The sequence below is a fragment of the Bacillus sp. L_1B0_5 genome (genome assembly GCF_000836715.1).
Lineage (GTDB): Bacteria > Bacillota > Bacilli > Bacillales > Bacillaceae_G > Bacillus_A > Bacillus_A thuringiensis_S.
The window spans coordinates 1-56,312 of the sequence record NZ_JXIS01000063.1 but is presented as its reverse complement, the minus strand read 5'-3'; the positions used below and the strand labels follow the sequence as shown (position 1 = coordinate 56,312).

Sequence of the window (56,312 nt, the reverse complement as noted above, 5' to 3'; positions counted from 1 at the left end):
ATTCTCCACTTTATATGTAATCTCAACATAACGAATTGTATTACTAATCTCTGTTCCACTTAGCGATGCATATAATTCTGCATCTTCTTGGCTTACTTTATCCCCTAATCTACGTTTTACTTCTTCAGGAGTTAGTGCCGTGTATACTTTCAATGTATTTTTTGCTTTTTCACTCATCTGTGATAAAGAGATTACTTTCACATCTTGTACGTGAATTTTCATTGGCGCTACTTCAAATGTTTGATTCACAGAGTGCATCTGCTCTAACTTGAAAGTACCCCATCCTGTTTCTTTCACTTTTTGTCCTACTTTTTTCAGCTCACGCCCACCATATTCTTTCGTTTCAGGAATTGATTCTTTCTTCTTCGGTTCAGCTTTCTTTTCTTCTTGATGGAAGCAACCACTTAACACAAGAAGAAAACTACATAAAACAAAAATACTTTTCCATGCTTTCATCATTTCATTTCTCCTAACGCTATCATTCATGAATATAATATTAGTCCCTTGCTTTGTAAACTATAGAAACAATGAAAAGTCCACAAAATGAACTTGTCAGTCCAGATACTATTATACCTCCAATTTGGAAAATATGAAAATAGGGATCTAGGAACGCATGCACGATAAATATAATAGTTGCCACAACAATTACTGAAATCCAATACTTTCTTTTTTCCGAAGCTAAAATAAGGTCTTTACCCATTTCATTTCTATATTTCCATAAAACGTATACTAATAATAGAAAACCAATACATGTACTTCCATGTTGCATATATTTATAAACAGGGATACCGTACCATTCCCTTTGCAATAATGGTATTTTCATAACAAAATAGCCTGTCTTATGAGTGAATGCATCCCAAACAACATGCGTTAACATACCGAATAATGCTGAATAACAAAATATAAAAAGATCCTTCCATGTATGAATCCTCCACCCCTTATCTACTACATATGTATAATACCCAGCAAATGGTTTAGGTAAATGTGTTATAAAAGGCTTTTTTAAAATGTAATGATATATACATGCTAATAAGAAGACAAGTGGTAAATTTAAATATAAGAACCCAAGCCACGTATGCCCAATAACACCATACGGTCTAAAGTGTAAAAAATATTCAAAGTCAGGCGCCATACTACCTAATATAAGAGCCGTTACTGACATATATTTAGAATGCTTTTTCGCAAAAGGAAGAACTGCTGCTGGATGTGCAAATGTAAACGGCATACTTTAACTCCTTCTCACATTTTCAATAGAATACCATCTATCATAACGAGAGAATAGATCTTCATGCAATATTTATTTTCACATTGGAATATGATAGTTTAAATGATATAATCCACATAAAATATTCAGAAAATAAGGAAGGGATTCAGGTGTCATTAACACTTGTATTTGCTGCCTTTTTAGATTCAAAATCCGTTATGAATTGAGGTTTATATATTGATTGACGTACCCTTTTTACAAAATGTCACATTAAAAAAAGAAAATATCCCTAGTTTTTCCGCATATCCTTACTGCTTACCCGCTATTCGAACATTACAATCACTAGCTTTCCATCCAAATGTAACATTCATTATTGGAGAAAACGGAACAGGTAAATCAACATTACTTGAAGGAATTGCAATTGCGTTAGGTTTTAATGCAGAAGGTGGAACGAAAAATTTCCGCTTTAGCACAAACGATTCACATTCATCTTTACATGAATACCTTCGAATTTCAAAAAGTTTCAATACACCAAACGACGGTTTCTTTCTTCGCGCTGAATCATTTTATAACGTTGCTTCTTATATTGATGAAATAGATGCTGATAGAGAAGCACGTGGGAATCCAGTTATCAACTCCTATGGTGGTATCTCACTACACAAACAATCACACGGTGAATCGTTCTTCTCATTATTTATGAATCGTTTTTCAGGACAAGGTTTATACATTTTAGATGAGCCTGAAGCCGCTCTATCACCAATGAGACAACTTTCCATGCTCATTCGAATGCACGAGCTAGCGGAACAAGGTTCACAATTTGTTATTGCGACGCATTCTCCTATTTTAATGGCTTACCCTGAATCTACTATATACTCTTTAACACAAGAAGGGATTCACGAATCCTCATTAGAAGAAACCGAGCATTATCAAACGACGAAACTTTTCTTTGAAAATCGCGATCGATTATTCCATCATCTATTTGAGTCATAAAAAAAGAAGCAGCAATAGCTGCTTCTTTTTTATAGTGCTTCTATAAATAAGGCAACCCCGATACCGCCACCGACGCATAAAGAGGCAATTCCTTTTTCTAACCCACGTCTTTTTAATTCGTGAATTAAACTTACCGTAATACGAGCCCCTGTACAACCAATTGGATGCCCAAGTCCTACGCCACTACCGTTTACGTTCACTTTTTCACGGTCTAAACCTAACTCTTTCTCTACAGCTAAATATTGGGCCGCGAAAGCTTCATTAATTTCAAGTAAATCTGCATCTTCTAATGACCAATCCACTTTTTCTAAACCTTTACGAATTGCTGGTGCTGGTCCAATACCCATAATTTTCGGGTCTACTCCAGCTACTGAATATCCAACAATTCTAGCTAACGGTTGTAAGCCTTTTTCTTTCGCTTTTTCTTCGCTCATTAATACTAGAACTGCACTTCCATCATTCAGGCCAGATGCATTACCTGCAGTTACAGACCCATCTTTACGGAATGCTGGTTTTAACCCTGCTAATTTTTCCGCTGTAATATCTGCACGTGGATGCTCATCCTTCGAAAATACTACTTCTTTTCTACGTTCTTTTATTGTAATAGGAACAATTTGATTGTCAAAGTGTCCAGACTCGATTGCCTTCAGTGCCAATGTATGACTGCGAAGAGCAACTTCATCTTGTTCCTCTCTTGTAATTTCATATTGTTCAACTAAATTTTCCGCTGTTTCACCCATCATAATATGGTGAATCGGATCTTCTAACACTTCCCACACCGTATCACGAATTTCTCCGTGCTGTAGACGTTGTCCCCAGCGGTGCTGTTTCAATGCATAAGGGCTCGAACTCATCGCTTCTACTCCACCTGCAACAACAACATCACTTACACCTAATTGGATTTGCATTGCAGCTGACATAATTGCTTGCATACCTGAAGAACATTGGCGTTGGATTGTATATCCCGTAACTGTGTCAGGAAATCCTGCCGCTAATGCAGCTGTTCTCGCCGTATTTGCTTCATCAGTTCTTTGAATACAATGACCTAAAATTACTTCATCAACTTCATGTGGTTCTACCCCGCCTCGTTTTACAGCTTCCTGAAGTACAGGAACAGCTAATTCTACTGGCGTTACATTTTTTAGCGCTCCTCCAAAAGTTCCAATTGGCGAACGAACTGCAGCTGTAATAACAACATTATGCATTTTGTACTTGCCCCTCTCTTATGTACCCTAGTAAGTTTTTAGGTGAAATTCCATAAGATGTATATCTACAACTATCATACTATAAACATACTAAAAAATCAAAATATTTCATATAATAAAAATAGAAGGAATTAACCTTCTATTCTGTCAGCGCATATAAAAACTTTTGCAAAATTTTCTCTGTCGTTTCATTCAATTTTGGCAACTTATCTACTGGAAAATATTGAAGTTTCAACCCTTCATGATCGATCTTTAATTCCCCGCTCACATGATGTGCCTGATACAGATGAATGACATTGAAAATTTCATCGCCATTCGGATAACGGAAATATACTTCTTTTCCTGATAGAACACCAAGAAATTGCATTATTTTTGCAGTTAACCCCGTTTCCTCAAATAACTCTCTACGTGCTGTTTCTTCTGTCGTTTCACCCAGTTCCATCGCCCCGCCAGGTACACCCCAATCATATGTATCTGAACGATATTGAAGCAATACTTCTTGTTTATCATTTAATATAATGATTGCTGATCCTACGAGAATAAGTGGCCTTGTACCAACGACTTTGCGTAACTCTTCAATATACCCCATATGTAAATTCCCCTTTCCCTAACCTCCCTTATCATAACAAAATTTCTCTCTTTTTGTTCATGTAATTTTAAAGAAAAAAAGGAAGCTTTCGCCTCCGTTTTTTCATCTTTATTTCTTAAAACTTTCATATTTTACAGCTTCAAAAGCTTCCTCAATTTCATCATTACGATAATGGACATATGTAAAACGACCCAATTCTACTAATCTTGCTATTTCCTGTAACGCTTTATGCTGCTCATATGTTTCTTTCAGCTTAATATGTACATAAAACTTCATTAAAGGATGTTCATATAAAGGTTCTCCCACCTCTACATATACATCTTCAACCCCTTGTACAACTCTTACATAACTCGCAAATTGATAAAGTGCTTCTCTGTCTGAAACGATTTTTAATGTATACATATATTCTCCCCCTTTCCTTTACTATATCAAAAAGACGACCATATCATGTTATAGAACTATGAAATTTTTTTGACTTGTCATCTATATATTCATGTAACAAAAAAGGCGTTTATCCATACATAGCACCTTTTCCCCACATATATTATAGGAAGAACTTTTTTCATTTGAGGTGTTCCTTATGGATCCATACGTCAATATATGTATTTGTATTACTCCCGGCGCCGATATTTCTGATGACCGCATCGCAAAAGATTTAGCTGTTGCAGAATCAATTTGGCACCCCATTACATTTCAAATTCAAGAAGTAATTGTATTAAATGAACTTTTCCGTTTTTTTGACCGTGAAATCAGTTATAAAAATTCCATTCAAAGTCAAGAAAAGTTGGCATCCTTTTTCCAAACATGTGTAAATGAAGCTCCTGAATGCGACCTTTATATTTGTTATATTGGCAGTGATTATTTCAAAGAAACAGCAGTAATTGCCTGCGCTTATTCTTTAGCAAAACAACAGCAACTTACTGGCTATATCGTTTTAACAAATTCGGCTGCCCCTATGAAAAATATATATACGCTCGCTCACGAAATCGGTCATATTTTATTTACAAGACGTATTCATGGAAAACTTACTCATGCAGATCCTCATTCTCCAACCAGCTCGGAGCACCACCCTTCTCCAACAAATCTTATGTATCCGATAGTCCCTCGTCCAGAAAACGTTCATATTCATTCCTTATTAACAACAGAACAAAAAGCGCTCTCTTTACAAAGCTCTTTACTACAAAGAAAAAAACAGTAACCTTCATGTTACTGTTTAAAACAACTTGTTCCAATCAACAAACCAAATCCCGGCTGCTAGAAATAAAAATAGACAACTAAATGTAAATGTAATCCCTCTAAAAATCCCTATATAATATTTCTTTGGAAATAATTTTTTGTATATCCAGAGCAGCCGCTTTTTATTGAATTTCTAGTTCACACTTTTTCTTTCTTCAATTTTTAAAGACCATCTCATTAATCCATATATACTTCCATACATAAGTAAGACCTTTGCAATTCCCCAAAATACATTTCTTTCTTCTAAGTCTTTAAATAAAAACATAATCGAAAGAGGAACAATTAATACAAAAACACCCATCCAACCAAGAACATATACTTCACCAATAAGAAGTAATAAAAAGATAGTTGCTGCTAATATATATGTTTGCATTGTTGACAATTGTAAAATAGGCGTCCCATACCATTTATTCATAAACATCAATAACACCAATAATAAAATAGGAACCATTACTATCACATAAATTATTCCAAATTCCGTCAATTTACTTTTAAAAGAAGACATTCTAAATGCAACAATCGTTCCGATAATCGTAATGATTAAAACGATAGGATAACCGATTAACTGTACATTCGTTAACGTAAATTGTTGATCCGGACTTCCAAATAAAATATTTGTAAGTAACCAATATCCGCCTATCCCAATTATCATTCCTAAGATACTTTTTATACTCCCACCTTTATCCTTCTCCATCTCTTTAGCTAACTCTTCCGCATACTCTTTTGGTGAGTCACCAAATATGTCCCTTACCGTCTTCCCCTTTTTTTCACCTTCTATTAAATGAAGCTCTGCATCTTCTAGAAAAGCATCCACATCTTCTTCTTTAATTCCCTTAGTTATTAAATATACTTTCGTATCAATTAAAAACTTTTCTCCTTCTTTAGAAATCTTCATGATAATCCCCTTTATTTAACCATTTCTCTTCTATTCGTCTTCATCATAATTTCAAGGAAAATCAAAATAAACAAACTTCCGTATAAACATATAATTTGAAATAGCATTGGCATAAGATCTTCCGATGTAAATGTTTTAAACAGTAACATAATAGAAAGTGGAATGATTAAATATAAGTTTTTAAACCATCCTTCAAAATATATATTTATAGCTACTGTGATGATAAAAATCCCACCAGCTAATATATAACTTTGGACTTCGGTGAATGTGAGCATTTTTGTAGGATATATCACATCTAATATCGTAACAGCTCCTAATAAAAACAATGGAGCAATCATAACTAAAGACCACATGGAAAACCATGTTTTTGTAAAGCTTGTGACGAAGGCCATTTTGCGAAGTAGAAAATTAGGACCCATAACAACTAAAATCAATGAAAAACTGTAACCGATACACTGCATAAGTGAAATCTGTAACATTCCATTATTCACTATTAAGATAGAAGCAATAATCCAAAACGATACGATATTCATTACTGTAAAACCAATTTGCTTCCACGTTTCCTGTCTATCTCTTTCCATCACTTTTACAAGTTCATTTGCATATTCTTTCGGTGAGCTTCCGAAAATATCTTCTACACGCTTCCCCTCACTCTCACCTTCTATTAAATGCAATTCTGCATCTTCTAAAAAGTTTTCAATATCACTTTCTTTCACACTCTTTGCCGTCAAAAATAATCTCATATCTAACAAAAACTTTCGAGCTTCACTTGATAACATTATTTTCTCCTTCCCTTCCCTTCAAGTAGACGTTCTACACTACTTTGCATCGCTTCCCAGCGATCCATAAATTCATCAAGTGCTTCCTCGCCTTTTTCTGTTAATGTATAATATTTTCTCTTTGGACCAGATGGCGATTCCTTCATTACGCTTGTTATTAGTCCTTCTTTTTGCATTCGTATTAATAACGGATAAATACTTCCCTCACTCGCCATTGTAAAACCATACTTTGCTAGCTTTTCACTCATTTCATAACCGTATATTTCGCCTTCAGAAATAATAGCAAGTAAGCATCCTTCTAAAATCCCTTTCAACATTTGACTTGTCGACATAATTCAAATCCTCCTACTATCTTGTTTTACAAGATAGATAAGCGTAAGTATCTTGCTTTACAAAATAGTATAGCAAAGACTATTTTGCAAAACAAGATAGCTAACGATATTTTTTCCAAATGTTTGCAGGAATTTCATTATAACCTCTCTAAATAGAGCACTATGAAAACTTTATTATGAAGGGATGTTTTTCATCATGGTTACAAATCGAGTTGTCTTTTTAACAGGTGCTGCGAGTGGTATTGGATATGAAATGGGAAGTGCTTTTGCAAAAGAAGGTGCAAAAGTTGTGATTACTGATCGTCTTGAAGAACGTGCGAAAGAAGCTGCTGAACAATTACAAAATGAAGGTTTTCAAGCTATCGGTTTAAAATGTGACGTTACATCTGAAGAGGAAATTACAGCATCAATTTCTCAAACAGTTAGTCATTTCGGTTCATTAGATATATTAATTAACAACGCAGGAATGCAACACGTTTCACCCATTGAAGACTTTCCAACTGAAAAGTTTGAGCTACTAATTCAAATTATGCAAATTGCTCCGTTTATCGCAATTAAGCATGCCTTTCCGATTATGAAACAACAAAAATATGGTCGTATTATTAATGTCGCTTCTATTAACGGCCTTGTCGGGTTTGCTGGAAAAGCTGCCTACAATAGTGCAAAACATGGCGTAATTGGATTAACAAAAGTTGCCGCTTTAGAAGGTGCTACGCATGGTATTACTGTTAATGCCCTTTGCCCTGGTTATGTCGATACCCCTCTTGTACGTAATCAACTACAAGACTTAGCTACTACACGAAATGTACCACTTGAAAATGTTTTAGAAGATGTTATTTATCCACTCGTCCCACAAAAGCGCTTATTACAAGTACAAGAAATCGCTGATTATGCTATGTTTTTAGCGAGTGAAAAAGCTAAAGGTATAACTGGTCAAGCTGTCGTTATCGATGGTGGCTATACTGCTCAATAAAAAATAAAGTTTGCTCAAGAAGAGCAAACTTTATTTTTTATCGCGAGGATCTTCGTACTTTAGTAATTGCCGCGGGAGCTTCTCAATTGCAACAATTACCCCCTCTAATTTACTTTCAATACGGTGGAGTAAATATAATGTTACAACAATTGGAAACCCTACATTACCTATCATCTTAATCCACTCTTCCATCCTCTTCTCCTCCTTTCATTATATAAGTAAGAGAAAACAATGCATTTAGGCATAAAAAAACAAGCTATTATGTATTAGCCTGTTTTTCAAATAATGATGCAATTTCTCGTTTATAATCCCCGCTTATAATACCTTTCTCAGTAATAATTCCTGTAATTAATTCGTTCGGTGTTACGTCAAATGCAGGGTTATAAACATTCGTTCCGATTGGTGCTACTTGTTTTCCAAAGATTTTCGTAACTTCTGTTTCATCTCTTTCTTCAATAATTATTTCGGCTCCAGTTTCTTTCCTAACATCAAATGTTGACAGTGGCGCAGCAACATAAAATGGGATATCAAAGTGCTTTGCTAAAATAGCTAAATTCATTGTCCCTATTTTATTTGCCGTATCTCCATTTGCGACAATTCGATCCGCCCCTACAATAATTGCATTTATTTCTTTCGTTTGAATAGCATGAGCTGCAGTATTATCTGTAATAAGGGTCACATCAATATTTGCTTGCTTCAATTCCCAGGTCGTTAAGCGACCACCTTGTAAAACTGGTCTCGTTTCACACGCATATGCATGTAAACGCACACCTTTCTCTTTTCCAATATAAAAGGGAGCTAATGCAGTTCCATATCTGGCAGTTGCGATACTTCCAGCGTTACAGATTGTTAAAATATTATCGCCATCTTTAAAACATGTTAACGCATATTCCCCAATATTTCGGCACACCTCTTCATCTTCCTGCTGAATGCGAAGCGCTTCTTCTTCTAATGTTTTTTGTGCTTCTTTTATTGTAGTAATCTCTCGAATAGATTCTCTCATACGATCAATTGCCCAAAATAAATTTACTGCTGTCGGGCGTGACGTTCCTAAATAATTACAATCTCTATTAAACTTCTTTTGAAATTCTTCAATATGTACAGTGTTATATTTTTTTGATGCAAGCGCCAAACCAAATGCAGCTACAATTCCAATTGCAGGCGCTCCTCGTACTTCTAACATTACGATGCTTTTCCAAACCTCTTCAATAGTCGTCAATGTTTTGTATTCTGTGCTATGCGGCAATTTTGTTTGATTTAATACCGCAATTGCATCACCTTTCCAGCTTACAGATCTCGGAACAGTAACCATTGTACTCACGCTTTTACGCCCCCTGAAACTGTCTGTTGAAATAATGTTCGAAACAGTTGAATATCTGCACTTTTAGATTCATATTTTATTAGTTCTTTACCTAAGGATAGCGCTTGCTTCTTAGCTTGAATTCTTGTTTCTTTATTTTCTATTTCATCTAAATCTGCTACATGAGCTAAACCAATTGTTCTACGAATCAGTTCACATCCGGCAAATCCAACTGCATCAGTAAAGATATTTTGCAAAATAATTGGTAACCATTGTTTTTCTTTCGTATATGCTTCTACACCTTCTCCAATCCATAACTTTGTAAAAGTCTCTACAAAATAACTCCACGTCTTTTCTATATGGAAAAATAGTACACTTCTTTTTTCTTCTTCTCTAGATAAAGCATTTAATAATAGATTTGCAATAAATTGACCTATGTCAAATCCAAATGGGCCATATGTCGCAAATTCTGGATCAATCACTTTCGTTTCAGAAGGTGACGAAAAAATACTACCAGTATGTAAATCACCATGAATAAGAGTTTCTTTTCTTGTTAAGAACTTATATTTATATTGTGCTACTTTTAGTTTTAAAGTTTTATCACTCCAAAGTTCATCAACCACGAGCTGTAAATCTGGCTCATAATCATTTGTATCATAATGTCCAAACGGATCTGTAAACACTAAATCCTCTGTAATTTTACAAAGGTCCGGATTTATAAAGGTACCTTCTAGTACCCTCTTCTCTTCTGACTGTAAACCAAAATCTGAAGTATAAAATAAAAAATGTGCTAGAAAACGGCCGATATGCTGGGATAAAAGCGGATATTCTTCTCCGTCTATTAATCCTTTTCTTGTAATTGTTAGTCTTGATAAGTCTTCTATTACCGTTATCGCTAACTCTTCATCATGACTGTACACTACTGGAACATAATCCGGTACATACTGCGCAAAAATTTGCAGTGCCTTGCTTTCAATCGTTGCTCTTTTTATAGACAATGGCCAGCTTTCACCAACTACTTTCGCATAAGGCAGTGCTTGTTTTATTATAATTGATTTCTCTCCATCATCTAATTTGAACACGTAATTTAAGTTTCCGTCTCCAATTTCATGACAAACGACATTTGCCTTCGCTTCAAAATAGCCATGATCTTTCGCATATTGTACAGCTGTTATTTCTGTTAATGAATAATATCCCATCGTCTTCTCCCCCTTTTTAAATTCAGAGGTTTTTCTAACATAGAAAAACCTCTTTCCACTAAGAAAGAGGTTTGAAGTTTATCTTCTCCCCTCTTATCTGCCAGAAAGTTTTACTTTCTGCTGGAATTAGCACCGTGCCTTTTGGCGTAATAAACGCCCCATTTCACAATGGTATTACGGTCGGTTGCTGGGCTTCATCGGGCCAAATCCCTCCACCTGCTCTTGATAAGAGTTGTATAATTTTTTGAATTTTTAACTTTATGTTGAAGACTATACCAAGAATAAAAATCACTTGTCAACATTTTATTTGTATAATTCTGGACGGCGATCCGCAAAAACTGGAATTCCTTTACGTACTTCTTTAATTTTCTCGAATTCAAGCTCTCCAAATAAAATTGATTCCTCTTCATTCGCCTCTACTACAACTTCACCCCAAGGGTCCACAATTAAAGAATGACCCGCAAATACATTATTTGGATCCTTTCCTGCTCTATTACACGCAACAACATAACACTGATTTTCAACCGCTCTTGCTTGCAATAGCAAACGCCAATGTGCTAAACGAACTAATGGCCATTCTGCTACAACAAATAATACTTTTGCCCCTTTAGCAGTATGGACACGCATCCACTCTGGAAAACGAATATCATAACAAATTGTTCCAGCACATTCAACATCATCTAGCTTAAATTCGCCCGTACTATTACCAGCTATTAAATATTTATGTTCATCCATAAGCTGAAATAAATGTACTTTACTATATTCGTTGACTAGCTGTCCTTCATTATTTACAACATACATCGTATTTGTAACGCCTTGCTCCGTTTGCTTTGCTATGGACCCACCAACAATATGTACATCATATTGCTTCGCCCATTCTATTAACTTTTCTTTTGTTTCCACTCCATCCCTATCTGCAATTTCAGAAAGTCTCGTTAAATCATATCCTGTTGTCCATAGTTCTGGTAAGACGATAACATCTGGCCTTTCCTTCATAGCTTCGCTTATTTTATTTTTAGCATTCTCAATATTTTTTTCTACATCTCCAAAAACAATATCCATTTGAATACATGCGACTTTCATTTTTTCAGCCCCATTCTTATTTTTCTCTTTACAAAATACTGGAAAGATTATATCATTTGTCACTAGAATTGTAACAACTTTCAAAAGAGGTGGAAAGTATGAAATTATTTCAACCTTCTGAGATAGTAACATCATTGCCAACACAATTTTTCGCTTCACTTGTTGCAAAAGTTAACAAAGTCGTTGCAGCTGGTCACGATGTTATTAATCTAGGTCAAGGTAATCCAGATCAACCAACACCGCAGCATATCGTAAAAGCTTTACAAGATGCTGCCGAAAAGACCATTCATCATAAATATCCGCCATTTCGCGGACATGAAAGCTTAAAGGAAGCCGTAGCTACATTCTATAAACGTGAATACGGCGTCGAATTAAACCCAAAAACTGAAGTTGCTATTTTGTTTGGCGGAAAGGCTGGACTAGTAGAATTACCGATTTGTTTTACAAATCCTGGTGATACGATTCTCGTTCCGGATCCAGGCTATCCAGATTATTTATCCGGGGTTGCCTTAGCAAAGGCACACTTTGAAACCATGCCACTTATTGCAGAAAATCATTTTTTACCGGATTATAAACAAATTGATGACTCTATCGCTGAGCAAGCAAAGTTAATGTTTTTAAACTATCCAAATAACCCTACCGGTGCTACTGCATCAAAAGATTTTTTTGATAAAACCATTCACTTTGCTAATAAACATAATATATTAGTTGTTCACGATTTCGCTTACGGCGCTATCGGATTTGATGGTCAAAAACCTGTTAGTTTCTTGCAAGCAGATGGTGCCAAAGATACAGGAATTGAAATTTACACTCTATCGAAAACTTTCAATATGGCTGGCTGGCGTATTGCTTTTGCAGTAGGGAATGAAAGTGTCATTGAAACCATTAACCTATTGCAAGATCATATGTATGTTAGTATTTTTGGTGCAGTTCAAGATGCTGCCCGCGAAGCACTATTAAGTTCACAGTCTTGCGTAATAGACCTTGTAAATAGTTACGAATCTCGAAGAAATGTCCTTATAGAAGCTTGTCATTCCATTGGTTGGAATGTTGATATTCCAAAAGGATCATTCTTTGCATGGCTTCCTGTACCAGAGGGCTATACATCTGAGGAATTTTCTAATATTTTATTAGAAAAAGCACACGTTGCAGTTGCTCCAGGTGTTGGCTTCGGTGAGCACGGCGAAGGTTATGTTCGCGTTGGGCTCCTGCATACAGAGGAGCGATTGCGGGAAGCAATTAATCGAATTGAGAAATTAAAAATTTTCAAAAAGCCATTGACAACATGAAAAATATCTGACAAAATTCAGTTATCTTAAAAATTTAAACATTTCTAAATACTTCTTATCAAGAGCAGGTGGAGGGACGAGCCCGACGAAGCCCGGCAACCGATCTACAATTGTAGACACGGTGCTAATTCTCGCAGCATTATGCTGACAGATAAGGAGCTGGTTGTAAAAAAACCTCTCCTTAGCTGAGAGGTTTTTTTATTTAACTAGGGGGTTATAACAATGAGCGGAATTATAGCGACGTATTTAATTCATGACGATTCACATAACTTAGAAAAAAAGGCGGAACAAATTGCACTCGGATTAACAATTGGTTCTTGGACTCATTTGCCACACTTATTACAAGAACAATTAAAACAGCATAAAGGCAACGTCATTCATATTGAGGAATTAGCTGAACAAGAACATACGAATTCATATTTACGCAAAAAGGTAAAACGTGGGATTATTAAAATCGAATACCCGTTATTAAATTTCAGTCCAGACTTACCAGCGATTTTAACAACTACATTCGGAAAGCTATCCCTTGATGGCGAAGTAAAATTAATTGACTTAACTTTTTCAGACGAGTTAAAAAAACATTTTCCTGGTCCAAAATTCGGGATAGATGGTATTCGAAACCTTTTACAAGTGCATGATCGTCCCCTTTTAATGAGTATTTTTAAAGGAATGATTGGACGAAATATTGGGTATTTAAAAACGCAATTACGTGATCAAGCAAGTGGTGGTGTAGATATAGTAAAAGATGATGAAATATTATTTGAAAATGCATTAACACCACTTACGAAACGCATTGTATCTGGAAAAGAAGTTTTACAATCCGTATATGAAACATACGGACATAAAACGTTATATGCCGTAAATTTAACAGGACGAACTTTTGATTTAAAAGAAAATGCGAAACGTGCAGTGCAAGCTGGAGCTGATATTCTATTATTTAACGTATTTGCTTACGGACTAGATGTACTACAATCACTTGCAGAAGATGATGAAATCCCAGTTCCTATTATGGCACACCCTGCTGTAAGTGGTGCTTATTCAGCATCTAAGTTATATGGAATTTCATCTCCATTATTACTCGGAAAGCTACTACGCTATGCTGGGGCTGACTTTTCATTATTCCCATCTCCATACGGAAGTGTTGCGCTAGAAAAAGAGGAAGCTCTTGCTATCTCAAAATATTTAACTGAAGACGATGCATTTTTCAAGAAGAGCTTTTCTGTTCCATCTGCTGGTATTCACCCTGGTTTCGTTCCCTTTATTGTACGAGATTTCGGTAAAGATGTTGTTATTAATGCTGGCGGCGGGATACATGGACATCCAAATGGAGCGCAAGGCGGTGGTAAAGCTTTCCGTACTGCAATTGATGCTACTTTGCAAAATAAACCACTCCATGAAGTAGATGACATAAATTTGCATAGTGCACTACAAATATGGGGAAATCCCTCTCATGAGGTGAAATTATGAGTATTCAAGTATTTTGTGATTTCGATGGCACGATTACAAATAATGATAACATTATGTCCATTATGGAAAAATTCGCACCACCAGAAGCTGAAGAAGTAAAGAATAGAATTTTATCACAAGAGCTATCTATTCAAGAAGGTGTTTCTCAATTATTTCGATTAATACCTACTCATCTGCACGATGAAATTATTCAATTTTTAATAGAAACTGCTGAAATTCGTAATGGTTTTCATGAATTTATACAATTTGTAAATGAAAATAACATTTCTTTTTACGTTATATCAGGTGGAATGGATTTCTTCGTCTATCCACTCTTACAAGGGATCATTCCAAAAGAACAAATTTATTGTAATGAAACAGACTTTTCAAAAGAGTTCATTACAGTTAAATGGCCTCATTCTTGTGATGATCATTGTCAAAATTATTGCGGATTATGTAAATCATCATTAATTCGTAAATTAAGTGATACAAATGACTTTCATATTGTAATTGGTGATTCTATTACTGATTTACAAGCTGCGAAACAAGCTGATAAAGTATTCGCTCGCGACTTTCTTATTACAAAGTGCGAAGAAAATCATATTGCTTATACACCGTTTGAAACATTTCAAGATGTGCAAGCTGAATTAAAACTTTTGTTGGAGGTGAGGGCATGAAACAACTTTTTCGTCAGTGGTATGACTTGAGCGAGATAAAAAAAGAATTAACAACTCGAAATTGGTTCCCAGCAACAAGTGGTAATATTTCTATAAAAGTTAGTCATGAGCCACTTACTTTTCTCATTACAGCAAGCGGTAAAGATAAAACAAAAACCACTCCAGATGATTTTCTATTAGTAGATCATGTAGGAGTTCCCGTTTTAGAGACTGAATTACGCCCTTCAGCAGAAACAATATTGCATACACATATTTATAACAATACGAATGCTGGGTGCGTACTTCATGTTCATACAACTGATAATAATGTCATTACAAATTTATATAGTGATGCAGTTACCCTTCAAAATCAAGAAATTATTAAAGCTCTCGATATTTGGGAAGAAGGTGCAACAATTCACATTCCTATTATCGAAAACCATGCCCATATCCCAACGCTTGGAGAAAACTTCCGAAAGCATATACAAGGTGATTCGGGAGCGGTATTAATCCGTAACCACGGTATTACCGTATGGGGCCGAGATAGCTTTGATGCAAAGAAGAGATTAGAAGCTTATGAGTTTTTATTCCAATTTCATATAAAACTATTATCAATTCAAGGAGGCGTTTCTAATGGCGCAAATTCGTATTCATGAAGTAAATACTCGTATTGAAAATGAAGTAGAAGTATCTAAATTTCTACAAGAGGAAGGCGTTTTATATGAGAAATGGAATATTTCTAAACTTCCTACTCATTTAAATGAAAATTATTCTTTAACAGATGAAAACAAAGCTGAAATATTAGCTGTTTTTTCAAAAGAAATTGCTGATGTTTCAGCACGTCGAGGTTATAAAGCATATGATGTAATTTCACTTTCAAATAGCACACCTAACCTTGACGAATTATTAATTAATTTCCAAAAAGAACATCATCATACAGACGACGAAGTTCGCTTTATCGTCAGTGGTCATGGCATTTTCGCTATTGAAGGCAAAGATGGGAAATTCTTTGATGTTGAACTTGAGCCAGGCGATCTAATATCTGTTCCTGAAAATGCAAGACATTATTTTACCTTGCAAGATGATCGTCAAGTTGTAGCTATTCGTATTTTTGTGACAACTGAAGGCTGGGTTCCAATCTATTAAGGTAGTTAGTTGAATAAAAGGACTTGGACCCCCTTTTCCAAACTTTTATTCACTCTACATATATACATCCTCCTATGGAACAGGCTTATTTCACTTTTGAAATAAGCCTGATTTTTTATTTACTCAAAAGTACCATTTCACCACAAATTTAACGTCTTGATTTTTCAAGTGTATTTTTCGAACATTTTTTGAACATTTATTGAATTTTTTCTGAAAATTCTGTTTTGTATGTGATATACTACAATTAACTAAGAAGGAAAATAATATCGCAAACAGAGGGGGATAATCATGAGCTTACTTATCGCACTTATACTTGGAGTTACATGTGGAGCATTTCCTGTTATTTTAGGAGCTATTATGGAAGAGTTAGAAATTGGTGTTTTAGGATTTGTCGCATCTTGTGTAAGCGCTTTATTGTTTGGTTTATTCGGCGCTATTCCTGTTTCAATTCTGTGTGCTTTTTATATAATACGCCATGCTCGTACAAAACAATTTGGTCCTAATCACATCGCACAAATTATCCCATTCCCGGTTGAACGATGCCGCCGCGCTTCTAACTTATAATTATAAAAATTAAAGATGACTAAATAAATAAAAGTCCTCAAATGAGGACTTTTATTTATTTTCTTCTAGAAATTGAAACAATTCTTGTAGATGTAGGGCATCTTCACCATAGCTAACAGATACATGAAATATACCGTCAATCTCAGCTTGCATATAAAGATCCACTCCATCACGATCATATTTCAATGCCAAATAAAATTCCATTTCTTCTAACATCTTTTTAGAGGTTCGAATTACATAATGCCCTTTCTCATCTCTTCCATATTCAAATTCTGGTTCAAAATCATATTTTTGTTTAAAAGCTCCTTTTTGTTTTTCATTAATTTTCATACAAGTAGCTCGCTGTACAGTATCAATCATCTCATCAAACTTTTGAAGGTCCACCTCGTTTACCCCCTTATATATTTTTTATATAATACTTGTGTTCCACTATTTTCTTCGCCATCCTTAATTAACTCTTCATACAATTCTTTCGCCAAACTTAAGCCCGGGACTGGTAATTGTAATTTTTCTGCTTCCTCTAAAGCAATTTTCATATCTTTCATAAAATGCTTCACATAAAATCCTGGCTCAAAGTCTCCTTTTAACATTCGAGGAGCTAAATTACTTAATGACCAGCTACCTGCTGCCCCTGTTGAAATACTCTCTAACACTTTATCTGGATTCAATCCAGCCTTCTTCGCGTAAGCAACAGCCTCACATACTCCAATCATATTGGAAGCAATCGCAATTTGATTGCACATTTTTGTATGTTGTCCACTCCCAGCTGGTCCTTGTAATTGAATGTTTGTTCCTAACTTTTCAAGTAAAGGTAAGCATCTATCATATATTTCTTTCTCTCCACCTACCATAATTGCGAGTTTTGCTTCTTTCGCACCAACATCTCCTCCTGAGACAGGTGCATCTAACGTATATATATTTTTGCTTTTTGCAACTTCATTAATACGTTTTGCTAAAGTAGGTGTAGATGTCGTAAAGTCAATTGCTATCGTACCTTCTTTTGCATGTTCTATAATTCCTTCTATACCAAAATACACTTCTTCTACATCATGTGGATATCCAACCATTGTCATTACAACATCAACTTGCTTCACTAACTCTTTTGGCGTATCACACCATTGTGCACCATCTTGCACTAAAGAATCTGTTTTTGCTTTCGTTCTATTATATACATATACTTTATGACCATCTTGCATTAAGTGATAAGCCATACTTTTTCCCATTACGCCAATACCAATGAAACCTATTGATAAAGTTTTATGTTCCATTTTCTCATCCCCTTTGTTCTAATAAATCATTTACCATCTTTCGAAACTCTTTATTAAAGTCATCATCCATACTATTTTTCACATTTGAAAATAACATAACAAAAATCCCTTTTTCTTTATTAAAATTATTGAAAGTGTTCCAACCAGATAATACACCATGATTATGAAAATAATCTGGATATATATAAAAACTAAATGCATATTTCCGTTCTGCTGAAGGCGAAAACATTGCTTGTATACTTTGTTCAGAAAGAAGTTTTCCATTTATAATTGCTTCGTCTAACTTCTTCATATCTCCAACTGTCGTATACATCTCACCGCAACCATATAGCCAATCCATGCCTAACTTCTGCGCTGGTACAAGTTCTTGATCTTTTTTCACATAACCCTTTGTAAAATTTTTATCTCCAGGTACCATATTTCCCATACCGGATTCATGCATATCTGCTTTTACAAATATGTTTTCTTTTATGTAATCTCCTAAAGGTTTTTTCGATATATGTTCTATTATATAAGCAAGCACCATATAATTATAATCTGTATATCTCCAACCTGTTCCTGCAGGAAATTCTAAATTTTGACGTCCAATCCAATTAATTAACTGTAAACGGGAAGCAGCATTCACATTGCCTTTTGCGTGTTCAGGTAAACCAGAGGTATGTGTTAATAAATGATATAGCGTAATATTTTTATTCTCCGGAAATGAAGGAATATATTTATTTACATTATCTTGAATATTCAATTTCCCTTGTTCTTGCAACTGTAAAATAGATGTGGCAACAACTGTTTTCGTAATAGAACCGATACGATATTTTGTTTGAGGTGTATTTTCTATTTTATTTTGAACATCAGCATACCCATATCCTTTATTCAATATAACACGCTCTTTATCTGTTACCAAAACTGTTCCATTGAATTGCTTTCCGACTAAATATTGATCTAATTTTTGAGATATGCTAGCATAATCAATTTGTTGCTCTTCTTTTTCTTCTATATTCCCTTGTACTTCCGATTCAATAGTAGGATTCACTTTAGTTGTTAATACAGTGTTTTCCTTTATATTAGGGCTAACAAGAAAATAGTATACTCCGCCGCCAACTATAACAGACAGTGAAGCCATTATCATTACTTTTTTTATCATATTGATCCTCCATAATTCCTTCGCTAAAAATTGTCCCCCTATTCTATTATCAAACAATAAAAAAAAATCGCAACAATTTGTTGCGAAAAATTACATTTTTTCTTTTCTATACACACATACTTGATTCTTGCCATTTTTTTTCGCTTCATATAATGCAATGTCCGCTCGTTGCATTAATTCTTCTCTTGTAGTTCCTTGTTCATATAACGCAACTCCAAAGCTAGCTGTTAACTTCGAAATTCCAGTGAATTGCTTTGTTTCAATGAAGAATCGTAATGACTCCGCAACTTGAAATGCTTCCTTTTCTACTGTATTTGTCACTAATATAATGAATTCTTCTCCTCCCCATCTTGCAAATACATGTTGCTGCTCCACTTTAGATTTCATAAGCTCTGCAAGTTGTATTAATGCCAAATCACCAAAATCATGACCATATGTGTCATTAACTGTTTTAAAATTATCTATATCAAATAAAATAATTGCTATTTTCTCATCACTACGTATTACCTTTTCCCACTCTACCTCTAGTATTTGTTGAAACTTTAAACGATTATAAATCTCTGTCAATGAATCTACCATAGCAAGTCTTTCTTGCTCTTGATAGATTTCATCTAATTCTGTAATTTCCGTGCACTTTACAATAAATCTTGATAAATCTTCTGGCAATGGTGTCGCACGTAATAGAAAAGTAGATACTGCCCCTTCATAATTTGACATCTTAATTCTTCTACCACTTGATAAAGTATCGTCTAGCCATGTTATATCATGCGTCGTCGAGTAGTATCCATTTTCTCTAATAAAATGTTCAGCAAATACTAAATGTTGCTCACGATAGGCAAACAAATCTTCATATCCGAAAAACGTTAAAAAATTTGTATTACAATCAACAATCTCATCATCTTCTACTATAAATAATAAATCATTTTGAAAATCAAACATCGTTTGAAGCAGTTCCTGCTGCAAACTAACTTGCCTTACTAAAGAAAGTTGATACAAACTCTTATTCACTTCTTCTAACACTGCTTGCGGAGTTACAGGAGCTATTACAATATTACGTATTCCTAATGCAAGTACATCTGTAAATTCTTTTGTTATTTGTTGATCCCAAATGACAATGAATGTACTTTGCTGGGTATACATATTCTTAATATATTTTATTTGAGAATATTCTGTTACATACATAATTATAATGTGTGGTTTCGTTCTTTGAAATAATAGTTCGCCCTCTTCAAAACTATTTGCTATAAACATACATTTTGGATGGATATTTTCTATCGTTTGTTGGTGTTTACATCCATTTTCTATATAAAGGACATTTAACTGCAGATCTTGTAACACATTTTGGAAAACCGTATTCTCTAATAAAAAATGTAGTATGTTCATCACTAGTCTTCACTCACTTCATATATCTTGTTCTACTGAATTCCTCACAAACATTTTTAAAAGGCTGTTCTCCAATAAACTTTAATTTGTGAGAGATACATATTAACAAGCTAATTGAGAATGTTATCTTCCCTTTTCACTCTATAAATTCCTTTTTTAGTGTATGATTATAGGAATTATATCGTTTGTATGAATGCCCTAGCTTATTTCTTAAAACTTGACAATTAAAATAAAGATATTATATTCTTAAATTCGATAACTTACAAAATGTAAGTAATATACATTGCGTTTTCCTGATAATTTTATATACAATTTGGAGGATATATAATGACAAACGACAACTTTTTTAACGTTCTATATGAACGCACATCTACACGTGCATTCAACCCAAATAAAGAAATCTCATCTACAGAATTACATGAGATTTTAAAAGCCGCAGCACAAGCACCTTCCGCTTGGAACTTGCAACACTGGAAATTCCTTGTTTTTCAAGGTGAAGATGTACAAAAACGATTACACCCAATAGCCTATAACCAACAACAAATTCTTGATGCTTCTGCAGTAGTCGCTATTTTAGGTGATTTAGAAGCTTATAAAAATGTTGAGCCAGTATATGGTCCAATTGTAGAACAAGGATTTATGAAAGAAGAAGCAAAAGAACGCTTAGCTAAAAATATTGAATCTGCATATGCTCGTGAACAATTCCCAAGAGATGCTGCCTTTTCAAATGCATCTTTAGCAGCAATGCAACTTATGCTTGCAGCTAAAGCAACTGGTTGGGATACTTGTGCTATTGGTGGCTTCAATCCACAAGCACTGACAGACGAATTTAACGTTTCATCTCGTTACGTTCCAATTATGCTTATTACAATTGGTGAATCAACTTTAAAAGGCCATCCTGCACCTCGTATGAGCGTAGAGCAAGTGAGTGAGTGGGCAAAATAATAAAAAACGAAGGTAACTACATTGCCTTCGTTTTTTTATTTCTTGTCATACTTTTGTAATATTACTACAAATCATTCGACATTTATACTTATGGAAAAGTATATTCTATTCCCTTATCATAAATAAACGTGACGTTTTGTGTCGAATTTTGTTTAGGTATTGAAATATACCCGTGTGTTTTTGTTACAATTATGATACAATGATAACAAATAGATAACAAGAGAGGGATTTTCATTGAGTTCATACGGAAGCTTTATCGCACTTTTATGTTACATAGTAACTGTACTGCTTCTATATTTTATTGGTGATGCCGCAAACATCTCCATTTTACAATTCCCAAAAGAAGAAGCGTTCCAATTAGAATCAGAAAAACATACTGCACGATCCATTGTACCACTACTCCTAGCTCTTCCTGTATATATCATCGTTTTATATAAAAGTAAAAAAGTGTAAAGGCTACCCATTTCATTTATTTCGGTGGTTTTTACATTTTTTGTTATATTCCCCCTATTTTAAACATCATTCCATACTAAACACCCAGCTAGTCATTTAAAATGAGAAAATCCCCTAGAAAAAATTCCACTCTCTGTCCAGTCACTCACTACCGAACTTACATAGATTATAAGTGTGAAGGGGGTGATGAGGATTATGTTTGGATCATTTGGATGCTGTGATAACTTTAGAGACTGTCATCATCATGAAAGAGAGTGCAGACATCATGAGAAAGAGAAAGAGAAAGAAGTGGTTAGACCACAACAACCAGCTGTATGTAACGTACTTGCTAGCATTTCAGTTGGAACAGAGCTTTCTCTTTTAAGCATTAGAGGTAACGGCACTTTCAACAATGTAATTTTTGAAGGTTTCGCTAACGGTGTTGCTCTTTTCTCTGCTTTAGCTCGTAATAACAATGATAAAGATAACAATAAAGACGATAAGAACAATCAAAATCGAAATACTTTTACTGGTATTTTACGTGTATGCCCAACTGATATCGTTGCAATCGCTATCTAATTCTGTCTCTTATCCTCGATAGTAAGCAAATATGATTTACTTTTCTCATAGAAAAAACCTGAGACCGATTTCAAATCGACTCAGGTTTTTTTATTGATTATATGCTTTTAACTAGTTCAACAACTTCTTCAGCAGTTGACATCATTAATGCTTTTTCTGCTAATGTTTCCATTTCTGCTTTTGACAACTTGCTTAGTTGTGTTCTTGCAGGAAGAATAGATGTTGCACTCATACTGAACTCATCTAAACCTAATCCTAATAATAATGGGATAGCAAGTGAATCGCCTGCCATCTCACCACACATACCAGCCCATTTGCCTTCTTTATGAGCAGCATCGATAACCATTTTTACAAGACGTAAAATAGATGGGTTATATGGTTGGTATAAGTATGATACTTGTTCGTTCATACGGTCTGCAGCCATTGTGTATTGGATTAAATCATTTGTTCCGATAGAGAAGAAGTCAACTTCTTTCGCGAATTGATCTGCTAATACTGCTGAAGCTGGGATTTCAACCATCATACCAACTTCAATAGAATCAGAAACAGTTGTACCCGCTTCTACAAGTTTCGCTTTCTCTTCTAATAAAATTGCTTTTGCTTGACGGAACTCATCAAGAGTTGCAATCATTGGGAACATAATTTTTAAGTTACCGTATACGCTAGCACGAAGTAATGCACGAAGTTGTGTACGGAACACATCTTGCTCATCAAGACATAAGCGAATTGCACGGTATCCTAAGAATGGGTTCATTTCTTTTGGTAAATGTAAGTATGGAAGCTCTTTATCTCCACCGATGTCAAGTGTACGAACAACGACTGGTTGACCTTCTTTTACACCTTCAAGAACTGCTTTATACGCTTCGAACTGCTCTTCTTCTGTTGGAAGATTGTCACGACCCATGTATAAGAATTCTGTACGGTATAAGCCAACGCCTTCTCCGCCATTATCGATAATACCTTGTACATCATTTGGTGTTCCGATATTTGCAACAAGCTCAACATGATGTCCATCACTTGTTACAGTAGCTTGGTCTTTTAATTTTGCCCATTCAGTTTTTTGCTCTTCAAATTTCGCTTTCTTTTCTTCAAACGAACGAAGTGTTTCTTCTGATGGGTTTACAATTACTTCTCCATCTAAACCGTCAATGATAACGATATCGCCGTTTTGGATTTTCTCCATAACAACTTTCGTACCAACAACAGCTGGAATTTCCATAGAGCGAGCCATAATTGCAGAGTGAGATGTACGTCCACCGATATCAGTAGTGAAACCTTTTGCATACTTACGGTTTAACTGAGCTGTATCAGATGGTGTTAAATCTTCAGCAATAATGATTACCTCTTCAGAAATTGTACCAGGATTTGAGAAGTTAATCCCTAGTAAATGTGCAAGAACGCGTTTTGTTACGTCACGAATGTCCGCAGCACGTTCTTTCATATATTCGTTATCCATGTTTTCAAACATAGAAATAAACATTGATGCAACTTCATCCATTGCAAATTCAGCATTTACTTTTTCGCTATTTACTTTATCTTTTACTGGGTTTACTAGTTCTGGATCATTTAACACTAATAAATGTGCTTCAAAGATCGCAGCTTTGTCAGCACCTAGCTCAGCAAATGCGTGGTCCTTAATAGCTTCTAATTCAGTTTTTGCTTTCTCAAGCGCAGCGTCTAAGCGTGCAATTTCTGCAGCTTCGTTTGTAATTGATTTCTTTTCGATGTTAAATTCAGGATTTTCAAGTCTGAAAGCCTTTGCAATAGCAATCCCACTTGATGCAGCGATCCCTTGAATGTTAAGAGTCATTATTCTCCTAATCCTTCGTTTTTCATAGTTTCTTCGATAGCTGCTAGTGCTTGAGCTGCATCATCACCATTTGCAGTGATTTTAATTTCTGCGTTTTGTTGAATGCCTAAAGACATAACGCCCATGATTGATTTTAAGTTAACGTTCTTTCCGTTATACTCTAAGTTAATGTCAGAACCGAATTTGCTTGCAGTGTTTACAAGTAGAGTTGCTGGACGAGCATGAATTCCTGAGTCGCTAGTTACTTTAAAGATTTTTTCCATGATAATTTATCTCCTTTAAATTACAGTTTTTTTTAGTTGTATAGACGTGAGTACTACATCATCTATTGTATATAATAGGCGATGTTCGGTCAACCACATCGCCTATTATAATTATAAACATTTTGCGTCAAATTCCTACTGAATGTCAATAATAGCGGTTTCGCCCTTCTTAACATTTCCATCTTTTTTCAATTCGACTTGTTGCCCTTGTTGTAAGTTTGTAAATACAATTGGTGTAATGATAGATGGTGCATTTCCTTTTACAAATGCAAGATCTACTTTTAATAACGGTTGGCCTTGCTTCACTTTATCACCTTGTGCTACAAGTGCCTCGAATCCTTCACCATTTAATTTTACAGTATCAATACCAAAGTGGATTAAAATTTCTTTTCCACCTTCAGATTGAATACCAATCGCATGTTTTGTAGGGAATACATTGACAATTTCACCGTTAACTGGAGAAACTACTGTTCCTTCAGTTGGCTCAATTGCAAATCCGTCTCCCATCATTTTTCCTGAGAATACTTGGTCAGGTACTTCTGTAATTGGTAAGATTTTCCCTTCAATTGGTGATACAATTGTTTCATTTTCATCAACTTTTTGAGGAGTTTCTTCCACTTTTACAGGTTCTTCTTTTTCAACATGAGGTGTACGACCTGACATTATATCATGAATTTGTGATTTTAATGTGTCAGATTTCGGTCCGAAAATAGCTTGAATGTTATTTCCAACTTCAAGTACACCAGCTGCTCCAAGTTCTTTTAAGCGGTCTTTATTTACATTCTTTTGTTCGTTAACTTGAACACGTAAACGAGTAATACAAGCATCTAAAGAAGCAATGTTTTCTTTACCACCAAGTGCTACTAATACTTCACGAGGAAGTTCGCCTGCTTCTGTTTTTCCTGCACCGTCATTTGCATTTGCCTCTTCACGACCAGGTGTTTTTAGATTCCATTTACGGATTGCAAAGCGGAATCCGAAGTAGTAAATAACTGCTAGTACAAGACCAACAATAATTACCCACCACCATGCTGTACGGCCTGGTAGTACACCGAATAATAAGAAGTCAATTAAACCACCAGAGAATGTCATACCAATTTTAACACCTAAAATTTGCATTGTCATAAATGATAGACCAGCAAATACAGCGTGAATTCCGAATAATACTGGCGCTACGAATAAGAATGAAAATTCAAGTGGCTCTGTAATACCTGTTAAGAAAGATGTTAATGCTGCAGAACCTAAAATACCTGCTGCTAATTTTTTATTTTCTGGACGTGCTTCATGGTACATTGCTAAAGCTGCTGCTGGAAGACCGAACATCATGAACGGATACTTACCAGTTGTAAATGTACCTGCTGTTAATTCTACACCGTCTTTCAACTGTGCCATAAAGATTTTTTGGTCACCACGGATTAATTCGCCAGCTGCATTTGTATACTGACCGAATTCGAACCAGAACGGTGAATAGAAAATGTGATGTAGTCCAAATGGAATTAATGAACGTTCAATTAAACCGAATATAAATGCTGCGATTGTTCTATTTGCATCAATCATTTGATGTGAGAACGTGTTTAAGCCACCTTGAATGTATGGCCAAACGAAGCACATGATAATACCTACTATTAAAGAGAATGTTGCAGTTGCGATCGGTACGAAACGCTTACCTGCAAAGAAACCTAAGTATGATGGTAATTCAATGTTGAAGTATTTATTATAGCAATATGCCGCTACTATACCGACGATAATACCACCAAATACCCCTGTTTGTAGCGTTGGAATACCTAATACGTTTGCATACGCTGGATCTGCAAATCCAATTTTTACTGGGTCTGCTCCAGAACTTGTTACTTTCACTAGCTTATCTACTTCTAAGAACACACTCATCGTTTTGTTCATAATTAAGTAGCCGACGAATGCTGCTAAACCAGCTACTCCATCTCCACCAGCTAAACCAATTGCTACCCCAACTGCGAATAATAATGCAAGGTTAGCGAAAATAATATCACCAGATTGTTCCATAATTTTTGCAACCATTACGAACCAATCTGCTTTTAAAGCAGGAATAACATTTGTTAACTGTGGATTTTGAAATGCATTACCAAATCCAAGTAAAATACCTGCCGCCGGTAAAATCGCTACTGGAAGCATTAACGCTTTTCCGACTTTTTGAAGAACACCAAAGATCTTCTTAAACATGGAAACCCTTCCTCTCTTATCTATATTGATACCTTCCGACAAACGCCAAAAAGACATGAGGAAAAAAAGATAGAACGATAGCTATACAAAGGGTAGTATATCCCTTTCTCTAGCTTACATTCCTTACTTTTCTCCACTCATGCCTGATCGAATCAGTAACACGTGTCAAAAATAGGTTTACGTATAAGTTCACTATAATTAAGGCAAACGTTTTCGTTACTCACCTTAATGTGTTTGTCGAAATTTGTATAACTTTGCAATAGTTATTATACATAACTATTGTAAGCGATTCAATCATTTTTTTTAACGTTTTCATTTTAGACAAAAATATATGACTTATTACACATGCTCTGCCTTTACTAAGCGTTGCAAGTGCATCGTTAAATAAATACTTTCAGCTTCATATACAGGTAGTTGCAACTCTTTTTGCATGACCTTGACTAGCTTCCAAGCTACGTTATAGCAAACTGGATACTCCGCCTTTAGTAAATCAGCAAAACTTTGCGATTCTTCTACTTTTTCTCCTTTTTTCACCCTCTCAATAGCATATTGAAGATGACGAATAAGGCGTAAATAATGAATGCTCTCTTGATCTAATGTAATTTGTAAGTTTGTCTCAATTAAAGATACAAGTTGTGCAATGAGACGGGAGTTTTGATTAACTGAAGATAAATCAGAATTTGTAAGCGAACTGTAAATGTGAAGTGCAATAAAACCAATTTCTCCTTCTGGCAATGTAATTTGCAAACGAGAATTTAAAAGTTCTACAACACCTTCCGCAATTTCATATTCCTCTGGATAGAGCATTTTTGTTTCAACTAAAAAAGGATTATCAATTGTAAGTCCTTGTTTTAACCTTTTAATTGCAAATGAAATATGATCTGTTAACGCAATATGAATATGTTCATTTAGTGGAGATTTCGCTTTTTCTTGAATGTACAGCATAATATCGTTCATCAATTCAATTAATTTTTCACTAACATGCGGCACTAATAATTTATATTGTTCACGATCACGTTCATTTTTTAAGACAAACATTTTTTCGATTTGTTCTTGCTCCAATACATCTTTCGCTTTTTTCCCAAATCCAATTCCTTTACCAATCACTACTACTTCCTCGTGTTCAGGATGGCTAGCAATGATGACATTATTATTTAAAACTTTTTTAATTTCTAGATAATTATTCATATAACACCACCCTCGTACTTAAATAGCCTACTTTTATGTTACAGAATATTCTTCTTTGTCGTCAATGTAAAACATCTGCCATTTAATAAAAATTCATTTTTTAGACATGTTTATATATGATGCGTATAATGTAAGAGCAACTGTACATAGAAAGGAGATAACAGCATGATTAAAATGTTTGTAAGTGATATCGATGGTACAATGATGCAACACGGAGGTCTTATTGATGAACAAGATGTTGCGGCACTACGCAGCCTCGCCGAGCAAAATGTTATTCTTTGCTTCGCTTCCGGAAGACTTGATAATGAAATTGCAGACTTAATGAAAGCTGTAAATACAAATTTTCATCGCATTAGTGTAAATGGTGTTTTTGTATATACACATGAAAATAAACAACTATTATCTGCAACTTTTGATTCCAGCATACTTCCCGATTTGTTAGCTATGACGAATGAAAATCCTTATTTCCGTTATGTAAGTGATGAGCATAATTATTACATTGAAGAGAAAACACCTTTTATTCAAGAACTTGAACAACAAGTAACTATGACTTCTGTTGAAGAACCAAACTTACTACAGAAGATTGATGATACAATTTTCCCAAATAAAATTTCTGTCGGTGGAACAAAGGAGAGCTTGCAACTCCTTCAGAAAAAAATTGATGAAAAATTCCACGGGAAAGTTAGTACTTTCATCTCAGCAGAACAATGTTTAGATGTAATGCCACCGAATGTTAGTAAAGGCTCTGCCATTTCTGTTTTATTAAATGAGTTTCAAATAAAACCTGAGGAAATTGCTTGTATAGGAGATTCTTACAATGATATTCCTATGTTTTCTTTAACTCCTCACAGTTTTGCTATGTCGCAAGCAGATGATGCAGTAAAAAAACACGCTCACTATGTAGTAAATCACGTCAAAGATGCTGTTAACCACGTAATTGCTCATAATAAAAATACGACTCATTCCTTATAAGGATGAGTCGTATTTTTATTTCTTTACATGTTATCCATTTTCATTTCCACTGTACTTCACAAACTGAAATATACTATTTGTTACGTGCGATATTCGTAATAAATTTATAACGATCTCCACGATAAATACATTTCACGTACTCTAGCGGTATCTCACCTTCTGAATATGACCATTGACGCATTACAAGTACAGGCGCCTTTTTAGGAATATGCAGATGTTCAGCTTCATTTTCCGTCGCAACAGAAGCTTCAATTGACTGAGTAGCGCTAACAAGTTTAAAGCCCAGTTTTTTCTCTAAATGTTCATATAAAGATTGTTGCAATATCTCTTCGTTAATATCTTTTACAAGAGCTGGCGACAAATATGTCGTCTCAAAAGCAATCGGTTCATCATCAGCTAAGCGAATACGCCTCACTTCATAAACCGATTCCCCCTCCTGTATTCTCAACCGGTCTGCTATTTTAGCAGTAGCTGGAACTAGGCGGAAACTAAGTAATTGACTACTTGGGTTCATTCCACGAGAAATCATATCTTCTGTGAATCCCGTCATTCCTTGCAATTTTTGTTCCACTTTCGGAAGTTGGACAAATGTTCCAATTCCACGCTTCCGATATAAATAGCCTTGTTCCACTAAATTATTAATCGCCTGTCTGATTGTCATACGACTCACTTCGAACTTATCACAAAGTTCATTCTCAGATGGGATTTTATCTCCCGGCTTCCATTCGCCGTCCTCAATTAGCTGTTTCACCCACTCTTGAATCTGATAATAGATCGGAAATGGTGAATACTTGTCGATGTTCATCAGCAATCGCCTCACTGCATAAAGATAGAGCTTCTTGATCTGCGATTACGGTTACATTCGGATGACGTTGTAAAACTGTTGCCGGACACTCTTCACTATATTCACCTTGCAATAATTCTTTAACAGCTTCTGCCTTTTTAGCACCCATAGCTACAAGTAGAACTTGTTTCGCTTTCATAATGCTTCCAATTCCCATTGTAATCGCATGAGTTGGCACATCTTCTTCTTTTTCGAAGAAGCGAAGGTTTGCTTGGCGTGTAGATTCTGTTAATTCAACAATGTTCGTTGGAGAATTAAACGGTGTTCCTGGCTCGTTAAATCCGATGTGACCGTTTTCACCGATTCCAAGAATCTGTAGGTCAACTGGGTTAGCAGTTAGAATGCCCTCGTAACGTTTGCACTCTTCCTCTAAATCACTTGCCATCCCGTTTGGTACATAAGTTTGTTTAAATGGAAGATGATCAAACAACTGTTCTTGCATGAAATAGTGATAGCTGTTTTTATCTTCATGTGGTAAATTTACGTACTCATCTAAGTTTACAGTGGTTACACGGCTTGTATCAAGTTTATTTTTTCGCATTTCTGCATAAATACCTAATGGAGAGCTTCCTGTAGCCATTCCTAATGTTGGATTTTCTTTTGTTTTTACAACTTCTTCGATTAATTTATAACCTGCTTCTGCTAGTTCTTCTGGAGTTTTTACAACAAGAATATTCATTTAATTACTTCCCTTCCTTCATATGAATTCCTAAACGAACCGTATCATATACATGTAAATCTTCATTCATCACAACAAAGTCTGCATCTTTTCCTACCGATAATGCACCTTTATTATTTAATCCAAACTCTTCTGCTTGGTTAACTGATGTCATCAGTACTGCATCTTCGATTGAACAACCTGTAAATTCAATTACATTTCGGAAAGCTTGATCCATTTTTAGAATACTACCAGCTAACGTTCCATCTTCTAATCGAGCACTACCATCTTTTACATGTACTGGCTGTCCGCCAAGCTCATATAATCCATCTTCAAGACCTTTTGCGCGCATTGCGTCAGTAATAACACTTACTTTTTTCGGTCCTTTTAACTTATATGCTAATTTCACCATATCAGGGTGAATATGAATACCATCTGTAATTACTTCAACCATTACATCTGGATTTAATAACACATGACCAACAACTCCTGGCTCACGGTGATGTAATCCACGCATTTGATTGTATAAATGTGTCGCATGTGTAATCTTTCTATTTTTTAGTTGCGCATCAATTGCATCTGTATGCCCCATTGTGCCAACTACACCAGTTTCAGCAAGATATTGTTCAAACTCTAATGCTCCCTCTTCTTCTGGTGCATATGTTACTAATTTAATTAAATTCCCACTTGCTTCTTGCCATTGTTTAAATTGCTCAATATTTGCAGGAACGATATGTTCAAGTGGTTGTGCACCTGCACGTTTCTTTGAAACATAAGGTCCTTCTAAGTGAATATATTCGAAATGTGCTCCTTTTTCTTTTGCTTCTTTCGCAGCGGTTAGCGCTGCTTCAATTGCCTCTGGAGCTTGTGTCATTGTTGTTGGGAAGTAAGTTGTAACCCCTTCTTTTAACATTTCTTTACCTAGAGTTACTAACCCATCGCTATTTGCATCCATCGCATCAATATCGTATCCACCATGAATATGAACATCGATCATACCTGGAATTACAATCTTCCCTGTAGCATCAAAAACAGTTTCATTTTCTTGTGGTACATATTGAGCCATCAAACCAATTTCTTTAATGGTTTCTGCGTAACGGATAAATCCGTTTTCCACTATTTCTTGACCTGTGTAAATTTTGGCATTGATGACAATTTGCGTTTTCATTTTCATCGATCCTTTCCCATAAAATACCTACTTGTTATTATTACCTTATTCGCCTAGTTCCATCTTAATATATGCACGAGTAGTTGTCTATACATTCTAATGAAATTTCCTTTTTATTCAACAAAAAAGGAAATTTCTTACGTCCCTTATAATTATAATATATATTATTCATTTTTCCAAAAAGGGACAGTATCCACCCCTAATATAGAAATCACTTCAACAATGGCATTAACCCGCTAGACTCTAACATAACATGTTCACCATCTGTTTCTATTTCTACTGTACGTTTATTCGTTCTATATACCATTATACCGTGCCTTTTTAAGCGTTTTACTACACTTTGGTGAGGATGTCCATACGGATTACTACTCCCGTAAGACAGAATAGCAAACTGCGGCTCCACTTTTTTTATAAACGTTTCACTTGTTGAAGTATACGAGCCGTGATGCCCCACTTTTAAAACATCTGCATGTACATCAAATTGTTTTAATATTTCATGTTCTGTCCTTACATCCGCGTCACCCATTAATAAAAAATCCGCTTTTCCATATCGTACCTTTAAAACAATTGAGGATTCATTATTTTCATCTTTTGATTTCCCATTGTTTAATACCTGTATAGAAACATGTGGATCCAGCGGTATATATTGCCCTTCCTTTACTGAAACGAAAGGTATCCCTCTTTTTTTAATATTATTCCGATATGTATGATAAGTAAGAGAACTATATGTTTTTCCGCTATCTAATATAAGCGATACCGGCATTTGCTCTACAATTGGAATTAACCCCCCTATATGATCCATATCGGGATGCGTACTGACAATTACATCTAAATGATTAATCCCTTTCTCAATTAATTTCTGAATAATAACCTCTCCTGCTTCATAAGGTCCACCATCAATTAACATTGTTTGTCCGTTTGGCATTATGATAAGTGTTGCATCACCTTGTCCCACTTTTAAAAAGCTCACTTTCATTTTACTAAGATGTTGCCGATGCATATGTAAAGGAGACGTAGTATGGATGGACATCATATACCTTTTAGCTGATGCGCTATTTAAAGAAAAACATAATAAAACAGAAACTAATAATAGAATAATCCGCATACCTCTCATAACTCGTCTCCTTTTTTCATTTAGTATGGCACTGTAAATAATTGATATACAAAAAAAGCTTAGCAAAATGCTAAGCTTTTATTTCGATATCTCTTGTAAGGAACCGAAGAATAAATCCGCTTCATTCATTTGTTCATTCTCTTCAGAAAGCGGCGGTAAATCATCTAATGTTTTCAATCCAAATGTGTCCAAAAATTCTTTTGTTGTTCCGTATAAAATAGGACGCCCTGGTCCTTCTGCTCTTCCCATTTCTTTTATAAGTAAATGTGAAACCAACGTTTGTAACGCCTTATCGGTTTTAACTCCTCTAATCTCTTCCATTTCAGTCCTTGTGATTGGTTGACGATATGCAACAATCGCTAACGTTTCGAGGGCAGCTTGTGAGAGCGAAGCAGCTGTTGGTGTATCTATCAATTTTTGATAATATGAAGCATGTTCTTTCTTTGTAGCAAAACGATATACTTTTGCATACTGTACAATTTGCAAACCACGGTTTGCACCTTCACATTCTTGTTGCATTTCTTCTAAAATATTAATTACTTCATTCATTTCAATTTCAAGAACTTTCGCTATTTGTTCTGGATAAATCCCTTCATCACCAGAAACAAATAAAAGGCCTTCAATAATTGACTTTTGTTCTTTCCTATCCATTTCACGAGCTCCTTCCTTCTATTTTCCCATAAAAATACACATCAAAAAACCGAATCACAATCAATGCGTTCGGTTCAATATTTTCTCTCTTGTTCCAAACGATACATTAAAACATAGCATGAAATAAAGTGTTTCTATCCCAATTTCACATACTTGCTCTATGCAGATTTATTAGAGCTTGATACGAAAATTTCATCAAAATTATGTTCTTGCTCAATTATGATTTGTTGATTTTTCATAAGTTCCAGAACTGCTAAAAATGTTACAACCATTATTTCACGTTCATCATCAACAAACAAATCATAAAAACTTTGGCGACCACCCTTTATTTTTAACTGCTTTAAAATATCAGTCATTCGCTGTTCAATTGGTATTTCTTGACGAGTAATACGTGTTGTTACAGTTTTTTTTGCCTTTTTACGGCGCATTAATTTTTGAAATGCCGCTAGCATATCATATAACGTAACATCAAGAGGCAAGTTTGTCTCTTCTTCTTGTTGCAACGATGTAAAGTCAATTGGTGGACGTGTATATAGCTGTGCTCTTTCTTGTTCTCTTTCTTTTAACTCAGTAGCAACTTGCTTATATTTCTTATATTCAATTAACCTCTCCATCAATTCTTGACGAGGATCATCTATAAAATCATCACCGTTATCAAGTACATCTTCTTCATGTTTCGGCAACAACATTTTACTTTTAATTTGTAATAACGTTGCGGCCATTACTAAATACTCACTTGCAACATCTAATTGAAGTTCTTTCATCGTATGCACATAAGATAAATATTGCTCTGTAATATCCGCTACAGGAATATTATATATATCAATTTCATAACGATGTATTAAATGTAACAATAGATCTAAAGGCCCTTCAAAAGCCTCTACTTTAAAATTATATTGCACAAAGCATCCCACCACATTTTTTCTATAACAACATAAGTATAGAGCATACTCATGTTCTATCCAACCTTTTTAAGAAATTTAATTAAAAATAGACCGATGCCTATGTCATCATGCCCACCACTTCATATGATAACAGTGTAGTAAGAACAATGTAGGAGGTCAAAAAACTATGGGTCACGTTGATTGTGGTTTTAGCGGTGGGTTCGCATTACTTGTTGTACTGTTTATTTTACTAATTATTGTAGGAGCAGCTTGCTTCTGCTAATATGAACAATAACGGCTAGGGGGAAATCTCCTAGTCGTTTATTGTTCATATTTCTATGATACACTTATATGTATAACCATTAGATAGGGGCGAGAAAACATGTATCCTACCGAATACATACAATTTTTAATTCATTTCCAAGGAGATTACGACTATTTTGAATGCCACGAAATACTAGAAGAGTACTGGAAGACAAAACCAAGAGGAAATCGTGACCATTACTTAGTGGGTCTCATTCAAATTGCAGTTTCTTTGTACCACCAAAGGCGTGCTAACTGGAATGGCTCCACAAAAATGATGAAAAGCGCAATCACAATTTTAGAAAAAAACAGTGTGCCTTTACAACGTTTAGGAATTAATCAAGTACAACTTCTTTTCTTGCTCAATGAAAGATTGCAATCTATCCATAAAAAAGAACGTTTTGTACCTTTATTTTTACCCTTATCAGATCCATCGTTAGAGAAGCAGTGTATAGAGTTATGTCAAAAACAAAACCTCTCTTGGAAAGACTTGAATGCTATCCCAGGTGAATATATTATACACAAGCATACTTTGCGTGATCGCACAGAGGTCATTACTGAACGAAACGAACAATTACAAAAAAGAAAGCAGAGATAATAAACTACTTATCCCTGCTCTCACGAATGTATATTTTGTTCTAGCCCTTTACATTTTTCGCAAAAACTTGCTGTTTGCTCATTTCCGCAAATTGTAAACTCAAGAAATTTACTCTTTAACTCTTGAACCATCTTCGTTCCAATCCCCACATGACGATGAGACGGATTTACACTTAAATGCTGAATTTCTAATACTTGATTCTCTTTTTTTACAATCCCCATTATTCCAACAAAATCTTCATTTTGTTTCCACAAATACAATTGCCAATCATCTTTTGCTTCATATTCTTTCATTGTCAATTGTAATGTTTTTACATCTTTTTCAGTTGGCATAAACGAAAGAAGCCCCATTGCAATTTTTTCATAACTTTTTTTAAAACGAATTAACATAACCCTTATCCCTTCTTACAAAAGTTACAAACTAGTAATCCCCTCAATCACTCTTTTCATATCACATTCATTTTACAATATTTTCAACAGAGTGAGAAGAGTCTAAAACAACTTGATAATCATACAAAGCGAAAAGAAGAAAGTCAAATCTATGTTTCAGCACTATTCTTTTAATAAATAGAGTTAAAAAAATAAAATTTTATATGGAATGAAAAGAAACATATCATTCAACATCACTTCATTAATAGTTACCCTAAAACAGCACAATTCTAGCACAATTAATATAACAAAAAATATTTGTTGAAACATATAATGTATTGTATTCTATGTAATTTGTTAAAGGTTTGTTCTCACAAGCAATATATTTTAGCAACAATACTACTTGTATGATGCTGTTGAAGAAGTACTCAATCTCATTAAAAATAAAAAAGAGAGCAAAAGCTCTCTTTTTCCTTACCTTATTCTTCCCAAACTTTAACTTCTTTCATTACATCGCCTTGACGCATTTTTAATACTGTTTCAATACCGCTTGTTGCTTTACCAAATACAGTATGAACGCCATCTAAATGTGGCTGTGGCTCATGAACAACAAAAAATTGGCTACCGCCTGTGTTACGGCCAGCGTGAGCCATAGAAAGTGATCCTACAAGGTGTCTATGAGGGTTTCCATCAGTTTCACATGGAATAGAGTAACCTGGACCACCAGCACCTGTACCTGTTGGGTCTCCACCTTGGCTTACGAAGCCAGGAATAACACGGTGGAATGTAACACCGTCATAAAATCCTTGCTCTGCTAATTTTTTAAAGTTTTCTACTGTTTTTGGCGCTTCTTCTGGGAAAAATTCCAATTCGATTTTTTCACCGTTTTCCATTAATATGTATCCTAAAGTTTTCATATGTATATGTCTCCTTTCAACTATCTCAGCACTATATTACCACATTCATGACTAGAAACAAAAAGAATCCGACAATCTAGATACTTCTTTTTTGAAATGTGGAAAAAGCTAGGTGACAAATAAGAAATATATACTATAATAACTTTGTTGCCCGAAAATTTTAGAAAGAGAAAGGGAGCGGTTTTTCGTGAAAACGAAATTATTAGCTCTGCTATTAGCTGTAACGGTATTTATGATGCCAACAGCTTCATTTGCAGACATCATCGAGGGAGAATCAATTGTTACACTAGGAGAGAACTTATCCGAACAACAAAAACAAGATCTGTTAAAAGAAATGAAAGCACCGAAAGATGCTACAATTATTACTGTATCTAATGCGGAAGAACATAAATTTCTAGAAGGCATTGTTCCAAAAGCACAAATTGGTACGAGAGCAATTTCTTCTTCTATGATTACATACACAAAACCAGGATCTGGTCTTATTGTACGATCAAAGAACATTAACTGGGTAACAGATGCAATGTACACTAACGCTTTGATTACAGCAGGTGTAAAAGATGCAGAAATTCAAATTACTGCACCTTTTAAAGTTTCAGGAACTGCAGCTTTAACTGGATTAATGAAAGCATATGAAACAGCTTCCAATAAACCAATTCCGGAAGAAGTTAAAAAAGTAGCGAATGAAGAAATGGTACAAACAGCCCAGCTTGGTGATAAAATTGGTGAAGAAAAAGCAGTTCAACTTGTTGCAAAAATTAAAGAAGAAATTGCAAAAGAACAGCCAAAAACAACAGAAGATTTACGTTCATTAATAAAGAAAATTGCGGATCAACTCGGCATTACATTAACAGATGAACAGTTAGATAACTTAGTAGCGTTATTTGATAAAATGAAAAATCTTAATATCGATTGGAATCAAGTTGGTAGTCAATTAAACAAAGCAAAAGAACACGTTTCTGCCTTTTTAGGATCTGAAGAAGGACAAAGTTTTCTAGATAAAGTGAAAGATTTCTTCTCAAGTATCATTGATTTTGTTAAATCTTTATTCAAGTAAAAAAGAAGCCCGCCAGTGACGGGCTTCTTTTTTATACAAGTAACGGTAATTTCATAACAGCCTCTTCAACCGAACGCACTATATGATTTGCTTTCTCCTTTACATATGGATGGGCATGATGAAGAGTAAATGAATGCGGGGTTACTTCAAACATAGAAATATCATTGAAAGAATCTCCAATACAAGCAACTTCATTTGCTTCAATTTGCAAATGGTCCATTAGTCGCTTTAGAGCACTCCCCTTACTCACGCCTCTTGGCATAATATCAACATAGCGTTTACCTGATATAAAAACTTCCGCTTCGCCTTGAAACGTATCTCGTAGCTCTTGATCTAGCGTCACAATTTTCTCTTCTTCTCCAAAAACAAACAATTTTGCAGGGTGTACAGTCTTACCAAACTCTTCTTCTAACGCTTCAATTTCAGCGATATGCACGCCCATATACGCTTCAAAATTATGGTGATGCTCATTTTTCCTTTTTGTATATCGCTGCTCATTTGCACAAACAATATCCGCTAGTCCTTTTTTATGTATATATCGATATATTTCCTGGGCAACCGTATTTTCAAAACTCGATTCATGAAATAAATTCCCATCCGGAAGTAACATTGTTGCTCCATTTAAGCCAGTTGTGTAATACGGGAATGAAAACCTTTTTACAACTTCATCAATTCTGTGTGTAAAGCGGCCAGAGGCAAAACAAATATTTGTCCCTTTCTCAGCTAACCAACACAGCGCACGCTCATCTTCTTTTTGCATATGATTCACATCGTAAACGAGCGTGTCATCTAAATCACTTACAAATAATTTAATCATGTCCTCTTCCCCTTCCATACACAATATCTACTCTAAGTGTACACAAAAAATGTTTGATTTTTGTTAAAAAACAATAAATTTTTACTAAAAAAAAATAAACGGGTGTATAATCCCGTTTATTTTTGTCTTTTTACATTTTGAGGTCTTACAATACTTGGTCGTACTTTTAAACTAGACATTGTTGGACGGAGTAAAATTTTTGTTAATGCGCCCCAATCAAATGGTAAAAACGGCCATAAATAAGGTGTTTGTAAACTTTTTATAGACGTTAAAAATAAAATTAATATCGTCATACCAATTACAAATCCCATCTCATGGAAGAGACCTGTTAAAATAATAACAAACAATTTCCCAACCTTATTCCCTAATCCTAATTCATAACTCGGTGTTGCATATGCACCGATCATCGAAACCGCTACATACAAAATTACTTCTGGCACAAACAAACCTACATCAATTGCAATTTGACCAATTAATATAGCGGAAATCAATCCTGCTGCAGATGATAGCGGCGTTGGAGTATGAATGGCTGCCATCCTTAAAAACTCAAGTCCGACCTCTGCCATTAACACCTGTAATAAAATTGGTAAATGCGTCATCTTAGTCGGTCCAATAAAAGCAAGATTTGCTGGCAAAAGAGTTGGATCAAATACAAACACTAACCAAAATGGTAATAAAAATAACGAGAATATAACACCTAAAAAGCGCACCCAGCGTAAAAATGTACCGACAGCTGGATTTTGCCTAAACTCTTCTGCATGCTGTAAATGATGAAAATATGTTGTCGGTGTAATCATAGCACTTGGTGATGTGTCAACGAGTACTAACACATGTCCTTCTAGTAGATGATTTGCTGCTACATCTGGTCTTTCTGTGTATCGAATAAGCGGGAAGGGATTGTAACCTTGTTTCACTACAAATTCCTCTACCGTTTTATCCGCCATCGTAATCCCATCTACTTCAATGTTATTTAATTCTTGTTTTATAATCTTTACTAAATCTGGATTTGCAACATCTTGAACGTATGTAATACAAATATCCGTTTGCGATCTATCTCCTACTCGAACCATTTCATTTCGAAGTCGTGGATCTCGAATTCTCCTACGAATTAACGCTGTATTTACAACGATATTTTCAACAAATCCATCCCTCGCACCGCGTACTACCTTTTCGGTATCTGGTTCTGTCGGTGTTCGCCCTGGATAACTACGAACATCGATCGCGAACGCTTCCGTTTCACCTTCCACAAATATCACGATGAGTCCTGATAATACTTGGAGCATTACCTCATCCATCGTTTTCACTTTACTTACTTGTTGATGGATTAAACGATTCTCTAAAAGCTTCACTGTATCTTCTTCTACATCCCTTATCTCATTTGTATCCACAGCTTCTTCTAAAATAGGGATAATATAATTTGTATCACAAAGTCCGTTTACAAATAACACACCGATTTCTTTATTCAAAATTTGAAATTTACGAATGCCAACATCGTATGTAACACCTAGTCCAACTGTCTGCTTTAAATAATTTTCATTGTCACTTATGAAAGTTGATATAGGGATATCCACTTTTTTAGGCTTCGTCATAAAAACCACTCCTTTCCAAAATTAATTGAATCGCTTTTCTAGTAATAGGTGATCCCCTCTCCCATTCATCATTCCCACACATCTTACCAATGTCACCGACTCCAACGATGACAGGAACATTCAAGTCATCTAAACAATAAATTGTATCTCCGCTAATTCTGCCAATTTCACCATCTGGAAGTCCAAATTTATCAACACCGTATTCGGTTAAATTCCCGTTCCGATCTACACTTACATCTACACGTGCCCATTCCCAATGATGCGTATTAGACGCTACCGCTAAAATACCGAGCACATCAATTTGTTTATGGGTAGCTACATATTTTAAAGCCTTTTCACCAGATCCTTCTCCAATAAATCCACTGTCATCAAACATGACAAATACAGGGTCATATGGCGTTTGCATAATAAGCTCAACAACTTTTTTCCCTGTCAATTTGGTTGGATTACTTTGTGATGCTGAAATACACCTTCCCCCAAATTCCTTCGTTAAAAGCTCAATTGTCCGCTTTGCATATTCATCTCCATCTGTGACCAAAACAACCCTTCGTCTCATTTAATTTATCCTTTCGGTTTACATATAAGTGCTATAAAAAATGAAAACAATATCGCTGCGGAAATGCCCGCAGACGTTAAACTAAACATGCCAATACCAATTCCTAAATATCCATGTTTTTCTGCCGCATGCATTGCTCCGTGCAATAGTGAATGTCCAAAACTTGTAATAGGGACTGTTGCTCCAGCACCTGCAAACTTTATTAGTTTATCGTACAATCCAAATCCATCTAAAATTGCTCCGATGACTACAAAAGTTGCCATTAAATGTGCTGGTGTTAACTTTGCGAAATCTAACAATAGTTGCCCAATTACACAAATAGCTCCACCTACAAGAAATGCATATATAAAATCCACAATTCACTCTCCTTTAACTCTCTCAAATACGACACCATGTGCAATTGTTGGAATCGTTTCTTTCTGTTGCATCATTATCGGGCTTAATAATGCGCCAGTGGCAACGACAAAAATTCGTTGTAAATTCCCTTTTTGCATCTCGTGTAATAAATGGCCATATGTGACAACTGCTGAACAAGCGCAACCACTACCACCTGCAAACACTTCTTCTTGACTTGATTCATAAATCATTAATCCGCAATCATTGTATATATGTCCAAGATCGTAACCTTCCTCAAGTAAAAGTTGTTTTGCAATCGGCGTCCCAACAGCTGATAAATCACCCGTAACAATCAAATCATAGTCATCGGCACTTCTTCTTAAATCTTCAAAATGCTGTTGAATTGTATGAGCTGCTGCCGGAGCCATCGCTGCCCCCATATCCAAAGGATTTGTGATTCCTAAATCTTGCACTTTCCCGATTGTAGCCGCCGTAATTTTAATTGTGCTTTTTTCATTGCTAATTAATATAGATCCTGCACCAGTCACAGTTGAATTTGCTGTCCCTGGTTTTTGCCCACCGTACTCTGTTGGATAACGAAATTGTCTTTCAGCCGTTGCATTATGACTACTTACTGTAGCTAAGACACGATTTGCAAATCCACCGTCTATAAAAGCTGATCCAACTGCTAAAGTCTCCATAGACGTCGCACAGGCGCTAAACATTCCTAAAAAAGGAATGCCCCACTTACGCGCAACATAATTTGCGGTCACTGTTTGATTTAATAAATCTCCCGCTAAAAAGAAATCAATTTGCGATGTTTTTATATTCCCTTTTTGCACTGCTTGTTGAATTGAGTCTGACATTAATCTTCGTTCGGCGAGCTCCCAATTTTCCTCTCCACAATGCAAGTCGTCATATGAAATATCAAAATCTTTTCCAAGAGGGCCCTCAGCTTCTTTAGGACCGACAGCAGTACCCGTTGCATTCACATATATATCATTTTGAAATACCCACGTTTGTTTTCCGGTCAACCTCATACTAGCCCTCCTTTAAGACATAAAAATTTTAAAGGTATACCTTATTAACCCAATGATATATGCACCAACAACCCCAAATACAATCACACTTCCTGCCAGTTTAAACATATTTGTAGCAATCCCTAGAACAATCCCTTCACTCTTATGTTCTAAGGCAGCGCTCGCCATAGAATTTGCAAATCCTGTCACCGGCACCGCTGATCCTGCTCCAGCAAATTGACCGATTTTATCATATACACCACATCCTGTTAAAATCGCAGATAATAAAACAAGCGTTGCAACAGTTGGGTTTCCTGCCTCTTGTTCACTGAAGTGAAAATAATGTATATAAAATTTCATGATTACTTCTCCAACTGTACAAATGAGTCCACCTACAAGAAATGCTTTGATACAATTTAGTAAATAGTTTGGCTTTGGATGATACTCCTTCACTTTATTTATGTAATCATCCTTCAATTTCTGACTTGTCATTTATATACTGCCTCCTACTTTACGAAATAAATCCAGTGAAACAACGAGCCTATTACTTTCCCAAGTACAAGAGCAACGAGTAAAACAATAATCTTCCCCTCTACACCTACTCGTTTCGCTAAAATAGGTAGAACATTTAACACCTCTGTTAATGCCGCAGCAAGCATTCCAATGAACGTGCCACAAAATATCCCTAATATAACGAGCCAATATTGCGACGTTTGAAATGTAATGTTTTTCAAACTGCACCAAGCCCCTGTTAAAGTACCTGCAATGACTGCCCACTCAAAATATTGAATATGCTTTCCACTTCTCGTTAATTGAGCTAAACGGGGGATTATACCAAGTACAGCTAAAAATGCGACATATCCGCTACCTACCGCTATCCCTCCAGCTAAACCAATTAAAATAACAAATCCAGACTCAATCATCGGCAAGTTGTTTCATATTATCCTTGTTTTCATTAACGATTACATACTGATCAAGTGACTGTTGGTATTGAAACATCTCAACTTCTAACGGACTCGGCTCTTCATTAATTCGTTTTTGAAATACATGATTAAAGAATAAAACCATCCCTAAGCCAAGACCTACAGAATAAGGAATTTGAAATAAAAGTGGCTGTGCATTAAATTCTCCAGTAATCATGTAATATAACCGTTGATGTACTTGTTGCATACTTACATCTTCATGGAAATAAATGATCGCAAGGGCCGCTCCAATGAAAAGTAACAGCCATACAAGCCCGAAAAAAACTGGATGCGCCTTCTTTTTTTCGTATATAATTTCAACAAGAGTTTGTCCAGAACCAAGTAAATTAATTTGTACATGAGATGCTTTCTGTTGAATAATCTCGATTACTTTCATGACATCAATTACAACATGCGTCTTATCATGCGCTGTTATTTTGTAAACTATCTCATTTTGTAACAACTCAACTACGGAAGAATCTCCGGCAAGTTGAGCAACATCGCCCAGCTTTACTTCATAAGTAGGAGAAACTTTTAAACGATTGCGCATTTTAATATAAATCGTTTGTTCCAAATTTCATTCACCCCTTCACTCTTCCTCGTAGTTGTAGTATGGTTATTGAATTTTTTTCTAATACAATTTTTTCATAAAAAAACATCTGCAACATTTTGGTACAGATGTTTTTTACTTATGCCTTTTTCTTAAATAAGTTTGCAATACTTAATGCAAGCCCTCCCCAAATGACTACTATTCCAATAACCATCATCATAATAGCTGATCCACTCATTATGAAACACCTCGATCTTTCCATTCTTTTTCAAGCTTAGCAGAATCCGAATGAATTTGTGCATCCCATTTTTTTAGGCCAATGATTATTGCAACTATGAGGAATGCTGCTGCTATCGACCAACCATACGTTACAACAAACTCAGTCGGATAATCTCCGTAGTTCTTTTTAATATTTTGGATTGTACCATCAATTAGCATATACCCTAACATAAGCGGAGTAATAACGAGTAAACTCACTCTCCAAAACGTTCCTAATTTAATATCAGATACAAAGTTTGCATGATTTTGATAAACTGGTAAGCGACGTAAAATGAGCCCTATCGTAACTACTTCCGCAAGTGCAATTGTAATTAATCCGAAATTATTAGCGAAATAGTCGACAACATCTAAGAACATAAGTCCACCACGTGTTGCAAAAACAAGAGAAACTAACACGAGAAGGGTTCCCATAATTCCAATAGTTTTTTCCCGACTTAAACTGAATTTTTCAGATACAGCGGCAAAGCATACTTCCGCGAGTGAAATAAGTGATGTAATTCCAGCAACCGTTAACGATAAGAAAAATAAAACACCAAACAACGGTGACATCGGCAATTCATTAATAATTTGTGGAAATACTACGAACGCAAGCCCAACGCCAGCACTTGCTACTTTATCAACCGGTACTCCCATATTATTTGCCATAAATCCAAGAGCTGCAAAGACCCCAATACCTGCTAATAATTCAAATCCTGAGTTTGCAAATCCAGTAATAAAGGCATTATTTGTTGTATCCGAGTTTTTCGGTAAATAACTAGAATACGTAATCATAATTCCAAATGCTAAAGATAAACTAAAGAATATTTGACCATAAGCAGCAAGCCATACTTTCCCATCAAAGATACGACTCCAATCTGGTTTAAAGAATGCATCTAGTCCTTGCATAGCACCTTCCATCGTCACTGCACGAACAACGATAATAAGGAACATAACAACTAATAAAGGAATAAATATACGGTTAACAACTTCGATTCCTTTTTTAACTCCTTTAAATGCAACGCCAAGCACAATAATCCAAACGAGAGCTAACGGAATTAATACTTCCGGTACAAGTCCTCCAAATTGTCCTGGCTTATCTGCAACATGTAAGTACTCTTTAAATAAAAATGATTGCGTGTCTTTTCCCCACGCTCCAGTAATTGCAAAGTATGTATAGGATATAGACCAAGCAATAATTACTGCATAATATGTTGAAACGATAAATGTTACGCACATTTGCCACCATCCAATAAATTCGGCACGCGGGTTAATACGGAAAAATGTAAGTGGTGCTGAACCACGATGACGATGACCAAGGGCAAACTCAAACGCTAACAATGAAATACCAGTCGTTAATAATGCAAATAAGTACGGTAAAAAGAATGCTCCTCCTCCATTTTCATACGCTGTATAAGGAAAACGCCATATGTTTCCTAATCCAACGGCAGATCCGACCGCTGCGAAAATAAATCCAGCTCTCGTTCCCCATTGTTGCCTCGTTTCCATATTTCCTTCCCCCTTTATGACAAGTTCATACTTGGATTATATTTTAAATTGACTAAATTATCAATAAATTCTGTTAATTTTTGCGAAAATTAACATTTCTCTCCTATTAACGGCACAAAAAAATCGAATAGACAATTATTCGTCTATTCGATCTTTCATCTGTTTTAATATTTTCTTTTCAAGTCTTGAAACTTGTACTTGCGAAATGCCTATGCGCTCGGCTACTTCTGACTGTGTTTGATCTTTATAGTAACGCAAGTATACAATTAAGCGCTCTCGTTCATCTAGTTCTCTAATCGCTTCTTTTAAAGCAATTTTATCGAACCATTTCGTTTCAGATTGATCTGCAATTTGATCTAAAATAGTGATTGGATCTCCATCGTTTTCATATACAGTTTCATGTATAGATGAAGGGGCCCGGCTCGCTTCTTGTGCTAGAACAACTTCCTCTGGAGTTAGTTCTAGTGCCTCTGCCACTTCATTAATCGTTGGAGCCCTTCCGAATTCTTTCGAAAGCTCATCTCTCATCTTTCGAATTTTGTTTCCTGTTTCTTTTAAAGACCTACTAACTTTCACTGATCCATCATCGCGTAAGAAACGTTGTATTTCACCAATAATCATTGGAACTGCATATGTTGAAAATTTCACGTCGAAAGATAAATCAAATTTATCTACCGATTTCAAGAGCCCAATACATCCAATTTGAAATAGGTCGTCTGGTTCGTATCCTCGATTAAGAAACCGCTGTACAACCGACCAAACGAGGCGCATATTACTTTGAACGATTGTATCTCTCGCTTGTTGATCTCCATCTTGACTTTTTTGAATTAACGCTTTTAGCTCGTGGTCCTTTAACTGAGGTTTCTTCTTCTCATTTTTGACCTCTATGTCCATAGGCTATTCTCCTTAATTGCATAGAGCGTTACTATTTGATAAGTATTTTGTCAAATGGATTGTTGTCCCGAAAGATTCGTTTGAAATAACTTCTACTTCATCCATAAAATTTTCCATGATAGTAAATCCCATTCCGGAACGCTCTAATTCAGGTTTAGTTGTAAAAAGGGGTTGTCTCGCTTCATCTAAGTTAAAGATTCCAATCCCTTCATCTCGAATCGTGAGTTTCACCATTGCTTCTTCCAAAATTACAGAAATATAAACAATACCTTCTGCATTTCCTTCGTATCCATGAATAATTGCATTTGTAACCGCTTCTGACACAACTGTTTTAATCTCCGTTAATTCTTCCATCGTTGGATCTAGTTGTGCAATGAAAGCCGCCACTGTAACGCGAGCGAATGATTCATTTTGACTTAATGCTGAAAATTGAAGGTTCATTTCATTTCTCATCTATGCCACCCCCAACGTCGCGAGCGCGTGCGCTTCACTTTCTTCTAAGCGAACGATTTTGAATAAGCCCGACATTTCAAATAAACGCTTAACAGGCGGTGAAATTGCACAAACAACCATTTCTCCACCTAATCCCTTTACGTGTTTATATCGGCCTAATATAACACCTAGACCAGAACTATCCATAAACGATAAGTTCTCTAGGCTCAAAACAATATGATGAACACCATGTGTCTCAATCATATCTGTTACTTTCGTTCGCAACTCTTCAGCCGTATGATGATCTAATTCACCCTCTAGTCTCACACATAGGACGTCACGTTTTACTTCTAATTGCATGGAAAGACTCACACGATTTCCTCCTTATGCTCAAACTTTACTTATTCACATACATAAAGATTTTCGTGATATAAAATAAGAATCCTTCCTGCTGACAAAAGAAGAACTATTTCGTCATAAAGTGAAACCTTTCAGCATTATTCACTTACATACGAATAGAAAAGCGGCAAAATATTTGCCGCTATTTTGATGTTGAAAATATCCCAAAACTTCTTTTAAATAACTCCCACCAGCTCGCTGCAGCAACATCTTCTTTTGCTATAATTGTTTGTTTTAATAAAACATCTTTATCTTTTTTTATAACAAGGGTGCCAAGCGCGTCACCTTTTTTAATCGGTGCTTTTACTTTCTTTTCAGCAATTACTTCTTGTTTTACCTTGTCCATATTCTCGCCCTTCTTCATAAGAAGAGAAACATTATCTGACGCAACTAAATCTACTTTTTCTTTTTTCCCTTTTCCTACTTGAACTGTCTTAATTTTTTCGCCGCGCGTATACAATTTCTTTGTCATATATTGTCCAAATGCATAGTCAAGAAGCTTTGTCACTTGGTTGTTCCGTTCTTTTGATGTTGGTGCTCCCATGACAACTGAAATGACACGCATACCATTTTTTTCAGCCGATGCTGTTAAACAATATTTCGCTTCTGTCGTAAAACCTGTTTTTACTCCATCTACGCCAGGATAAAAACGTACTAGTTTATTCGTATTAACGAGCCAAAACTTTTTATCCGTATCTTCACGTAAATAATCTTCGTACTTACCTGTGTATTTACGAATAAGTGGATACTTCATCAATTCTCTCGCCATTATAGCCATATCATTTGCTGTCGAATAATGGTCTTTGGCCGGAAGACCTGTTGGATTTTGAAAATGTGTATTTTTCAGCCCTAAATCTTTCGCCTTTTTGTTCATCATATTTACAAATCCTTCTTCTGAACCTGCGATGTGCTCGGCTACTGCAACAGATGCGTCATTTCCAGATGCAATTGCAATACCCTTTAACATCTCATTTACAGTCATCTCTTCCCCAGGTTCTAAAAAGATTTGCGATCCACCCATTGAAGCTGCATGTTCGCTCGCTCTAACTTTATCGGTCAGTTTTAATTTTCCTTTTTCAACTTGTTCCATAATTAAAAGCATTGTCATAATCTTTGTCATACTAGCAGGTGGTAATTTTTCATTTGGGTTTTTATCAAATAAAACTTTACCTGTATCTTGCTCAATTACGATTGCTGACGACGCTTGTTCCGCTAACTTCGGCGTTGTTTCTTCTGTTTTCTCCTGCTTCGTTTTCTCAGATTGCGCAAAACTCACTGAAGTTCCAGAAAGCAATAACATGAAACAAACAAGTATTCCAAAAACTCGCTTCATGACTAACCCTCCATTCTATATCAGACCTATTTTTTCCAATTTATCTTTTTTTAATACCAAATTTTTCTAACATTTTCAGTTGACAAACACATTCTCCCCCTATATTGTATTAAGTGTATTACATACAGTAGTACACTTAATACATATGAGGAAGGAGACATTGCTCTTGCATATTCAACTTGATCCAAGAAGCAACACTCCGATATGGGAACAAATTGTTCAAAATATAAAAGAACTCGTATTGAAAAACATGTTGGCTCCAAGTGATAAACTTCCTTCTGTACGCGAACTCGCTTCTTTACTCGTTATAAATCCAAATACAGTGAGTAAAGCGTATCAAGAGTTAGAGAGACAAGGAATTATTGAAACGTTACGAGGAAAAGGAACATTTGTATCCCAATCGATTACCCCAACATTAGACGAAAGGAAAATCGCTATGGTTGAAAAGCAATTTCATCAATTACTATTAGAAGCCTCTTATCTTGGTGTTACAAAAGATAAAATTCATGATTGGATAGATTCATACTATAAAGAGATTGGAGGAAATACAGATGCTGAAAGTGACAAGCCTGAAGAAAACAATTGATAATCAAACGATTTTAGACGATGTTTCTTTCACATTGCAAAGAGGGAGTATCATCGGATTACTTGGAAGAAACGGCGCGGGAAAAACAACTTTATTACGAACGATGGTCGGCATTTTAGACCCAGACGAGGGAACTGTTACATATGAGGATATCGACATCCATAAAAATCCTGAAACGAAACAAAAAATCGTATATGTTCCGGATTCTACTAACATACTGAACGGTTATACAGTAAAAGAAATCGTGAAGTTTTATAAAGCAGTTTATACCGCATTTGATGAACCATATTTCTACGAACTACTAGAACGTTTTAACTTACCAAACAAACGAATTCGTAGTTATTCAAAAGGAATGAAGGCACTGCTTGCCATCATTTTAGCTGTTGCTGCACAGGCAGAATATATTATTTTAGATGAACCGACAAATGGACTTGATCCTATCGTTAAAAGACAGATTTTACAGTTTCTCGTTGGAGAAGTTGCAGAAAAAGAGATTACCATTTTCATATCTACCCATCATTTAGATGAAGTTGAACAAATTGCAGATACAATCATTATGTTAAAAGGACATACTGTATCTTCTATTACATCGCTAGACGATGCAAAATCACAATTTGCTAAAATCCAAGTTGCTTATGAACGATCATTACCTCAAAAACTAGAAAACTTAAGCAATATTAAAATATTAAATCAAACAGGAAAAGTATATACAATCTTAATTGAGGGAAATGTAGCTACAACACTGGAGAAGTTTTATAAAGAGCAACCTATACTCATTGAAGAATTAACAATGTCACTTGAAGATGTCTTTGTTACGACACTGGAGGAGGATGGGTATGTTTCATAAAGCGTTGTGGATGTGGAATTGGAAGCGCGGGAAATATGCTGCTTTAATGTTTTTCTTTAGTACACTTTATTATTTATCCTTCAAATACTATAGAGATGCTCAACTACAACTAGCTAAGTATTATACCTTAAAAGAAAAAGGAAGATTCGATTATAGTTACACATTTTGGTCAAATGATAATAGCCTTTGGTTAACTATTCTTATTATTTCTTTAGCATGTCTATTATTGGGATGGGAACGTAGCAATCAATCTATTACTTTACTTATGGGAATGCCTTTTAAGCGAAAAGATATTTTCTTATCTAAATGGGTTTTTGGTTCGTTCTGTATTGTATGCTCATTTCTTTTAAATTGGTTTTTTATGTATTTTATTTATAGAACTACAATTCATTTTGATTATCAATCATTTGGACCATTTCATCGATACTTTCTGTATGCAATCGTTTCATATGTCGCTGTATATACAGCTGCTTTATGTATCGGTACTTTTACTGGAGGGATCGTTTCACAAGTCGTTTTTTGTATTCCTTGGTTACTAATGGGTCTTACATTTATTTCATTACTATACAATTTCACAATTAATTCTCTAGATATTACATATCAAAAAGACCGAAACTTATATGTAAGCCTATCGGAAATTAATAGAAAAACAAATATCGCTGCACCGATAAATTACTTTTCTATTAATTACTACTATAATCAGGAAAAAGATACGGAAGCACCCGATTCATCGCTTCTAAAAGGACCAGAGTTCCATAGTTATTATTCGGCTAAATCAATGCTAGTTCCTATTTTTTATACAATTTTCTATTTATTAATTGGCACATATTTATATACGCGGTCACCACTAGAAAACAGTCAAAAGATATTTATTTCACTAAAGCATTTACGAATATGGATATGGATAGCGACAATTTATTTTGCATTACTAGGTAGCTATAGATTACCTCTATTTAATTTCTTATTTAATCAGTATACCGGTATGTGTTTTGCTGGAATCATCGCTTATTTCTTACTAAAACGCCTTACAAATTATAAAGCCTTTTAAAGGAGAGATCCTATGTTTCAAAAAGCATTATGGCTAAGGACTTATCAACAAAGTAAATATATGGTCTGGTTATTTTGGTTCATCAGCTTCTACAATTTATCATGCAAATATTATATGACATCAATTCAACAACAACACCTTCTAAACATGCCGAAAGAAGAAAACCATGTATATTATTACCATTTTGATTTATCACTTATGGATCCTGTCATGTTTCAAGGTGGTGCACTTATTATTCTCGCCTGCACTTTGATCGGTTGGGAAAGACAAAGTAGTTCCATTGATTTTCTTTGGTCTATGCCTTTTAAACGTTCACATCTTTTTATGACAAAATGGTTGTTTGGCATTTGTAACATTGTAGCAGTTGTCAGTATAAACTGGGGGCTATTTGCTATTATGAAAAATATGACTGTTCATAATAAATACCAAGTATTTTCTCCATTCCATTCTTATTATATATATCTGTTAATTGTATTAATTGCTATTTATACACTTGCCTTATGTATAGGAACAATCACTGGAAATATTATCTCGCAGGGACTTCTCACTGCAGCTATATTCATGTTCCCATTGTTACTTCCATCTCTTATCTCAGGAGTCATGGCTATTCACTCAAATATAGATTTTCATGAAAACAATGGAATTATGCACCGTTTTTTGGAAAACATCCGTATTTCTGGTCCAGCAGAAGATTTTCGTATTAGATTTGATTATAATCCACAAAGTGCCTATACCGATCCTGATGGCGTGCGTCATAACGAACCAAACTTTACAAAAATCCCTTCAGCAAAATTATTGATCGCGCCTATTATACATACCATTATTTTATTACCCTTGGGTATGTATTTATATGTTCGTTCAGTCAATGAGCGAAACGGTAGCTTCTTACTTTATCCGAAGTTACAAAAAATAGTTATAGGCCTTGTTGTTTTCTTTATAGGAATCGTTGCTGGTTTAGTCTTAAGGGGAGATAAATCATTACTTAATTTTTACATTGGATTTTTTGGCGCAAGCACAATGAGCTATTTTCTTCTATCCAAACTATTGAAATGGAAGTTCTCTTGGAACGCTAAATAAACTCATCATTATCACAATTTTGTACTGGAGGGATTACATGTTTCATAAAGCTTTATGGATCCATCATTACAAGCAAAGTAAGTACATTCTTTTACTCTTTGCTTGTAGTAGTTTTTGGTTTTTACCTATTAACTATTTTAGGGATTTACAGGTTCAACCAAACGAAGATGGCTATTTCTTTTATAGTTTAAATGGGGATACTCTTATTATCCCCTTCATTCCAATCTTCATATTACTTGCCTGTTCATTAATCAGTTGGGAAAGACATAATCAAACAGACTATCTGTTATTTGCAATGCCATTCACAAGAAAAGAGCTTTTTCTTTCTAAGTGGCTGTTTGGGACAACCGCAATTATATTCATAATAGGTATTAATGCCGTCTTATTGTATTTCATCCTAAAAATTAATCTTTTTAACCAACACCAATCTTTTGGGCCAATGGGTACATTATTATGTTATGTTACCATTACATGGATGGCAATTTTTACAATAGCTATCTTTATCGGAACAATTGCTGGAAATGTCATTTCGCATAGTATATTAAGCTTAATTTTCATTATATTACCATCTGGAATAGGCATGTTACTGTTTCATTTTGCTTGGATTCACACAAATGTATCTACAACTGAATTTTTCCTTAAGAAAGTGAATTATACATCATATATAGAGAACGTTGAAGTTTTTGTACCTACTAATAATACTTATATATCTTATGCATTTAATCCAAAAATAAAGGAAGTAGACATAAATAATTTAAAAGAATCGGTTAAGGAGCACCATCAATTTCAGCCTATCTGGAAGCTTATCACTCCGATTCTATATATTCTCATCCTTTTACCATTAGGAGTATTTTTATATGATCGGACCCCAAATGAAAATAACGGTAAAATATTATTATTCACTAAACTAAATGGTTTATTTATACCATGTGTTACAATATGTTTTGCTCTATTAGGAGGCCGGATAACAGGTGGGAAAAGTGATCCACTATTAAGTTATTACGCTGGGTTCATAATAATAGGACTATTTAGCTATATAATACTTCACTATTTGATAAATAAAAAATTTTTACTTCCTACGAAATAACCTCCTCTTAAAGAGGAGGTTATTTTACATTCTCTCTCCTATCCCCATACACCATCTCTTCTTTCATCCCAAATCCATCACCATTTTGCACAATTTGCTCTGTCGGTGCAACTACACTTTCGGCAATTTTCCATTCCCCACGCTCTTTTACGAATACTTGTAGAAAATAGTTCATGCCATCTAATTGATATGCATTTTCTTTTTTCACATTATAGTGAATCGCAATGTAGTACACTTGAATGTTTTCTTTCCCTATTTTTGATACGTATTGCGATAGTCTCGGTATATAAAGTGCTGCTTTCTGAAAAGATAGTTGCTTCGCTTTAACAAGCGATGAACTTGTTACATTACGTAATGTGTCCCGATTACGAGTATTATCGCTATGGTGGAATAACACTGCGTTTTGCATAGAACGAACCCATAATTTCGAATATAAAACTGTATTATCAGTTTCAATGTACTTCACTTCTTTTCGCACCACTTGGATAGGCGTATCTGCGTACGTGAATGTTTGAAAACAGAAAAAACTACCAAATAAAATGGTAAGTGCAGCAATATATTTCATAATCTTTCCTCCGATCTTTTAATTAAAGTATCGGAGTTTCAAAATATTTTTATTCAAAAGAAAAAGGATAGGAGTGCTTTCGCTTCCTATCCTCATTTATTATAATACGCGGCCAAATAGTTCTAAGACCATTTCTATTTCTTGGTCGCTCCAACCTTTAAATCTCTCTTTATAATATTCTTTACGCACAGCTTCAAGTTTTTCAGTTACTTCTCTTCCGTGCTCTGTAATTTCTAAGTACACGATTCGACGATCTGAATTAGAACGTTTTCTTTCTACTAATCCTTTTCGTACGAGACGATCTGTAACAGCTGTAATATGACTGGAGGTTACGTTTACTTCACTCGCAATTTGCGAAGCCATCTGTGGACTGTTTAAAAATAACGCACGTAATACAGAAAATTCATTATATGGCATATGTTCTGCAAAACGTGTATTAATATCATTTTGTAATAAACGTATCATTTTTCGAAATGATGCAGATAAATCTAAAATCAGCGTTTCTCTTTTTTCGTTCAATAGCCTCGTCCCTTTTTTATCATATTTACACATATTATAATCTATAAATACCTATGTTGTATATGCTTTCTTTCCTCAACATTCTCATTTATGTAACTTTTTTCATATAAATTTCTTTTTTGTTCACACATATACATATAAAAAGGATGGTGATGGAAAATGCAGGGTGGAATGAATCCTTATTTACACAACGTACGCACTGCTAATACTGGTAAAGAAGCTACTATTACTGTACAAGGAGAAGGTGTTGTAAAAGCAAAACCGAATGTTGTTATATTAACACTCGGCATTCGAACAGATGATAAAAATGTAAAACAGGCTCAAGAAGAAAATGCAGTGCAATCCAAACAATTGCTGGATGCACTTAAACAGCTTGGTATTGCCGATAAAGATATAGAGACGATTTCTTATACAATTACTCCTCAATACGAATATGTAAATGATAAAGCATTGCTGCAAGGATACCGTGTAGAGCATTTGTATGAAATTACCGTTTTAAATGTACAAAAAGCTGGGGAAGTATATGATATAGCCGTTTCAAATGGCGCAAATGTAGCAAAAGGTTTACGTTTCCGAGTATCTCATCCAAATAAATATTATGAGCAAGCTCTCATTCAAGCTCTGCACCAGGCAGTAGAAAAAGCTCGTGCTATTGCGAGTACATATAATTTAAATATTAATCCCGTTCCCCTCTCATTCGTTGAAGAATCTGCCCAATTACCAAGGGAGGTTACGTCTTATGCTACTTTACATGCGCAAGCAGCCCCGCCCATTCAATCAGGAGAATTAGAAATCATTTCAACAATACGGGCAATTTTTACGTATTTATAAATAATTTCATTTATAAGTAAACGTTATCATTTTCCTTGTTGTAAAAACATGATGTTCTGATATAATAAAGGACGGTGAGCTCTTACGAAAGAGATATCACGGGTGGGAGAGGGATATGAAAAAGAAGGTTTAACATGAAAGGAATACTTGAAAGAACATTTAAATTAGGTTTACACGAAACATCACCAAAACAAGAAGTTTTAGCTGGAGTTACGTCATTTTTCACGATTGTATATATTATGATTGTAAATGCGTCAATTTTATCCGATGCTGGCATTCCTCTTGAAGCTGGAATTTTAGCAACTGTTTTCAGTTCATTTGTCGGATGTCTACTCATGGCATTTTGGGCAAATGCACCTGCTATTCTTGTCCCTGGTATGGGTGTAAATGCATTCTTCACGTACACAGCTGTGCATACGCTTGGACTAACTTGGCAAGAAGCATTGGCTGCTGTCTTTATCTCTGGTATTATTTTTGCAATTGCCGCTTTTACACCAATCGCTCGCGTGCTATCAGTATCAATTCCAAAGTCATTAAAGGAAGCGATTACTGTCGGCATCGGATTATTTTTAGCGTTTATCGGATTGCAAAAAGGTGGTTTAGTCGTTTCGAACCCAAATACTGCTGTTGCAATGGGTAAATTAAGTAACCCTGTCGTTCTTGCGACCGTGCTTACTCTTATCGTTGCACTTGTACTATTTATTCGTAACGTACGTGGAAACTTTTTATGGACGATTGCAATAGGAACTGGTATTGCATGGCTATTTGGCCTTGTTGATACAAGTCAAATCGGAAATAGTTCATTCTCATTCGCTAATTACGGCGATGTGTTTGGAGCTATGTCATTTGGCAAACTTTCTTCCTTACCGTTTTGGATTGCAACATTCTCCTTAAGCATGGTGCTTATTTTTGAGAACATGGGACTTCTACACGGTTTATTAGAAGATGACCGTAAATTCCCACGTGCTTACCAAGCCAATGCAATTTCAGCAATGACATGTGGTCTATTTGGCACAAGCCCTACCGTATCAACAGTAGAGAGTGCCGCAGGTATTACTGCAGGCGGAAAGACAGGTCTGACGTCTATCGTTACAGGGTTGTTATTCTTTGCATCATTGTTTGCACTTCCGTTTGTCAAACTAATTCCTGATAGTGCCATTGCACCAATCTTAATTATTATTGGCGGCCTGATGATTACAAGCATTCAGCAAATTCCTCTGAACGATTTTTCAGAAGGATTTCCAGCGTTCTTAATTATCGTCATGATCCCGCTCACATATAGTATCGCTGATGGCATTGCGTTCGGATTTATTGCTTATCCTATCTTAAAAGTTGCTCTTGGAAAGCGTAAAGAAGTCGCACCATCTATGTATATCATTACATGCTTATTCTTAGCTATGTTTGTATTACATGCCATTGGTTAAGAAAAAACACCGGGGAAATCTGAAGTGAAGTGAACCCTGAAAACGGGACACC

The 56,312-nt window shown here is 35.3% G+C and carries 67 protein-coding genes, 1 pseudogene and 2 riboswitches (1 of these 70 running past the window's edge); of the genes and pseudogenes, 23 read left to right on the top strand and 45 right to left on the bottom strand.

Annotation, left to right across the window (positions count from 1 at the left end; genetic code table 11):
- Positions 1-459 carry the 5' portion of a hypothetical protein gene (locus RT27_RS20700; protein ID WP_029443164.1) on the bottom strand. 306 nt of this gene lie to the left of the window's left edge, so 459 of the gene's 765 nt are visible here — the first part of the coding sequence; it begins with the start codon at positions 457-459; its stop codon lies beyond the left edge, outside the window.
- A 37-nt stretch (positions 460-496) separates the two neighbouring features.
- On the bottom strand, positions 497-1,225 hold the full coding sequence (locus RT27_RS20695) for a DUF4184 family protein (RefSeq protein ID WP_016080420.1): 729 nt from the start codon (positions 1,223-1,225) through the stop codon (positions 497-499).
- Between the two features lie 216 nt (positions 1,226-1,441).
- Here RT27_RS20695 and RT27_RS20690 point away from each other — a divergent pair, with 216 nt between their 5' ends.
- Positions 1,442-2,194: an AAA family ATPase gene (locus tag RT27_RS20690; RefSeq protein ID WP_029443166.1), complete on the top strand. Its 753-nt coding sequence runs from the start codon at positions 1,442-1,444 to the stop codon at positions 2,192-2,194.
- A gap of 29 nt (positions 2,195-2,223) precedes the next feature.
- Here RT27_RS20690 and RT27_RS20685 read toward each other — a convergent pair whose 3' ends face one another.
- From RT27_RS20685 to RT27_RS20675, 3 genes are all read right to left on the bottom strand, one after another.
- Positions 2,224-3,399 (bottom strand): acetyl-CoA C-acetyltransferase, encoded by a 1,176-nt coding sequence (locus RT27_RS20685; RefSeq protein ID WP_029443167.1) that lies wholly within the window; start codon positions 3,397-3,399, stop codon positions 2,224-2,226.
- Positions 3,400-3,538: 139 nt separating this feature from the next.
- On the bottom strand, positions 3,539-3,988 hold the full coding sequence (locus RT27_RS20680) for an NUDIX hydrolase (RefSeq protein ID WP_029443168.1): 450 nt from the start codon (positions 3,986-3,988) through the stop codon (positions 3,539-3,541).
- A 108-nt stretch (positions 3,989-4,096) separates the two neighbouring features.
- The gene (locus RT27_RS20675; protein WP_000288330.1) at positions 4,097-4,390 is read right to left on the bottom strand and encodes a DUF3928 family protein; all 294 of its coding nucleotides are present in this window, start codon (positions 4,388-4,390) and stop codon (positions 4,097-4,099) included.
- Between the two features lie 178 nt (positions 4,391-4,568).
- On the opposite strand from RT27_RS20675, the gene RT27_RS20670 reads away from it, so the two are divergent.
- On the top strand, positions 4,569-5,186 hold the full coding sequence (locus RT27_RS20670) for a hypothetical protein (RefSeq protein WP_029443169.1): 618 nt from the start codon (positions 4,569-4,571) through the stop codon (positions 5,184-5,186).
- Between the two features lie 15 nt (positions 5,187-5,201).
- Here RT27_RS20670 and RT27_RS33830 read toward each other — a convergent pair.
- The 4 genes and pseudogenes from RT27_RS33830 to RT27_RS20655 form a co-directional block, all read right to left on the bottom strand.
- Positions 5,202-5,345: pseudogene (locus RT27_RS33830) on the bottom strand (DNA-binding protein); the annotation flags it as partial.
- Between the two features lie 12 nt (positions 5,346-5,357).
- Positions 5,358-6,119 (bottom strand): DUF1129 domain-containing protein, encoded by a 762-nt coding sequence (locus RT27_RS20665; RefSeq protein WP_029443170.1) that lies wholly within the window; start codon positions 6,117-6,119, stop codon positions 5,358-5,360.
- A gap of 11 nt (positions 6,120-6,130) precedes the next feature.
- Entirely contained in the window at positions 6,131-6,898 is a 768-nt protein-coding gene (locus RT27_RS20660) for a DUF1129 domain-containing protein (RefSeq protein WP_029443171.1), read from the bottom strand.
- A complete protein-coding gene (locus RT27_RS20655; RefSeq protein WP_000107977.1) occupies positions 6,898-7,230 on the bottom strand; it encodes a PadR family transcriptional regulator in 333 nt (110 codons plus the stop codon). The genes RT27_RS20660 and RT27_RS20655 overlap by 1 nt, the downstream gene beginning before the upstream one ends.
- A gap of 196 nt (positions 7,231-7,426) precedes the next feature.
- Here RT27_RS20655 and RT27_RS20650 point away from each other — a divergent pair, with 196 nt between their 5' ends.
- Positions 7,427-8,203 carry a 3-hydroxybutyrate dehydrogenase gene (locus RT27_RS20650; RefSeq protein WP_016080416.1) on the top strand — a complete coding sequence of 259 codons (777 nt, stop codon included), beginning with the start codon at positions 7,427-7,429 and terminating at the stop codon, positions 8,201-8,203.
- 30 nt (positions 8,204-8,233) lie between these two features.
- Here the strand turns inward: RT27_RS20650 and RT27_RS20645 are convergent, their stop codons facing one another.
- From RT27_RS20645 to RT27_RS20630, 4 genes are all read right to left on the bottom strand, one after another.
- Positions 8,234-8,395: a YvrJ family protein gene (locus tag RT27_RS20645; protein ID WP_000393336.1), complete on the bottom strand. Its 162-nt coding sequence runs from the start codon at positions 8,393-8,395 to the stop codon at positions 8,234-8,236.
- Between the two features lie 67 nt (positions 8,396-8,462).
- Complete coding sequence (gene mtnA / locus RT27_RS20640) at positions 8,463-9,524, bottom strand: S-methyl-5-thioribose-1-phosphate isomerase (RefSeq protein ID WP_029443173.1); 1,062 nt, start codon at positions 9,522-9,524, stop codon at positions 8,463-8,465.
- A complete protein-coding gene (gene mtnK, locus RT27_RS20635) occupies positions 9,521-10,702 on the bottom strand; it encodes an S-methyl-5-thioribose kinase (RefSeq protein ID WP_043937270.1) in 1,182 nt (393 codons plus the stop codon). The genes mtnA and mtnK overlap by 4 nt, the downstream gene beginning before the upstream one ends.
- Positions 10,703-10,792: 90 nt before the next feature.
- Positions 10,793-10,934: riboswitch (SAM riboswitch) on the bottom strand.
- 71 nt (positions 10,935-11,005) lie between these two features.
- Positions 11,006-11,869: a carbon-nitrogen family hydrolase gene (locus tag RT27_RS20630; RefSeq protein WP_016080413.1), complete on the bottom strand. Its 864-nt coding sequence runs from the start codon at positions 11,867-11,869 to the stop codon at positions 11,006-11,008.
- 14 nt (positions 11,870-11,883) lie between these two features.
- Here RT27_RS20630 and RT27_RS20625 point away from each other — a divergent pair, with 14 nt between their 5' ends.
- The 6 genes from RT27_RS20625 (at position 11,884) to RT27_RS20600 (ending at position 16,886) form a co-directional block, all read left to right on the top strand.
- Entirely contained in the window at positions 11,884-13,074 is a 1,191-nt protein-coding gene (locus tag RT27_RS20625; protein ID WP_043937268.1) for a pyridoxal phosphate-dependent aminotransferase, read from the top strand.
- 52 nt (positions 13,075-13,126) lie between these two features.
- Positions 13,127-13,232, top strand: a riboswitch (SAM riboswitch).
- A gap of 64 nt (positions 13,233-13,296) precedes the next feature.
- Complete coding sequence (gene mtnW, locus RT27_RS20620) at positions 13,297-14,541, top strand: 2,3-diketo-5-methylthiopentyl-1-phosphate enolase (RefSeq protein WP_029443176.1); 1,245 nt, start codon at positions 13,297-13,299, stop codon at positions 14,539-14,541.
- The gene (locus RT27_RS20615) at positions 14,538-15,197 is read left to right on the top strand and encodes a 2-hydroxy-3-keto-5-methylthiopentenyl-1-phosphate phosphatase (protein ID WP_029443177.1); all 660 of its coding nucleotides are present in this window, start codon (positions 14,538-14,540) and stop codon (positions 15,195-15,197) included. The genes mtnW and RT27_RS20615 overlap by 4 nt, the downstream gene beginning before the upstream one ends.
- A complete protein-coding gene (locus tag RT27_RS20610) occupies positions 15,194-15,832 on the top strand; it encodes a methylthioribulose 1-phosphate dehydratase (protein WP_000811341.1) in 639 nt (212 codons plus the stop codon). The genes RT27_RS20615 and RT27_RS20610 overlap by 4 nt, the downstream gene beginning before the upstream one ends.
- Positions 15,810-16,322, top strand: a complete 513-nt coding sequence (locus RT27_RS20605) for a cupin domain-containing protein (protein ID WP_029443178.1) — start codon at positions 15,810-15,812, stop codon at positions 16,320-16,322. The genes RT27_RS20610 and RT27_RS20605 overlap by 23 nt, the downstream gene beginning before the upstream one ends.
- Positions 16,323-16,610: 288 nt before the next feature.
- A complete protein-coding gene (locus tag RT27_RS20600; protein WP_000054659.1) occupies positions 16,611-16,886 on the top strand; it encodes a hypothetical protein in 276 nt (91 codons plus the stop codon).
- Between the two features lie 51 nt (positions 16,887-16,937).
- Here the strand turns inward: RT27_RS20600 and RT27_RS20595 are convergent, their stop codons facing one another.
- The 4 genes from RT27_RS20595 to RT27_RS20580 form a co-directional block, all read right to left on the bottom strand.
- The gene (locus tag RT27_RS20595) at positions 16,938-17,270 is read right to left on the bottom strand and encodes a DUF3909 family protein (protein ID WP_029443179.1); all 333 of its coding nucleotides are present in this window, start codon (positions 17,268-17,270) and stop codon (positions 16,938-16,940) included.
- A 5-nt stretch (positions 17,271-17,275) separates the two neighbouring features.
- A complete protein-coding gene (locus RT27_RS20590; RefSeq protein ID WP_016080407.1) occupies positions 17,276-18,154 on the bottom strand; it encodes an NAD(P)-dependent oxidoreductase in 879 nt (292 codons plus the stop codon).
- Positions 18,155-18,158: 4 nt separating this feature from the next.
- Positions 18,159-19,295 (bottom strand): serine hydrolase, encoded by a 1,137-nt coding sequence (locus RT27_RS20585; protein WP_029443180.1) that lies wholly within the window; start codon positions 19,293-19,295, stop codon positions 18,159-18,161.
- A 90-nt stretch (positions 19,296-19,385) separates the two neighbouring features.
- Entirely contained in the window at positions 19,386-20,678 is a 1,293-nt protein-coding gene (locus RT27_RS20580; protein ID WP_029443181.1) for a GGDEF domain-containing protein, read from the bottom strand.
- Between the two features lie 327 nt (positions 20,679-21,005).
- Between RT27_RS20580 and RT27_RS20575 the strand changes: the two genes are divergently transcribed.
- From RT27_RS20575 to RT27_RS20565, 3 genes are all read left to right on the top strand, one after another.
- Positions 21,006-21,623 carry a nitroreductase family protein gene (locus RT27_RS20575; RefSeq protein ID WP_000180387.1) on the top strand — a complete coding sequence of 206 codons (618 nt, stop codon included), beginning with the start codon at positions 21,006-21,008 and terminating at the stop codon, positions 21,621-21,623.
- 234 nt (positions 21,624-21,857) lie between these two features.
- Complete coding sequence (locus tag RT27_RS20570) at positions 21,858-22,076, top strand: hypothetical protein (protein ID WP_000100485.1); 219 nt, start codon at positions 21,858-21,860, stop codon at positions 22,074-22,076.
- A 195-nt stretch (positions 22,077-22,271) separates the two neighbouring features.
- Positions 22,272-22,634, top strand: coding sequence for a DUF3915 domain-containing protein (locus RT27_RS20565; RefSeq protein ID WP_016080403.1), 363 nt, complete (start codon positions 22,272-22,274; stop codon positions 22,632-22,634).
- Positions 22,635-22,731: 97 nt separating this feature from the next.
- On the opposite strand, the gene ptsP is transcribed toward RT27_RS20565, so the two are convergent.
- From ptsP to glcT, 4 genes are all read right to left on the bottom strand, one after another.
- On the bottom strand, positions 22,732-24,444 hold the full coding sequence (gene ptsP, locus RT27_RS20560; protein ID WP_000174216.1) for a phosphoenolpyruvate--protein phosphotransferase: 1,713 nt from the start codon (positions 24,442-24,444) through the stop codon (positions 22,732-22,734).
- The gene (ptsH, locus tag RT27_RS20555; RefSeq protein WP_000411080.1) at positions 24,444-24,707 is read right to left on the bottom strand and encodes a phosphocarrier protein HPr; all 264 of its coding nucleotides are present in this window, start codon (positions 24,705-24,707) and stop codon (positions 24,444-24,446) included. Before ptsH ends, ptsP begins: the two co-directional genes overlap by 1 nt.
- Before the next feature lie 135 nt (positions 24,708-24,842).
- Positions 24,843-26,906 (bottom strand): PTS glucose transporter subunit IIABC, encoded by a 2,064-nt coding sequence (gene ptsG / locus RT27_RS20550; RefSeq protein WP_016080402.1) that lies wholly within the window; start codon positions 26,904-26,906, stop codon positions 24,843-24,845.
- Between the two features lie 339 nt (positions 26,907-27,245).
- A complete protein-coding gene (glcT, locus tag RT27_RS20545) occupies positions 27,246-28,094 on the bottom strand; it encodes a ptsGHI operon transcription antiterminator GlcT (RefSeq protein WP_001067323.1) in 849 nt (282 codons plus the stop codon).
- A 165-nt stretch (positions 28,095-28,259) separates the two neighbouring features.
- Between glcT and RT27_RS20540 the strand changes: the two genes are divergently transcribed.
- Entirely contained in the window at positions 28,260-29,066 is an 807-nt protein-coding gene (locus tag RT27_RS20540) for a Cof-type HAD-IIB family hydrolase (protein WP_000594250.1), read from the top strand.
- 73 nt (positions 29,067-29,139) lie between these two features.
- On the opposite strand, the gene RT27_RS20535 is transcribed toward RT27_RS20540, so the two are convergent.
- From RT27_RS20535 to scpA, 6 genes are all read right to left on the bottom strand, one after another.
- The gene (locus tag RT27_RS20535; protein ID WP_014894892.1) at positions 29,140-29,871 is read right to left on the bottom strand and encodes a GntR family transcriptional regulator; all 732 of its coding nucleotides are present in this window, start codon (positions 29,869-29,871) and stop codon (positions 29,140-29,142) included.
- Positions 29,801-30,589 (bottom strand): glucosamine-6-phosphate deaminase, encoded by a 789-nt coding sequence (gene nagB / locus RT27_RS20530; protein ID WP_016080401.1) that lies wholly within the window; start codon positions 30,587-30,589, stop codon positions 29,801-29,803. The genes RT27_RS20535 and nagB overlap by 71 nt, the downstream gene beginning before the upstream one ends.
- 4 nt (positions 30,590-30,593) lie before the next feature.
- Positions 30,594-31,736 carry an N-acetylglucosamine-6-phosphate deacetylase gene (gene nagA, locus RT27_RS20525; protein WP_016080400.1) on the bottom strand — a complete coding sequence of 381 codons (1,143 nt, stop codon included), beginning with the start codon at positions 31,734-31,736 and terminating at the stop codon, positions 30,594-30,596.
- Between the two features lie 211 nt (positions 31,737-31,947).
- Entirely contained in the window at positions 31,948-32,850 is a 903-nt protein-coding gene (locus tag RT27_RS20520; RefSeq protein WP_001214828.1) for a ComEC/Rec2 family competence protein, read from the bottom strand.
- Between the two features lie 78 nt (positions 32,851-32,928).
- Positions 32,929-33,501, bottom strand: a complete 573-nt coding sequence (scpB, locus tag RT27_RS20515; RefSeq protein WP_000375171.1) for a segregation/condensation protein ScpB — start codon at positions 33,499-33,501, stop codon at positions 32,929-32,931.
- Between the two features lie 158 nt (positions 33,502-33,659).
- Positions 33,660-34,403: a segregation/condensation protein A gene (scpA, locus tag RT27_RS20510; protein WP_043937265.1), complete on the bottom strand. Its 744-nt coding sequence runs from the start codon at positions 34,401-34,403 to the stop codon at positions 33,660-33,662.
- A gap of 169 nt (positions 34,404-34,572) precedes the next feature.
- Here scpA and RT27_RS33820 point away from each other — a divergent pair, with 169 nt between their 5' ends.
- Positions 34,573-34,668 carry a YjcZ family sporulation protein gene (locus RT27_RS33820; RefSeq protein ID WP_000510194.1) on the top strand — a complete coding sequence of 32 codons (96 nt, stop codon included), beginning with the start codon at positions 34,573-34,575 and terminating at the stop codon, positions 34,666-34,668.
- Positions 34,669-34,767: 99 nt separating this feature from the next.
- A complete protein-coding gene (locus tag RT27_RS20505; RefSeq protein ID WP_043937263.1) occupies positions 34,768-35,286 on the top strand; it encodes a DUF309 domain-containing protein in 519 nt (172 codons plus the stop codon).
- 20 nt (positions 35,287-35,306) lie between these two features.
- Here RT27_RS20505 and ribT read toward each other — a convergent pair whose 3' ends face one another.
- Both ribT and RT27_RS20495 read right to left on the bottom strand, forming a co-directional pair.
- Complete coding sequence (gene ribT, locus RT27_RS20500) at positions 35,307-35,675, bottom strand: GNAT family N-acetyltransferase RibT (protein ID WP_016080396.1); 369 nt, start codon at positions 35,673-35,675, stop codon at positions 35,307-35,309.
- 458 nt (positions 35,676-36,133) lie between these two features.
- Complete coding sequence (locus tag RT27_RS20495; protein ID WP_016080395.1) at positions 36,134-36,571, bottom strand: peptidylprolyl isomerase; 438 nt, start codon at positions 36,569-36,571, stop codon at positions 36,134-36,136.
- A 187-nt stretch (positions 36,572-36,758) separates the two neighbouring features.
- Between RT27_RS20495 and RT27_RS20490 the strand changes: the two genes are divergently transcribed.
- Entirely contained in the window at positions 36,759-37,625 is an 867-nt protein-coding gene (locus RT27_RS20490; protein WP_000850513.1) for a DUF1002 domain-containing protein, read from the top strand.
- A 31-nt stretch (positions 37,626-37,656) separates the two neighbouring features.
- Here the strand turns inward: RT27_RS20490 and RT27_RS20485 are convergent, their stop codons facing one another.
- The 14 genes from RT27_RS20485 to dacF all read right to left on the bottom strand — a co-directional run bounded on the left by RT27_RS20485 (position 37,657) and on the right by dacF (position 48,276).
- Positions 37,657-38,460, bottom strand: coding sequence for a Cof-type HAD-IIB family hydrolase (locus RT27_RS20485; protein ID WP_002101284.1), 804 nt, complete (start codon positions 38,458-38,460; stop codon positions 37,657-37,659).
- Between the two features lie 98 nt (positions 38,461-38,558).
- On the bottom strand, positions 38,559-40,031 hold the full coding sequence (spoVAF, locus tag RT27_RS20480; RefSeq protein ID WP_016080393.1) for a spore germination protein SpoVAF: 1,473 nt from the start codon (positions 40,029-40,031) through the stop codon (positions 38,559-38,561).
- Entirely contained in the window at positions 40,018-40,587 is a 570-nt protein-coding gene (locus RT27_RS20475; protein WP_001254416.1) for a stage V sporulation protein AE, read from the bottom strand. The genes spoVAF and RT27_RS20475 overlap by 14 nt, the downstream gene beginning before the upstream one ends.
- A 5-nt stretch (positions 40,588-40,592) precedes the next feature.
- Positions 40,593-40,943 carry a stage V sporulation protein AE gene (gene spoVAE, locus RT27_RS20470; RefSeq protein ID WP_000345907.1) on the bottom strand — a complete coding sequence of 117 codons (351 nt, stop codon included), beginning with the start codon at positions 40,941-40,943 and terminating at the stop codon, positions 40,593-40,595.
- 3 nt (positions 40,944-40,946) lie between these two features.
- Entirely contained in the window at positions 40,947-41,963 is a 1,017-nt protein-coding gene (spoVAD, locus tag RT27_RS20465; RefSeq protein WP_016080391.1) for a stage V sporulation protein AD, read from the bottom strand.
- A 12-nt stretch (positions 41,964-41,975) separates the two neighbouring features.
- A complete protein-coding gene (gene spoVAC, locus RT27_RS20460; RefSeq protein ID WP_029443183.1) occupies positions 41,976-42,434 on the bottom strand; it encodes a stage V sporulation protein AC in 459 nt (152 codons plus the stop codon).
- Positions 42,435-42,448: 14 nt separating this feature from the next.
- Positions 42,449-42,865 (bottom strand): stage V sporulation protein SpoVAB, encoded by a 417-nt coding sequence (gene spoVAB, locus RT27_RS20455; protein WP_000572936.1) that lies wholly within the window; start codon positions 42,863-42,865, stop codon positions 42,449-42,451.
- Entirely contained in the window at positions 42,858-43,478 is a 621-nt protein-coding gene (locus RT27_RS20450; protein WP_016080389.1) for a stage V sporulation protein AA, read from the bottom strand. Before RT27_RS20450 ends, spoVAB begins: the two co-directional genes overlap by 8 nt.
- A gap of 115 nt (positions 43,479-43,593) precedes the next feature.
- Positions 43,594-43,692, bottom strand: a complete 99-nt coding sequence (locus RT27_RS20445) for a methionine/alanine import family NSS transporter small subunit (protein WP_000016826.1) — start codon at positions 43,690-43,692, stop codon at positions 43,594-43,596.
- Positions 43,692-45,218 carry a sodium-dependent transporter gene (locus RT27_RS20440; RefSeq protein WP_029443184.1) on the bottom strand — a complete coding sequence of 509 codons (1,527 nt, stop codon included), beginning with the start codon at positions 45,216-45,218 and terminating at the stop codon, positions 43,692-43,694. The genes RT27_RS20445 and RT27_RS20440 overlap by 1 nt, the downstream gene beginning before the upstream one ends.
- Before the next feature lie 135 nt (positions 45,219-45,353).
- Positions 45,354-46,112 carry an RNA polymerase sporulation sigma factor SigF gene (sigF, locus tag RT27_RS20435; protein WP_000350729.1) on the bottom strand — a complete coding sequence of 253 codons (759 nt, stop codon included), beginning with the start codon at positions 46,110-46,112 and terminating at the stop codon, positions 45,354-45,356.
- A gap of 12 nt (positions 46,113-46,124) precedes the next feature.
- Complete coding sequence (spoIIAB, locus tag RT27_RS20430; protein WP_001243398.1) at positions 46,125-46,565, bottom strand: anti-sigma F factor; 441 nt, start codon at positions 46,563-46,565, stop codon at positions 46,125-46,127.
- Positions 46,566-46,916: an anti-sigma F factor antagonist gene (gene spoIIAA, locus RT27_RS20425; protein WP_000059135.1), complete on the bottom strand. Its 351-nt coding sequence runs from the start codon at positions 46,914-46,916 to the stop codon at positions 46,566-46,568. It lies immediately after the preceding gene.
- Positions 46,917-47,085: 169 nt separating this feature from the next.
- Positions 47,086-48,276 (bottom strand): serine-type D-Ala-D-Ala carboxypeptidase DacF, encoded by a 1,191-nt coding sequence (gene dacF, locus RT27_RS20420; RefSeq protein ID WP_029443185.1) that lies wholly within the window; start codon positions 48,274-48,276, stop codon positions 47,086-47,088.
- Between the two features lie 166 nt (positions 48,277-48,442).
- Between dacF and RT27_RS20415 the strand changes: the two genes are divergently transcribed.
- Genes RT27_RS20415 through RT27_RS20395 form a run of 5 tightly spaced genes read left to right on the top strand, consistent with a single transcriptional unit; the run spans position 48,443 to position 52,921 of the window.
- Complete coding sequence (locus RT27_RS20415) at positions 48,443-48,862, top strand: GntR family transcriptional regulator (RefSeq protein ID WP_017673592.1); 420 nt, start codon at positions 48,443-48,445, stop codon at positions 48,860-48,862.
- Positions 48,828-49,709, top strand: a complete 882-nt coding sequence (locus RT27_RS20410; protein WP_029443186.1) for an ABC transporter ATP-binding protein — start codon at positions 48,828-48,830, stop codon at positions 49,707-49,709. Before RT27_RS20415 ends, RT27_RS20410 begins: the two co-directional genes overlap by 35 nt.
- The gene (locus RT27_RS20405) at positions 49,699-50,757 is read left to right on the top strand and encodes an ABC transporter permease subunit (protein WP_029443187.1); all 1,059 of its coding nucleotides are present in this window, start codon (positions 49,699-49,701) and stop codon (positions 50,755-50,757) included. Before RT27_RS20410 ends, RT27_RS20405 begins: the two co-directional genes overlap by 11 nt.
- A gap of 12 nt (positions 50,758-50,769) precedes the next feature.
- Positions 50,770-51,834 carry an ABC transporter permease subunit gene (locus tag RT27_RS20400; protein ID WP_016080386.1) on the top strand — a complete coding sequence of 355 codons (1,065 nt, stop codon included), beginning with the start codon at positions 50,770-50,772 and terminating at the stop codon, positions 51,832-51,834.
- 37 nt (positions 51,835-51,871) lie between these two features.
- Positions 51,872-52,921 carry an ABC-2 transporter permease gene (locus RT27_RS20395; protein WP_029443188.1) on the top strand — a complete coding sequence of 350 codons (1,050 nt, stop codon included), beginning with the start codon at positions 51,872-51,874 and terminating at the stop codon, positions 52,919-52,921.
- Between the two features lie 19 nt (positions 52,922-52,940).
- Here RT27_RS20395 and RT27_RS20390 read toward each other — a convergent pair whose 3' ends face one another.
- A complete protein-coding gene (locus tag RT27_RS20390; RefSeq protein WP_029443189.1) occupies positions 52,941-53,486 on the bottom strand; it encodes a hypothetical protein in 546 nt (181 codons plus the stop codon).
- Between the two features lie 99 nt (positions 53,487-53,585).
- The gene (locus RT27_RS20385; protein ID WP_001003307.1) at positions 53,586-54,005 is read right to left on the bottom strand and encodes a MarR family transcriptional regulator; all 420 of its coding nucleotides are present in this window, start codon (positions 54,003-54,005) and stop codon (positions 53,586-53,588) included.
- A gap of 159 nt (positions 54,006-54,164) precedes the next feature.
- Here RT27_RS20385 and RT27_RS20380 point away from each other — a divergent pair, with 159 nt between their 5' ends.
- Positions 54,165-54,836, top strand: coding sequence for an SIMPL domain-containing protein (locus RT27_RS20380; RefSeq protein ID WP_001161449.1), 672 nt, complete (start codon positions 54,165-54,167; stop codon positions 54,834-54,836).
- Between the two features lie 134 nt (positions 54,837-54,970).
- Entirely contained in the window at positions 54,971-56,260 is a 1,290-nt protein-coding gene (locus RT27_RS20375; RefSeq protein WP_000676248.1) for an NCS2 family permease, read from the top strand.
- Positions 56,261-56,312 lie beyond the last annotated feature (52 nt).

What these genes read in the sequence shown, in the direction of transcription:
- spoVAB (WP_000572936.1), bottom strand. Translation starts at nt 42,865, where the DNA reads ATGATTGAGTCTGGATTTGTTATTTTAATTGGTTTAGCTGGAGGGATA.
- RT27_RS20575 (WP_000180387.1), top strand. Translation starts at nt 21,006, where the DNA reads ATGACAAACGACAACTTTTTTAACGTTCTATATGAACGCACATCTACA.
- RT27_RS20695 (WP_016080420.1), bottom strand. Translation starts at nt 1,225, where the DNA reads ATGCCGTTTACATTTGCACATCCAGCAGCAGTTCTTCCTTTTGCGAAA.
- nagA (WP_016080400.1), bottom strand. Translation starts at nt 31,736, where the DNA reads ATGAAAACGCAAATTGTCATCAATGCCAAAATTTACACAGGTCAAGAA.
- RT27_RS20600 (WP_000054659.1), top strand. Translation starts at nt 16,611, where the DNA reads ATGAGCTTACTTATCGCACTTATACTTGGAGTTACATGTGGAGCATTT.
- RT27_RS20605 (WP_029443178.1), top strand. Translation starts at nt 15,810, where the DNA reads ATGGCGCAAATTCGTATTCATGAAGTAAATACTCGTATTGAAAATGAA.
- RT27_RS20590 (WP_016080407.1), bottom strand. Translation starts at nt 18,154, where the DNA reads ATGGAACATAAAACTTTATCAATAGGTTTCATTGGTATTGGCGTAATG.
- ptsP (WP_000174216.1), bottom strand. Translation starts at nt 24,444, where the DNA reads ATGACTCTTAACATTCAAGGGATCGCTGCATCAAGTGGGATTGCTATT.
- RT27_RS20615 (WP_029443177.1), top strand. Translation starts at nt 14,538, where the DNA reads ATGAGTATTCAAGTATTTTGTGATTTCGATGGCACGATTACAAATAAT.
- spoVAD (WP_016080391.1), bottom strand. Translation starts at nt 41,963, where the DNA reads ATGAGGTTGACCGGAAAACAAACGTGGGTATTTCAAAATGATATATAT.
- nagB (WP_016080401.1), bottom strand. Translation starts at nt 30,589, where the DNA reads ATGAATATTCTTGTTGTAAAAACTCCAGAAGAACTAGCAGAAGCAGGT.
- ptsH (WP_000411080.1), bottom strand. Translation starts at nt 24,707, where the DNA reads ATGGAAAAAATCTTTAAAGTAACTAGCGACTCAGGAATTCATGCTCGT.
- RT27_RS20440 (WP_029443184.1), bottom strand. Translation starts at nt 45,218, where the DNA reads ATGGAAACGAGGCAACAATGGGGAACGAGAGCTGGATTTATTTTCGCA.
- RT27_RS20580 (WP_029443181.1), bottom strand. Translation starts at nt 20,678, where the DNA reads ATGAACATACTACATTTTTTATTAGAGAATACGGTTTTCCAAAATGTG.
- RT27_RS20445 (WP_000016826.1), bottom strand. Translation starts at nt 43,692, where the DNA reads ATGAGTGGATCAGCTATTATGATGATGGTTATTGGAATAGTAGTCATT.
- RT27_RS20675 (WP_000288330.1), bottom strand. Translation starts at nt 4,390, where the DNA reads ATGTATACATTAAAAATCGTTTCAGACAGAGAAGCACTTTATCAATTT.
- RT27_RS20400 (WP_016080386.1), top strand. Translation starts at nt 50,770, where the DNA reads ATGTTTCAAAAAGCATTATGGCTAAGGACTTATCAACAAAGTAAATAT.
- dacF (WP_029443185.1), bottom strand. Translation starts at nt 48,276, where the DNA reads ATGAAGCGAGTTTTTGGAATACTTGTTTGTTTCATGTTATTGCTTTCT.
- RT27_RS20485 (WP_002101284.1), bottom strand. Translation starts at nt 38,460, where the DNA reads ATGGAAGGGGAAGAGGACATGATTAAATTATTTGTAAGTGATTTAGAT.
- RT27_RS20650 (WP_016080416.1), top strand. Translation starts at nt 7,427, where the DNA reads ATGGTTACAAATCGAGTTGTCTTTTTAACAGGTGCTGCGAGTGGTATT.
- RT27_RS20475 (WP_001254416.1), bottom strand. Translation starts at nt 40,587, where the DNA reads ATGAGACGAAGGGTTGTTTTGGTCACAGATGGAGATGAATATGCAAAG.
- sigF (WP_000350729.1), bottom strand. Translation starts at nt 46,112, where the DNA reads ATGGACATAGAGGTCAAAAATGAGAAGAAGAAACCTCAGTTAAAGGAC.
- spoIIAB (WP_001243398.1), bottom strand. Translation starts at nt 46,565, where the DNA reads ATGAGAAATGAAATGAACCTTCAATTTTCAGCATTAAGTCAAAATGAA.
- RT27_RS20495 (WP_016080395.1), bottom strand. Translation starts at nt 36,571, where the DNA reads ATGAAAACTTTAGGATACATATTAATGGAAAACGGTGAAAAAATCGAA.
- ptsG (WP_016080402.1), bottom strand. Translation starts at nt 26,906, where the DNA reads ATGTTTAAGAAGATCTTTGGTGTTCTTCAAAAAGTCGGAAAAGCGTTA.
- RT27_RS20645 (WP_000393336.1), bottom strand. Translation starts at nt 8,395, where the DNA reads ATGGAAGAGTGGATTAAGATGATAGGTAATGTAGGGTTTCCAATTGTT.
- RT27_RS20505 (WP_043937263.1), top strand. Translation starts at nt 34,768, where the DNA reads ATGTATCCTACCGAATACATACAATTTTTAATTCATTTCCAAGGAGAT.
- spoVAF (WP_016080393.1), bottom strand. Translation starts at nt 40,031, where the DNA reads ATGACGAAGCCTAAAAAAGTGGATATCCCTATATCAACTTTCATAAGT.
- RT27_RS33820 (WP_000510194.1), top strand. Translation starts at nt 34,573, where the DNA reads ATGGGTCACGTTGATTGTGGTTTTAGCGGTGGGTTCGCATTACTTGTT.
- RT27_RS20565 (WP_016080403.1), top strand. Translation starts at nt 22,272, where the DNA reads ATGTTTGGATCATTTGGATGCTGTGATAACTTTAGAGACTGTCATCAT.
- RT27_RS20665 (WP_029443170.1), bottom strand. Translation starts at nt 6,119, where the DNA reads ATGAAGATTTCTAAAGAAGGAGAAAAGTTTTTAATTGATACGAAAGTA.
- RT27_RS20585 (WP_029443180.1), bottom strand. Translation starts at nt 19,295, where the DNA reads ATGATAAAAAAAGTAATGATAATGGCTTCACTGTCTGTTATAGTTGGC.
- RT27_RS20660 (WP_029443171.1), bottom strand. Translation starts at nt 6,898, where the DNA reads ATGTTATCAAGTGAAGCTCGAAAGTTTTTGTTAGATATGAGATTATTT.
- glcT (WP_001067323.1), bottom strand. Translation starts at nt 28,094, where the DNA reads ATGAATAATTATCTAGAAATTAAAAAAGTTTTAAATAATAATGTCATC.
- ribT (WP_016080396.1), bottom strand. Translation starts at nt 35,675, where the DNA reads ATGTTAATTCGTTTTAAAAAAAGTTATGAAAAAATTGCAATGGGGCTT.
- RT27_RS20540 (WP_000594250.1), top strand. Translation starts at nt 28,260, where the DNA reads ATGATTAAAATGTTTGTAAGTGATATCGATGGTACAATGATGCAACAC.
- RT27_RS20535 (WP_014894892.1), bottom strand. Translation starts at nt 29,871, where the DNA reads ATGAACATCGACAAGTATTCACCATTTCCGATCTATTATCAGATTCAA.
- RT27_RS20405 (WP_029443187.1), top strand. Translation starts at nt 49,699, where the DNA reads ATGTTTCATAAAGCGTTGTGGATGTGGAATTGGAAGCGCGGGAAATAT.
- RT27_RS20390 (WP_029443189.1), bottom strand. Translation starts at nt 53,486, where the DNA reads ATGAAATATATTGCTGCACTTACCATTTTATTTGGTAGTTTTTTCTGT.
- RT27_RS20410 (WP_029443186.1), top strand. Translation starts at nt 48,828, where the DNA reads ATGCTGAAAGTGACAAGCCTGAAGAAAACAATTGATAATCAAACGATT.
- RT27_RS20655 (WP_000107977.1), bottom strand. Translation starts at nt 7,230, where the DNA reads ATGTCGACAAGTCAAATGTTGAAAGGGATTTTAGAAGGATGCTTACTT.
- spoVAC (WP_029443183.1), bottom strand. Translation starts at nt 42,434, where the DNA reads ATGACAAGTCAGAAATTGAAGGATGATTACATAAATAAAGTGAAGGAG.
- RT27_RS20520 (WP_001214828.1), bottom strand. Translation starts at nt 32,850, where the DNA reads ATGAGAGGTATGCGGATTATTCTATTATTAGTTTCTGTTTTATTATGT.
- RT27_RS20685 (WP_029443167.1), bottom strand. Translation starts at nt 3,399, where the DNA reads ATGCATAATGTTGTTATTACAGCTGCAGTTCGTTCGCCAATTGGAACT.
- RT27_RS20680 (WP_029443168.1), bottom strand. Translation starts at nt 3,988, where the DNA reads ATGGGGTATATTGAAGAGTTACGCAAAGTCGTTGGTACAAGGCCACTT.
- RT27_RS20625 (WP_043937268.1), top strand. Translation starts at nt 11,884, where the DNA reads ATGAAATTATTTCAACCTTCTGAGATAGTAACATCATTGCCAACACAA.
- mtnW (WP_029443176.1), top strand. Translation starts at nt 13,297, where the DNA reads ATGAGCGGAATTATAGCGACGTATTTAATTCATGACGATTCACATAAC.
- RT27_RS20395 (WP_029443188.1), top strand. Translation starts at nt 51,872, where the DNA reads ATGTTTCATAAAGCTTTATGGATCCATCATTACAAGCAAAGTAAGTAC.
- RT27_RS20610 (WP_000811341.1), top strand. Translation starts at nt 15,194, where the DNA reads ATGAAACAACTTTTTCGTCAGTGGTATGACTTGAGCGAGATAAAAAAA.
- RT27_RS20670 (WP_029443169.1), top strand. Translation starts at nt 4,569, where the DNA reads ATGGATCCATACGTCAATATATGTATTTGTATTACTCCCGGCGCCGAT.
- RT27_RS20380 (WP_001161449.1), top strand. Translation starts at nt 54,165, where the DNA reads ATGCAGGGTGGAATGAATCCTTATTTACACAACGTACGCACTGCTAAT.
- mtnK (WP_043937270.1), bottom strand. Translation starts at nt 10,702, where the DNA reads ATGGGATATTATTCATTAACAGAAATAACAGCTGTACAATATGCGAAA.
- scpB (WP_000375171.1), bottom strand. Translation starts at nt 33,501, where the DNA reads ATGGATAGGAAAGAACAAAAGTCAATTATTGAAGGCCTTTTATTTGTT.
- RT27_RS20375 (WP_000676248.1), top strand. Translation starts at nt 54,971, where the DNA reads ATGAAAGGAATACTTGAAAGAACATTTAAATTAGGTTTACACGAAACA.